We start from the raw sequence: 41,246 nt of genomic DNA, 5'->3' as shown, positions 1-41,246 counted from the left end.
CGGTCGTCGTCGGAGGGCGGGGCGAGCGTGGGGTCGTCGTCGGCCCGGGGGTACCAGTCCTGCTCGAACGGGCCTGACGCCGGGAGCGGGGTCTTCTCGAGCAGCTTCCACGCATGCACGGCGGCGGGCGCGTAGAGCGCGATCAGCACGAGGTAGACGACCACGAGAGCAAGGCCCAGGAGCACGGCGAGCTCGCCCTCTCCCCCGCTCACGTAGCCGCCGAGCGAGTCGTCCAGCTCGCCGATCACGGCGAGCAGCGCCATGGGGAAGAAGTCCGCGAGGGCATGGATCGCCACCACGCCGAGGAAGCTGCGCGTGCGCACGTAGACGGTCCCGAGCACCAGGGCGATGCAGGTGGTCTGCGCGGTCTTGAGCAGCATCTGGACAAGCGTCAGGGGGTCGAGCTCCCCCACCAGCGCCACATGCGCGGCGCCAAAGATCACAGACGACACCAGCACGGCCGTCACCACGCCGTTGCGCGTGGAGCCCCGGCCGAAGAGCAGGCCGCCGAGCAGCAGCACCCTGAAGAGCGTCTCCTCGTAGAGGCCCACGCTCAGGCAGAGCAGCGCCACGCCGGCGAGGTCGACGGCCCAGGTGGGCGAGAGGGGCACCACCTCGCCCGACGCCGCGAGCTGCAGGAGCGACACGACCTCGACCACGCACAGCCCCATGACGATGAGGACCGGGTAGCGGCCCTCGCGCAGGGCGCGTCGCAGGCCGACGGTGGACGGCGCGAGCGACCGCGCGCCGCCGAGAAGCGCCACGAAGGCGACCGCGAGCGCGAACAGGAGCACGCGCTGGAGGGCCTGGTCGAACAGGTACGGCAGGCCCGGGAAGCTCGGCACCGCCAGGAGGGCGAGATAGCCCGCCACCGTGAGCGCGACCGCCCAGCCCCGCCTATGCCCCTTGATGAGCGCCATGTGGACCTCCCGTCATATCGCAAGGATACCAGTCGGCGCCGACCGCGATTCGCTACCATGTATGGGAACGGTCCCGCCCAGGAAGGGAGCGCCATGCTCGAGGACTACGCCAAGGCACGAAAGCTCGGCCTCAAGCAGGTGGAGCGCGACGTCGCCGCCGGGCGCTACCCCTATCCCCCCGCCCTCGACGACATCCTCAAGAACCAGGGCTACCAGGGCGAGGTCCCCGTCGGGCTCGCCGAGGTCGACCTCTCGCTCATCGCGGGGACCAAGACCCGCGGCAGGCAGAACATGTTCTCCAGCAGCTTCCTCCCCATCGCCGACCCCGAGTCGGAGTTCGCGATGAAGTGGAGCGACCTCATCGACTCGCAGCGCGCCGAGGGGCTGCGCGACCCGATCGTGGTCTACGAGTACCTGCAGCGCTTCTACGTGCAGGAGGGCAACAAGCGCGTGTCGGTCTCGCGCTACCTGGGCATGCCCACCATCCTGGCGAGCATCACGCGCGTCACGCCCATGCCCTCCGACGAGAAGGCCCTGCGCCTCTACCACGAGTTCACGCGCTTCTACCGGGTCTGCCCCATCTACGGCATCATCTCCGACCAAGAGGGGTTCTACGCGCGCCTAGCCGCCCTTCTCGGCCAGGGGCTCGACGAGCCGTGGCCCGAGGACGTGGTGCGCGACCTGCGTTCCCTCTTCGACAGCTTCTCCATGTCCTGGCACGCCCGCGGAGGGGACGCGCTCGACCTGCAGGTCGGCGACGCGCTCGCCACTTACGTCACGATCTTTGGCTTCGAGCACGTGCGCGGGCTCACCCCCTCCCTGGTGGACGCCGAGGTCGGCAGGATCTGGGGCGAGTTCGTGGTCACCCAGGGCGAGGGCGCGCGGGCCTACCTCGAGGACCCCGCGAAGGGCCACACCGCCCCGCTGCCCAAGCTCAAGAACCTCGCCAAGACGACGATGCGCGCCAAGCCCTTCCGCGTCGCCTTCATCTACGACCGCAACCCGCTCTCCTCCGGCTGGATCGCCCTGCACGACCGCGGGCGCCAGAAGCTGGAGATGCGCCTGGGCGCCACCGTCTCGACGCGCGTCTTCACCGACCGGAGCTCCGACGACGCCTTCGACCAGGCCGTGAGCGAGGCCGCGGACTACGGCGCCGACCTCGTGGTGACCTGCTCCCCCACGCAGATGCGCCAGGTCACCCGCGCCGCGGCCGAGCATCCGGGGCCGGCCTACCTCAACTGCTCCGTGAGCCTCTCCCACAGCGCGGTCCGCGGCTTCTACGGCCGCATGTACGAGGCCAAGTTCCTGCTCGGCGCTCTGGCGGCGAGCCTGGCGGGCCACCACAAGGTGGGCTACGTCGCCGAGTCGCCGGTCTTCTCGACCGTCGCGGAGATCAACGCCTTCGCCATCGGGGCCCAGATGGTGGACCCCTACGTGACGGTCCACCTCAAGTGGTTCTCCGCCAAGGACTTTGACTGGCGCCGGGAGCTGCGCGAGGAGGGGGTGCACATCATCTCCGGGCACGACTACGCCAACCCGCTCGCGCCCAAGGAGTCGTGGGGGCTCTACCGGGTCAACGACGACGGGACCGAGGACCATCTCGCCGAGCCCGTCTGGAAGTGGGGTCGCTACTACGAGATGCTCGTCCGCTCCATCAGGAATGACACCTGGAAGAAGGAGGGCGAGAAGGTCAGGGGGCAGTCGCTCAACTACTGGTGGGGCATGTCGGCCGGCGTGCTCGACGTGCGGCTCTCCGACGAGCTCCCGCGCGGGCAGCGCATGCTCGTGGACGTGCTGCGCCAGTCGGTGCTCTCCGGGCGCGTGCACCCGTTCACGGGCAAGCTCGTCGCCCAGGGCGGCGACGTGGTCCAGGGCCCAGAGGCGGGGCGCCTCACGAGCGAGCAGATCGTGCGCATGCGCTGGCTCAACGAGAACGTGGTGGGACGCCTGCCCGAGCAGCGCGAGCTCGACCGCGACGGCCTCGTGGAGGTGGAGGTCGCGGGCGTGATCCCGGTGGACCCGGCGACGGTCCTGCTCAAGGACACGAGCCGCTAGGGGGGCAGCGTGCGGATTCTCTGCATATCGGACGTGGAGGAGGGCTGGCTCTACGACCACTGGGACCACGACCGGATTGCCGGCGTCGACCTGATCGTCTCCTGCGGAGACCTGCCCGCCCGCTACCTCGAGCACATCGTGACGCTCGCCAACGTCCCGCTCGCCTACGTGTGGGGCAACCACGACGCCGCCTACGAGCGCCACGCCCCCGAGGGCTGCGTGGACATTGACGGCCACGTGCGCGACTTCCACGGCCTTCGCCTCATGGGGCTGGGCGGCTCCATCCGCTACAACGACCAGGTCCACGGCTTCACCGAGGCGGAGATGGCGAGAAGGGCGGCGCGGATGGCGCTGCTCGCCCAGGCGAGCGGCGGGGTCGACCTCATCGTGACGCACGCGCCGGCGCGAGGCTACGGCGACCTCGACGACCTGCCGCACCGCGGCTTCGAGGCGCTCGACCGCCTGCTCGAGCGCACGCGCCCGCGCCACCTCCTGCACGGGCACGTCCACCTGGAGTACGGCCGCATCGAGCGCGTGCGCGAGCACCCCAGCGGTGCCACGATCATCAACGCCTGCGGCTCCTACCTGCTGGACCTCCCCGACGAGTCGATTCCCGAGCGACGCGGGCTCTTCCGTCCCGAGAGCGTGTAGGACCGCGCGTTCTTCTCGGCCGCAGGCCCTTCTCGCGCACCCTTCTCGACGAGAAGAACGACGACACAAGAAAGCGGCCTCGCTCCCTCCGTGAGGAAACGAGGCCGCTCCTGATGTCGGAGACGTCTTCCGCTAGCCGTCGTGACGCTTGCGGTAGATCACCGTGCCCGCCACCAGCGCCGCGCCGCACGCCGCCAGGACGCCGGTCAGCACTGTCGGGGTGCGGTCACCGGTCTCCGGCATGCCGGAGCCGTCGGGCTCCGTCACGGGCGTCGTGCCGTGCTGCTCGTAGCCGCAGACGGTGCAGGTGCGCACCCACTGGCCCTTCTCGGACTCGGTGGACTCGCTCACCTGCTCCCAGTCGCCGAAGGTGTGCTCCGCCCTCTCGGAGACGGCGCCGCAGACCTCGCAGACCTTCCAGTGGGTCTCGCCGTCGCACTTCCAGTCGGACCAGACGTGCTCGTGGGGAGCTGCGGACTCGGTCTCGAAGGTGGCCTCGATGCTGTGGTCCTCGGTCACGCCGTCAAAGGCGTAGGAGTCCACCCGGCCCACGGACTCGCCGTCGACCTTGACGTCGGCGATGACGTAGCCGTCGTTCGGCGTGATGGTGAAGGTCTGGCCGTCGCCCTCGGACACCGTCACGTCACCGGACGGCGTGATGGTGCCGCCCTCGCCCGCCGTGGCGGTGATGGTGTGGAGCGTTGAGCGGGACGTGACCACGAGCTCCTGGTCCTCCTTGCTCGCCGGAACGGTGAAGGTCCCGTCCTTCACCTGGTCGAGCACCGAGACGCCGTTCAGGGTGACGTCGGCGATGGCGTAGTTCTCCTTCGCCTCGATGGAGAAGGTCTTCCCCTCCTCGACGGAGACGGTGAAGGTGCCCGCCGGAGTCACGGTGCTGCCCTCGTCGGCCGTGGCGGTGATGGTGCGGGCGTCGGTCTGCCACACGATGGCGAAGGGGCTGAACCCAGCGCGCTCGGTGTCGAACTTGATGCCCGCGTCGGTGAACTCGACCTCCATGGTCTCGAGCTCGCACGCGGCAAGGGCCTCCTCGACCTCTGCCTGGCCGGCGATGCCGTACTCACGGTGCAGGCCGGGGTAGTGCACGACCTGGACACCGAGGCTTTCTGCGGTCTCCTTGGTCACGCCCTCGGGATAGGGCAGGTAGATGGTGGTGCCGTAGCTGGCAGAAACCCACGCGTTGCCGTTGTAGGCGTCGACGAGGTCGAGGTAGTGGAAGTCGTAGCGCCATGCCTGGCCCTCGCCCGCGTCGCCCAGATAGTCCGCGGCTTTCTGCTCCATGAGCTCCTGGCGGCCGTCGCCGATCTCGGTGAGCAGGTCGTCATCGAGCAGCTGGATGCCCTCGGCGTCAACCTCGCGGTCCTCATCGTCGTTGGTGTAGAAGCTCGGATCGAAGCCGAGCTTGTTCGCAACCGCCTCGGCGTGCTTCACGGGCTCGGTCGGCTCCTCGGTCAGAAGCTCGTGCGTCGTAGTGCCCTCGGTGGCACCCTTGACGTCCGCGGTATGACGCACGATGAGCGTGCCGTCCTCGAGCTTGGAGTTCACCTTATTGCCGTTGATGCGAACCGTGGTGCCGGGATCCTTCCAGTCGAGCGAAACGGTATACTCTCCCGGCTTGGCGTCGGACTCGACCGGATTGCCCTGCTCGTCAAGATACGTAACATCGAAAAGGCTGATGAGCGTACTCTCGAACGTGACGCCGCTTGCCTCGTCCTCGGTGACCGACTGGCCGTTAACCTCCATCGACTTGATCTCGTCAACCGAGTTGTACATCGTGACGACCGGGAACCCGCCGTTGTCGTACTCCTTGTCGCCCTGGCCGCCGCCGGTATAGATGGTAATGTCGTCGGAGGCGAGCGTGTACTCGGCGTTGTTGACGAACATGAGAGCATACGACTGTCCGGGCGTAAGCCCGTCGAGCGTCACGTCGATGACATCGCCGTTTTCGACCTCTACAAGCTCAACTTCCCCGTTAGGCTTACCGTCCTCATTGAGCGGAACACACGCAGCGAAAAGCCCCGTGTTCGTCACACCAACCGGCTTGCTCGCCGTGAAGTGGACGGACCCCTCCGAGGGCTGGAACCAGAGAGCGCTGGTGCCACGCACTTTCCAGTCGGGGTGCTCGGCGGTCACAGCGCCCTTGATAGCGGTTACCGCAGCGTCATGTGCGACGCCAAGACCGATGTTGGGATAATCCGCGTCAAGCGCCACCGTGCCGAAGGGAAGCGTGACAGACTGGTTGCCTACCAGCGCCCCACGACCTATCGCTACATGCTGCAGGGCGTCGGTAGCGGCGGCAGGATTGTTGTTCGCCGTTACGTAAATCTGGGTTGCCCCGTTGTTGTTCCCGGAAATAACGCTCCCTTCGGTAATCGCGAGAGACGATCCAGCGGTATAGCCGTACTGGATGGCATAGCCATCGCAATCGCTTATCTCACCCGAAATGACCGCCGTCGAGGGATCGTCAATTCTGATCGCCTTGCCGGAGCACATGGTGATCTTCCCCGTTGAGCCAAGCGTCATCGAGCCGTTTTTCATCGAATTGTTATTTGAGAGCCAGAGAACTGTCCCGACTTCAAAGTTGTTGATCTCGCCGTTTACCTCAATGGTGGTGCGCCCGCCGTTTCGATACAGCATCGCCGCGTCACTTGTGGAGCAGTTCTTGATCACGCCGGTCTCCCCCAAGGAGAACACAACGTCACCGCCTCCCCAGAGACGGAAAAACACGTTGTCGGTATGGCAATCCTCGATTCGTCCGTTGATATAGACCTTTCCGCCATTCAGATTGAATAAGCCAATCGTACCGATATCGGTAATGGAAGAGCCCTCATCCATCGTGAATGAGCTACCAATGAGCATAACGGCAACATCGCCAGCCTTCCCATCATGGCTACTGATGTCGCTGATCGAACCCGTAGACGTCAACTCGAAGGTGCCCGTCGAGGCCTCGCCATAATACACCATGCCGCCAAAATCACCTGAGAACGAGCCTGTGTGGGCCATCATAGTCTCATTCGATTTGATGTCCGAGATCGACCCGCCCACGGTGGTAATACCGCCATCCTCGGAGTAAATCGCACGCCCGTTGACGTGCTCGATCGATGAGCCCTCCTGCATCTCGACCTTGCCACCCTGGTTCCAGATGGCCGCAAAGCCGCCCTTACGCGCAACGGAACTGCTGCTGTCGCAGATCATGCTTCCAGATTCCATGAGCAGCGTGCTGCCGCTCCAGTTCCCATCGGCATCTCGGTTGCCGCCCACGCGCACGGCGCACAGCCCGCCATAGTTCTTGAGAATCGTGCCCTCACCCAAGATCACATGGCCATGACCGTCACCGAACGCCGTGATAATGCCGCTTTGGACCTTAGCTTCGTTGTTTTTATCCGAGACGTCCTGTCCCGTCTTCTCCTCAACGAACTCGCTGCCCTCGTGGAGCATCGCATCGTCGAGCGTAATGCTCTCTAGGCGAAGCGTGGCACCATTCGCCACCTCAAACATGCTGCCATTAAATCCGCCACGGTTCAGATCCTGGCTCTTCTCGAACTCATCAGCCCTCGTCACGACGTGTTCGCCGCCGTCTATCGTCACGGACTTGCCGTTCACGTAGGCCATCTTCGCAATAGAGAGATCGCTCATCACGTACACGGTGCCGCCATCTTTAACGGCAGAAACCGCCTCAGCAAGCGAAGCGAGGGGATGCCCCTTGGAGCCGTCGCCGTCGGTATCGCTGCCCTGATTCGAAACGTACACGACGTCGAGTGAGTTCTCCTCAACCGCACGGGGCTCGACGTCCTTCTCGCCCTCGGAATCCGCCTGCTGCTCGACCGAGACCCCCTCTGGGTCCTCCGTGGCCGCCGTTTGAGCAAGGGCGGGAACCGCCCCCAGGGCCATGCTAGCTGCTAGGGCAAGCGAGAGCCAGCATACCCCCCCCCTGACACTTCTTCTCATGTCTCTCGCCTTTCTCTCGCCACCTTGACTGATGTGCGGACAGAGCGACTTCTCATCCGCATCCGCTCAGACATGCAAGAAATTGTACCGCCTCCTACCGGCTCTTCAATGGTCAATCATTACATGTTCGATAACACATCGGCGAACGGGACGCGTCGGGCAAAAGGGCGGCGGCGAAGCCGAGGCCGCGCCGCCGCCCAAACGAGCGCATCTGACGAGAGAAACGACGCCCCTACGCCTTCCCCAGGCAGGCGGCGCCAACCTGGCGGATGTTGGTGAGGTAGACGCTCTCGCGGCCAAAGTAGCTGGCCATGTAGTCAACGTAGCCCGCGGTCTCGGCCTTGGGGATCACGCACATGATGACGCCCGCGAAGCCGCCGCCGTGCAGGCGGAACGCGCCGGCGCCGATCTTGCGCAGGTAGAGCTCGGTGAGGGCGAGCGCCATCGGGATGGGCTCCTCCTCGGGCATGCCAGGGACCACGGCGTTCTGCAGCCACTCCCAGGAGGAGCGGCCGGAGGCGGTGATGATGTCGAGGACCTTGGCCTTGTCGCCGGCGTTGATCGCAGCCTCCGCGGCCTCGACGCGCTTGACCTCCTCGAAGTAGTGCAGGGCGCGCAGCACCGCACGGTCACCGCACTTCTCGCGCAGCTCGGCGAGGTTGGCGAGGACCGCCTCCTCGTTGGACTCGCAGAGATTCTTGACGCCGAGCGCAGCGGCGACGTCGTGCATCTCGTTGGGGACGGAGGAGTACTCGGCCGAGAGGTCGGCGTGGCCCTTGCCCGTGTTCACGATGACGAGGTCGCAGCCCAGCTCGTCGAAGCCGAAGTCGACCTTCTCGTACTTCACGCCGTCCGAGAAGTCCAGAAGAATCGTGCCGCCCACGGCGCAAGCCATCTGATCCATGAGGCCGGAGGCCTTGTCCCACCAGACGTTCTCGGCGTACTGGCCGATGCGGGCGTAGTCGGCGCGCTCGATGGCGTCGTCGTTGTAGAGGTGGTTGATCATCTCGCAGACGAGCATCTCGAAGGAGGCCGAGGAGCTCACGCCGGCGGACGGGATGACCTCGGAGGAGCACACGGCGTTGAAGCCGCCGACCTTGAAGCCGCGCTTGACGGTGGCCTCGAGCATGCCGGCGACGAGCGTGGTGGAGCCGCCGCCGTGCGGGATCTGGTCGATCGCGTTGGTGTCCACGACGATGGCCTCGGGATAGCCCTCGCTCCAGATGGTGACGATGCCGTCGTCGGTCTTCTGGGCGGCGCCGATGCTGTCCATCGTGATGGAGGCACAGAGGATCTTGCCGCCGTTGTGGTCGGTGTGGTTGCCGATGATCTCCGTGCGGCCGGAGGCGGTGAAGTACTCCGGGTCACCGGCACCGAAGGCCTCGTCGTAGCGCTTCGCGAGCGCCGAGAGCCGTGCTTGCGCGCGCTCGGCGTCCTCGCCGTACACCTTGTTCAGAACGTCCTGGCTGGGAATGCCCATTTCGGTTGTCTCCTTCCTTAGCAGACGCCCGCGACGAAGCGCGCGAACGCCGCCCTACCCTCTTCGTCGTCGGCAAAGACCGCGCAGCACTCGAGCACCTGCGCAAAGACCTGGCCGATCTCGTCCTCGATCACGGCGTGCAGCGCCGCGGGGTCCGCGCCCGCCACGTTCTCCGGCGCGAACTCCGGGTGACGCACGAGGACCTGAGCGGCCCACGGGGCGTGGCTCTCCACCTCGGGAACCGACGCCGGGTCCTCGCCCGCGAGGATGACCTGCTCGAGGCGGTCCATCTCGCCGAGCAGGCGCGCCGGCAGCACCGCGAGGCCCATGACCTCGATGAGGCCGATGTTCTCCTTCTTGATGTGGTGCAGCTCCTGGTGCGGGTGGAAGATGCCGAGCGGGTACTCGTCGGTCGTGCGGTTGTTGCGCAGCACGAGGTCCAGCTCGAAGTCGTCGCCGCGACGGCGCGCGATCGGGGTGATCGTGTTGTGCGGGGTGCCGTCGGTCTCGGCCAGCACGCCCACGGCCTCGTCGGTGTAGCCGCGCCACGCCGTGAGGATCTTGTCGGCCAGCTCCACGAGGCGCGCGGGGTCGGCGCCGTCGAGGCGGATCACCGACATCGGCCAGTCCACGATCTGGGCGCGGACGTCGTCGAAGCCCGCGAAGGAGATCTCCTCGCGCGCGCCGGCGCGGGCCATGGCGAACTCGTAGCGGCCGCCCTGGTAGTGCTCGTGGGTGAGGATGGAGCCGCCCACGATGGGCAGGTCGGCGTTGGAGCCCACCGTGTAGTGCGGGAACTTGCCCACGAACTCAAACAGGCGCTGGAACGTCGTGCGGCTGATCTGCATGGGGACGTGCTTCTCGGACAGCACGATGCAGTGCTCGTTGTAGTAGACGTACGGGCTGTACTGCAGGTACCACGGCTCGCCCGCCAGCGTGAGCGGGATGAGGCGGATGGTCTCGCGCGCGGGGTGGTCGAGGCGCCCGGCGTAGCCCAGGTTCTCGGGGCAGAGCTGGCAGCGCGGGTAGGGCTCGGCGCCGCCCGACTTCTGCTTCTCCAGCGCGGCGGCGATGGCCTTGGGGTCCTTCTCGGGCTTGGAGAGGTTGATCGTGACGTCGAGGTCGCCGTAGCGCGTGAAGGTGACCCACTTGCGGTCGCGCGCGATGCGGTAGGTGCGGATGTAGTCGGAGTCGAGCGCGAGGTGGTAGAAGTAGTTCGTGGCCTCCTCGGGGGACTCGTCGTAGCGCTCCCAGAACGTGCGGACGACCTCGCTCGGACGCGGGGTCACGCAGCCCATGAGGCGCGTGTCCAGCAGGTCGCGGCTCGCGATGCCGGGATCGCACACGCCGCGCTCGACGGCGTCGTCGAGCAGGCTGGCGAGAATCGCCTCGAGCTCGGGGCGCTCGGCGGCCGCGCGCGCGGCGGCGACGGCCTCCTTGGGGACGAACGCGCCCGTGGGCTCGTAGCCAAGCGCGTCGAGCATCAGGTTGGCGGCGTAGGTGACGTCCTCCTCACCAATGAGCCCCCGGTCGAGGGCATAGGCGACGAGGTCGGCGATCCCCCTCTCCACCACACCAGAGCAGTCCTCGGCCATAGCGCGCTCCCTCCCCGGGCCCCGGGCCCGATACCAAATCGGCTCACTTACCAAGAGACGATACCGCATGGGAATCGACCCGAGACGGGCTATGCGGCAAGCGGGCGAAGCGTTTCCGCGCGCGGGCCGCCGTCCTTCTCGCCTTGGTGGGTGCGCTTCTAGAAAAATGGGGCTTTGCCGCAGGTCAATCTAGCAATTTGAGGCCTTGTCACAAGGGCTTCTAGGAAACTCGGGCCTTGTCTCAACGAACGCTTGTAGGGTGTCCAAAAGACGGGCAAAAAGCCGGCAAAAGGCGGGCAAAGTCGCCGATTCTTAGATGCGGCAGCGTCCATGCCGCACAAGGGCCCGAAATCCTAGACGACCATGAGACAAGCCCGCCATTTCTTAGAACGAAGAGGTGCCGAGAAGGACGACCCACCGATGGGCGGCGCGCTTTTGGCGGTGAGCGGAATCTCATGAATCTCGAGGCTTTTCTCGCTCGGTCGTGCTATATCTATAGCCGAGTTGGAAACGTTTCCACTTTGAGGTAGAACAGCTCGCGACGTGGCTCACACGGAAGGAGACAGGCATGGACATCCGTGACATCGCAGCGGCGTCCGGCTACGGCGTGGGCACGGTCTCCCGTGTGATCAACAACCAGCCCAACGTCAGCGACCGCGCGCGCAAGCGCATTCTCGCCGTCATGGCCGAGTGCGGCTACGAGCCCAACTCCAACGCGCGCTACCTCAAGATGCGCTCGCAGACCCCGATCACGGCGTTCGTGATGGGCGTCGGCAACCGCCTCTTCGACGACATCATCGGCCCTCTGCAGGCGGCCCTCGCCGCCGCCGACGAGGAGATGGCCGTCACCTACCTCGACGACGACTCCCGCGAGGTCCACGCCGCCATCGACTACCAGCAGACCCGCCGTCCCAAGGGGATGGTCTTCCTCGGAGGCGAGCCGCGCTACTTCCGCGAGTCCTTCCACGAGATCGAGGCCCCCTGCGTCCTGGTGACCAACTCGGCCGCCGACCTCGGCTTTGACAACCTCTCCAGCGTGACCATCGACAACGAGGCCGCCGCCGCGCGCGCCGTCGAGCACCTCTGGGAGCGCGGCCACCGGCGCATCGGTGTCATCGGAGGGGACCGGGCCGAGAACAGCATCAGCTCGCAGCGCCTCCGCGGCGCCGAACGCGCCCTGCGCGAGCGCGGTGTGGAACTTGACTTCGAGCGCGACTACGAGCCCTGCGCGTTCCTGGAGGACGCGGGCTACAACGCCGCGCGGCGCCTGCTCGAGCGCACGAGCGACCTCACCGCCGTCTTCGCGCTCGGCGACGTCATTGCCTTCGGCGCCCTGCGCGCCCTCGCCGACCAGGGGCTCAGCGTCCCGGGCGACATCTCCCTCGTCGGCTTTGACGACACCTCCTTCTCACAGTTCTCGGTTCCCCGGATCACGACGATTCGTCAGAGCGCGGAGCTCCTCGCCGAGAGGAGTGCGCAGATCCTGCTGGACGGCATGGGTGGCAGCCCGGCCGTTCATGAGGTGGTTCCGTTCCAGCTCATCGAGCGAGAGAGCGTCCGCAGCATTTAGTCGGACGAGAAGAGCAAGAAGAAAGGAAGGTCAGCGTGAGAAGCGGTGGCATCCTCATGCCCGTCACGTCACTCCCCTCCCCCTGGGGCGTGGGAACGCTGGGGGCGGCGGCGCGCGAGTTCGTTGGGTTTCTCGCCCGCTCGGGCATGTCGGTCTGGCAGGTCCTGCCCGTCGTGCCCACGAGCTACGGCGACTCTCCCTACCAGTCATTCTCCACGTACGCGGGCAACCCTTACCTGATCGACCTCGACGACCTCGCCGAGGAGGGGCTGCTGCGCCACGACGAGTACGCGGGGCTCGACTGGGGCGACGACCCAGCGCGCGTCGACTACGGGGCGCTCTGGGACAACCGCTTTGACGTGCTGCGCCATGCGACGGAGCGATTCGAGCGGACGCACGCGAGCGAGCTTGCCGCCTTCTGCGAGCGAGAGCGCACGTGGCTCGACGACTACGCCCTCTTCATGGCGCTCAAGGATGCCCACGGCGGGGCGTCGTGGACCACCTGGGAGCAGCCGCTCAGGCTGCGCGACGCGGACGCGCTCGCCGATGCGCGGGCGCGGCTCGACGGCGACGTCCGCTTCTGGAAAGTCGTGCAGTGCCTCTTCTTCCGCCAGTGGGAGCGCCTGCGCTCCGAGGCGAGCACAGCGGGCGTGCGCATCATGGGCGACCTGCCCTTCTACGTGGCGCTCGACAGCGCGGACGTCTGGTCGCGCCCCGAGCAGTTCCAGCTCAACGACAACCTCATGCCCGACGAGATCGCCGGCGTGCCGCCCGACGGCTTCTCCGCGATCGGTCAGCTCTGGGGCAACCCGCTCTTTGCCTGGGACCGCATGAAGGCGGACGGCTACGAGTGGTGGTGCGACCGGATTGCCGCCCAGCTGCGCAGGTACGACATCCTGCGCATCGACCACTTCCGCGGGTTCGACTCCTACTTCGCCATACCCGCGAGCTCCGTGACCGCCGCCGACGGCCGCTGGCGCAAGGGCCCCGGCATCGAGCTCTTCCGCGTGCTCGAGGAGCGGCTCGGCCGCTGCGACATCGTGGCCGAGGACCTCGGCTACCTCACGGACTCCGTGCGGCGCCTGCTCGCTGAGTCGGGCTTCCCGGGCATGAAGGTGCTCGAGTTCGCCTTCGACACCCGCGACTCCGAGGCGGGCGACGAGACCTACCTCCCCTACGCCTATCCCGCGAACAGCGTGGCCTACGTCGGCACGCACGACAACGACACCGCCGTCGGCTGGCTTCAGACCGCGCCCGAGAAGGACGTGGAGGCCGCCCGCGAGTACCTGCACCTCGACGCCGCCGAGGGCGAGGCGTGGGGCATGATGCGCGGCATCTGGGCAAGCGCCTCGGAGCTCGCCGTGGTGCAGATGCAGGACCTGCTGGAACTGGGCAGCGAGGCGCGCATCAACACGCCCTCCACGCTCGGCTCCAACTGGTGCTGGCGCGCGGAGCCGGGCTTTGCGAGCGACGAGCTGGCCGAACGCATCCGCCACCAGATGGCGCTCTATCACCGCCTGCCCGCTCCTCTGTCCAAGGCGGGAATGCAGGCTGAGAAGAACGAGGTGAAGTGAGATGGACTTCGAGAATCGTCTTGCCCGGGTGCTCGCCGACATGGGCACCACCCTTGACGACGCCACGAACGCGCAGGTCTTCTGCGCGTTGCTGCGAGCGACGCGTGACCTGGAGACCGCGATGCGACCCGCCGCGGGTGAGCGCAAGCTCTACTACTTCTCCGCTGAGTTTCTGGTGGGACGCCTTCTGCGGGCCAACCTCATGAACCTCGGCCTGGTGGACGAGGTCGAGCGCATCCTCTCCGCCCACGGGACCTCGCTCGCCGAGGTGGAGGACAGCGAGCCGGAGCCCTCGCTCGGCAACGGCGGGCTGGGCCGTCTCGCCGCATGCTTCCTCGACTCCATCGCCTCGCTGGGACTTCCCGGTGACGGCGTCGGCCTCAACTACCACTACGGCCTCTTTCGTCAGGACCTCTCCCGGGGCGTCCAGGGAGAGGAGCCCAACCCATGGATCGAGCCCGAGTCCTGGCTGATCGACACGGGAACGTCCTTCTCGGTGCCCTTTGGCTTTGGCCCGCTCACGGCGCGCATGTACGACATCGAGGTCCCGGGCTATGAGAACGGCGTGGTCAACCGTCTGCACCTCTTTGACGTCGAGGACCCCGCCCCCGCACCCGAGCACGGCATCGCCTTTGACAAGGGCGACGTCCGTCACAGCCTCACGAGCTTCCTCTACCCCGACGACTCCGACGAGGCGGGCAGGCTCCTGCGCGTCTACCAGCAGTACTTCATGGTCTCGGCCGGAGCGCAGCTCATCCTCGCCGAGCTCGAGGAGCGCGGCTTCGCTCCCGAGGAGCTTGCCGAGCACGTTGCCGTCCACATCAACGACACCCACCCCTCGATGGTGATCCCCGAGCTCGTGCGCCTGCTCACGGAGCGCGGAATCGCCTTCGAGGACGCCGCCGCCATCGTGGAGCGCACCTGCGGCTACACCAACCACACGATCCTCGCCGAGGCGCTCGAGACCTGGCCCATGGGCTACCTCGAGCAGGTGGCTCCCGGCATCGTTCCCGTGATCCGTCAGCTGGACGAGCTCGCCCGCACGCGCACGGGCGACGAACGCGTCGCGGTGATCGACGACAGCGGCGTCGTGCACATGGCCAACATGGACGTGCACTTCAGCCACGCGGTGAACGGCGTGGCGGCGCTCCACACGCAGATCCTCGTGGAGTCCGAGATGCGCCCCTTCGCCGAGCTCTACCCCGAGAAGTTCTCCAACAAGACGAACGGGATCACCTTCCGTCGTTGGCTCATGGGCTGCAACCCGGCACTGGCCGGGCTCGTCACCTCCGCGATCGGTGACGGCTGGAAGCGCGATGCCGCACAGCTCGAGGACCTTCTCGCCCTGCGCGGGGACGCCGTCTTCACGCAGGCTCTCCTCGACGTCAAGGGACAGAACAAGGAGCGCCTGGCCGCGTGGCTCCGCGCCGAGAAGAACATCCAGGTGGATCCGCATTCCATCTTTGACATCCAGGTCAAGCGCATGCACCAGTACAAGCGTCAGCAGATGAACGCCTTGTACGCCATCTGGAAGTATCTTCAGATCAAGCGTGGAAACGTTCCCAACCGACCGGTCACGATGGTTTTCGGTGCAAAGGCGGCACCGGCCTACACGCTTGCCAAGGACACGATCGCGCTGCTCCTGGCGCTCTCCGGGCTCATCGCGGACGACCCCGAGGTGTCGCCCTGGCTGCGCCTGGTCTTCGTGGAGAACTACAACGTCACGGCTGCCGAGCACCTCATCCCCGCCGCTGACGTCTCCGAGCAGATCTCGCTCGCGTCCAAGGAGGCGAGCGGCACCTCCAACATGAAGTTCATGGCCAACGGCGCGCTCACGCTGGGCACGCTGGACGGCGCCAACGTGGAGATCGCCGAGCTGGTGGGACGCGAGAACGTCTACCTCTTCGGTCGCTCCTCCGAGGACGTGATCGACCTCTACGACCGGGGCGACTACCGGCCCTGGGACTTTTGGCAGTCGGACCCCGGGCTCACTGAGGTGCTCGACTTCGTCTGTTCGCCCGAGCTGCTCGCGCGCGGCGACGCGGGGTGCCTCACACGCGTCTACCGGGACTTCGTTGCCAAGGACTACTTCATGGCGCTGCTCGACGCGCGGGACTACGTGGCAGTGAAGGAACGCTGCCTCGCGGACTACGAGGATCGTCTCGCATGGGGCGAGAAGACCCTCGTGAACATTGCGAAGTCCGGGTTCTTCTCGTCCGACCGCACCATCCGAGAGTACAACCGCGACATCTGGCATCTCTCGTGATTCAAAAGGGGACAGTCCCCTTTTGAATCACCTTGAAACGAGAAAGGAGCATGACATGACCAAGAACAACGCACGCGAGGACTGGTGGAAGCAGGCCGTGGTGTACCAGGTGTACCCGCGCAGCTTCTACGACACAGACGGTGACGGCCTCGGCGACATCCGCGGCGTCACCGCACAGATGGACTATCTGTGCGAGCTGGGGGTGGACGCCATCTGGCTCTCCCCCTTCTACCCCTCTCCGCTCGTCGACGGCGGCTACGACGTGGCTAACTACCGCGACGTGGACCCGCGCCTGGGCACGCTCGAGGACTTCGACGAGATGGCGGCCGCCGCGCACGCCGCGGGCATCAAAGTCGTCGTGGACATCGTCCCCAACCACACCTCCACCGAGCACGAGTGGTTCAAGGCGGCGCTGGCAGCGGGCCCCGGCTCGCCCGAGCGCGACCGCTACATCTTCCGCCCCGGGCGCGGCGAGCACGGAGAGCTGCCGCCCAACGGCTGGAGGTCCACCTTTGGCGGGCCTGGCTGGGAGCCGGTCGGCGACGGTGAGTGGTACCTGCACCTCTTTGCCGTGGAGCAGGCGGATCTCAACTGGAAGAACCCCGAGGTCCGCGAGGACTTCAAGAGGACGCTGCGCTTCTGGAGCGACCGCGGGGCCGACGGCTTCCGCATCGACGTGGCGCACGCGCTCGCCAAGGACCTCGAGAGCCGCCCGCTCGGCGAGTGGCCCGACGACCCCGACCAGGACCACCCCGGCGCCGAGAACCCCCTCTGGGATCGCCCCGAGGTGCACGAGATCTACCGCGAGTGGCGCCAGGTCTTCAACGAGTACGAGCCCGCGCGCTTTGCCGTGGGCGAGGCGTGGGTCATCCCGGAGCACCAGTGGCGCTACGCCTCGACCGAGGAGCTCGGCCAGGTATTCAACTTCGAGCTCGCCAAGGCCAACTGGATGGCCGACGAGATGCGCCTCGCCATCGAGGAGGGCCTCGACTCCGCTGAGCACTCCGGCTCCACCACCACGTGGGTCCTCTCCAACCACGACGTGGTGCGTCACGCCACACGCTACGGCCTGCCGCAGATCAAGTCCTCGGCGCACCATCAGCTCGCCAACGACTGGCTGCTGCGAGACGGCAAGAGCTACCACGAGGACCGCGAGCTGGGCACGCGTCGCGCCCGCGCCGCGCTGCTCATGGAGCTGGGCCTTCCCGGCTCGGTCTACCTCTACCAGGGCGAGGAGCTCGGCCTCTTTGAGGTCGCGGACATCCCCTGGGACGCGCTCGAGGACCCGCAGGCCACTATGACCGCGCACGGCGACGCCCTCAAGGGTCGCGACGGCTGCCGCGTGCCGCTGCCCTGGGAAGCCGAGAAGGACGACTTCGGCTTCTCGGCACCGGCGACGCACGCGCCCGCGCACCTGCCGCAGCCCGCGTGGTTCGCAGGTCACGCCGTGGACGTGGAGGAGACGAACGAGCACTCGATGCTCCACTACTACCGCCACGCGCTCGCGCTGCGCGCCGAGCTGCTCACGGCCACCGGAGACACGTCGCTCACGTGGGCGGATGGCTACGACGACCAGGTCATCGCCTACCGCCGCCCCACGGCGGACGGCCGGGTGCTCACGAGCGTGACCAACTTCGGCGCGAGCGCCGTCGAGCTTCCCGAGGGCGAGGTCCTTCTCGCCAGCGCCGAGCTTGCGGGCTGCAAGCTCCCCACCGACTCCACCGCTTGGGTCATCCGATAGCCCCTTCCCTCTGACGACGGGCCGCACGTGGACGTTTTTCTCGTCTGAGACGTCCAACGGCGACCCGTCGTCGCTATAGTTGGCTCAAGGCGAGAAGGACGGAGGGCGCGTCATGAAGACGATGCGCGTGGGCTACATCGGTGCTGGCAACATCTCGGGACAGATGGCGGAGACCATCGCGCGGATGAGCGAGGTGGAGAACTACGCCGTCGCCGCGCGCGACCCCGAGCGCGCGCGGGAGTTTGCCGAGCGCTGGGGCTTCTCGCGTGCCTACGGCTCATACGAGGAGCTGCTTGCCGACCCCGACGTGGACCTCGTCTACGTGGCGCTCCCCCACTCGCATCACCACCGCTGGACCATCGCCGCGCTCGAGGCCGGCCACCACGTGCTGTGCGAGAAGGCCTTCGCCGCGAACGAGCGTCAGGCGCGCGAGATGATCGAGTGCGCCCGCGAGCGGGGGCTTCTGCTCGCCGAGGCGATCTGGACGCGTTACATGCCGTCACGGAAGATGGTTGACGAGATCGTCTCGAGCGGCGAGATCGGCGAGGTCACAACCGTCGCCGCCAACCTGGGCTATCGCGTGGACGGCAATGCGCGCATGACTGACCCGGCGCTTGCCGGCGGGGCCCTGCTTGACCTCACGGTCTACCCGCTGAACTTTGCCAGCATGGTGCTCGGCAACGGGATCCGTCGCATCGCGGCGTCGATGGTGCCCGCCGCGACCGGCGTGGACGGGCAGGACAACGTCATGATCGAGTACGAGTCCGGTCAGATGGCGAGCCTGTTCTCCACGATGTATGCCATGACCGACCGCGAGGGCCAGATCCTGGGAACCAAGGGATTTGTCACCGTCGAGAACATCAACAACCCGCAGGTCATCCGCGTCTACGCGTCCGACGGTCTCACCCGCGAGCTCACGCGTGAGATCGCGGTGCCCGAGCAGATCACAGGCTACGAGTACGAGCTGCTGTCCTGCAAGCGCGCCATCGAGGCCGGCGCGCTCGAGTGCCCGGAGATGCCCCACGCCGAGACGCTCGAGCTCATGCACCAGATGGACGAGATCCGACGCCAGTTTGGCGTCGTCTTCCCGTTTGAGTAGACCTGTGTTTCTCGCCGCCCTGATTCCCCCGAGGCCTCTTCTCGGTTTTGGGGCGAAAGTTTGATATAGGGGCTGCAAGCGCATAAAACATGTTGCCCACAAGCTCGGCTATCTTGGCTCAAAGCCATAAGCAGCGTGCTTGTGGGCAACACCTTTTATCTCGGGGCGAGAAGAACATCAAACTTTTGCCCCAAAACATGAGGGGGACGCCTCGAAACAGGCGTGCCGTGCGACGAAGGTGGTCGCGCGGCACAAAACCTTGGTTTTCTTGGCTAGTCGACACGCTCGAAGCGATACATGAAGCTCTCGTACGGCGTGGCGGGCACGGAGACGGGCAGGCCCATGTCCATGAGGGCGTCGGCGGAGTAGACGCGACCGTTGCTCACCATGCGGTAGTGCGCACCGGGCGTGAGGCCGCGCGGCACGACGTAGTTGGCCAGTCCGTAGCCGTCCACGCGCGTCACCACGGCGCAGACGAGTGCCTCGGAGCCGTCCTCGGAGACAAACTCCCAGGCCGCTACCGCGGCGTCCTTGGGGTCGCTCAGACGGTAGAAGAGGCCCTCGCGCACGAGGTGCTCGATCGTGCGGTAGGTCTTGACCTGGCTCCTGATGAGCTCGCAGGCGCGGTCGTTCAGCTCCATGAGGTCCAGCTCGTAGCCAAAGGCGCCGCCGCCCATGGCCACGGTCCCGCGGGCGCCGAGAGGAACGGTGCGACCGGTGATCTCGTTGGGGCAGGCGGAGACATGCGCGCCCATCGCCGAGCACGGATAGCCAAACGAGGTGCCGTACTGGATCTCCAGGCGGTTGCGAGCGTCGGTGTTGTCCGACGTCCAGATCTGCGGCGTGTAGTAGAGCATGCCCGCGTCAAAGCGGCCGCCACCCGCGGAGCAGCCCTCGATGAGAAGCTCCGGGTAGCGGGAGCGCACGCGCTCGAGAAGGTCATAGAGGCCGAGCATGTAGTCGTAGAGGACCTTGCCCTGGTCGCTCGCGGTGCGGGAGTAGACGTCTACGATCGAGCGGTTGTAGTCCCATTTGACGTAGTCGATGCCGCCCTGATCGAGCACGGCGCAGAGCTGCTCAAAGAGGTTGTCGCGCACCTCGGCGCGCGAGAGGTCCAGCACCAGCTGGTCGCGGCCGAGCACGGGCTCCTTGCCGGGGACGGTGAGCGCCCAGTCAGGGTGTGCGCGGAAGAGGTCGGAGTCCTCGTTCACCATCTCGGGCTCGACCCAGATGCCAAAGCCCAGGCCCACCTCGTTCACGCGACGGGCGAGGTCGGCCACCGTGCCGCCGAGCTTGGCCATGTTGGGCTGCCAGTCACCGAGGCCGCGGTGGTCGTCGTTGCGGGCGCCAAACCAGCCATCGTCCATGACGAGCATGTCCAGCCCCAGCTCGGACGCCTTCTTAGCGAGCTCCACGAGCTTGTCGCCCGTGAAGTCAAAGTAGCAGGCCTCCCAGCTGTTGATGAGGATGGGACGCGGGGCGTCGCGCCAGGGGCCGCGGCAGACGTGACGACGGATGCAGCGGTGCAGGTTGTGGGAGATCTTCTCCAGGCCAGCACCCGAGTAGGTCATGATGACCTCGGGCGCCACGATCTTCTCGCCCGGCTCGAGCGGGTAGGAGAAGAGGTCGTCGTCAAGACCCATCTGGATGCGGGACTGGTCGTACTGGTCGCGCTCCGCCTCGGCGAGAAACCCGCCGCTGTAGACAAAGCTCATGGACCAGCAACGGCCCGAGGTCTCGGTGGCGGCGTGGTCGCAGGCAATCATGACCGGGTTGTACTGGTTGGAGGACATGCCGCGGCGGCTGCCCACGGAGAGCGAGCCGTTCTGGAGGTGGCGACGCGTGGGACGACGCTCCATCGCGTGGCGGCCGTCGAAGGTGATGACGTCAAAGTCACCGGTCACGAAGTCGAGGCAGGCGCTCTGGAGCTTCTCCACGGTGACGCGGGCGCCCCCGTTGTTGCGGACGATAGCGGCGCGGGTGATGACGTCGAGCCTGGGCAGGACGCCGTAGAGCAGCTCGACCTCAAGGCCCAGGCGCTCGTCTGCGAGCGTCACCGAGAGGGTCTCGGCGTCGTCCTTCTCGCCCGCGTAGACGGCGGGAAGCCCCGGAAGGTCGTACTTGCCCGGACGGACCTCATGGCACTTGTAGCGCAGATCGCAGCCGAAGGTGCCCTCGGCGTCGCGGACGAGAAGGGCCGGGCTGCGCATGTCTCCGGAGCCCTGGAAGGGGTACTCCTGCGGGAGAAAATCGAGCGAGTAGGTACGGTCCGCCACGTCGTGCGGGCAGCCGCACATGCCGCTGCGGTCGCAGTACGTGAGGAGGTAGGACAAATCCCCCTCCGCACGTGCGCCGTAGTAGAGGTGGAGCAGGTAGCCGTACTCGTCGACCTTCATCTGATAGGTGGATCTATCCGTTGAGATGGTGAGGAGGCGCGCGGGGGCGTCGTACGACAGGGGCATGGTTCCTCGGTTTCTCTCGTATGCCTGAAAGTGCAAAGGCGAATGTAGCGCATCCGGGGACGCCCGGAACCCGTCATGCGGCGGATTCCGGGCGTCAGGGGGAATCTTTACAGATGCCCTACGTTCATCACGGGCCTACTTCACGGCACCGTTGGTGACACCGCCGATGATCTGCTTCTGAGCCACGATGTAGAAGATGATCATCGGGAGCATGGCGAGCAGGTAGGAGGCGAAGGCCAGGTTGTAGTTAGTGGCGAAGGCCGTCTGGAAGTTCATCTGGGCAAGCGGCAGCGTGTTCACGCCGGAGCCGCCCATGATGACGAGCGGGGTCATGACGTCGTTCCACACGGCAAGGCCGGTGATGACGGCGACGGTGGCGTGCATGGGCTTCATGAGCGGGAAGATGACCTTCCAGTAGGTGGTCCAGGTGGACGCACCGTCGACGCGCGCGGCCTCCTCGAGGGCGGTGGGGATGTTCCTCAGGTAGCCGGTGTAGAGCATCATGTTCATCGGCATGTAGAAGACCACGTAGAGGATCATGACGCCGACCATGTTGTCCAGGTGCAGGATGGCGGTCTGCTTGACGAGCGGCATCATCAGGATCGCGAAGGGCACGTACATGCCGGCGACGATGAAGTAGTAGGACGCCTTGAAGAGCTTCTTGGAGTCCATGTTGCGCCCGATCGCGTAGGCCGCGAGGCTGTGGACCACGATGGAGACCACGACTGCTGCCACAGTGATGATCAGCGAGTTCATGAACGAGTGGGCGAAGTCGGTGACCTGGATGGCCTCGATGAAGTTGTCGAGGGACCACGTGGAGGGCAACGACAGGATGCCCGCGATGTCGTTGGTCATCTCGGAGGGGTCCTTGAAGGCGATGACCACGGCCATGTAGAGCGGGAAGATAATGGTGATGAGGCCGGCGATGAGCAGGATGGTGATGGGCCAGTTGACCCGCTCCTTGACCTTGGTAGGAACAGTGTTGTTAGCCATTAGAGCTGCTCCTCCTTACTGTTCAGGAACTTCGTCTGCGCGATGGAGATCACGGCGATGACGATGAAGAAGATGACGGCGTTGGCGCACTGGAAGCCAAACTGGCTGTTGTTGAGGCCGTTCTGGTAGATGAGGTACGAGATGGACTCGGTGGACTGCGCCGGGCCACCGGAGGTCATGGCCACGATCTGGTCGAAGGTCATCAGCATGTCCTTCATGACCAGGACCATGTTCGTGGTGATGGACGGCATGATGAGCGGGAACGTGAGGTAGCGGAACTTGTCCCAGCCGGTCGCGCCGTCGAGCGCGCCCGCCTCGTAGACGTCCTCGGGCACCGACGAGAGGCCGGTGATGTAGATGATCGTGGTCTGGGCGCAGGCCTGCCAGACGAGGACCACGACGATGGCCACCCACGCCCACTCGGTGCTCGCGAGCATCGAGGTCGTGCCGGTGAGGGCGGGGACGATGTAGGTGAAGAAGTAGCTGAACACGTAGCCGACGACCAGACCGCCGAGGATGCGGGGCACGAAGTAGATGCCGCGCAGGGCGCTCTTGAACTTGATCTTGCTCGAGAGGCCGATGGCCAGCATGAGCGAGATCACGTTGACCAGGATCGTCGAGACGACGGCGATCTTGAAGGTAAACAGATACGAGTTGCCCACGCGGGCGTCCTGGAAGAGGTCGATGTAGTTCTGCAGGCCCACGATCTCGAACGCGCCGTAGCCCTTGGAGTCCGTGAAGCTGTAGAAGAAGCCGGTGAGCAGCGGAATCGTGTTGAACGCGCAGAACAGGATCAGCACGGGGATCAGGATTGCGAGGAAGGTGCGGTTCCTGTCAGATCCCGCCTTTGCGACAGCGGTGCTTGCCATGTCTTTCTCCCCTCCTTATCCCTGGTTCGCCATGTACTCGTTGTACTTGCGGATGACGGTCTTGTTGTAGCGCTGCCAGAGGTTGTCCCAGTTGGCGAGAAACGCGTCGACGTCGCCGTCCATGAGGAACGCCTGGAGCTGGGCGTCGCAGGCCATGCCCGACGGATAGGAGTGGTCGGGGTAGTCGATGACCTTGCCCTCGTCCAGGAACTCCTGGATGTCGTCGAAGAGCGGGTCGAGCGTGAAGTCGCCCTCGATGCAGGGGATGGCCTTCTGGTCGTCGATGTAGGTCTGGAGGTTCTCCGGCTTGTTGAGGAAGTCGATGACCTCGTAGATCTGCTCGCGATGGTCCTCGTTGGCCGTCGTCATGTTCCAGCACAGGTCGACGCCGGAGACGACGATGCGGTCGTCGGGGTCGTCGGAGGCCGGCATGGCAAAGAGACCGATGTTCATCTCCGGGTTGGCGCCCAGGATCTGCGGGACCGCGAAGGAGCCACAGGGGAACATCGCCGACTGGCCGCGCGCGAAGGCGGTGCAGGCGTCCTCGTAGCTGTAGGCCATCGGGCCGTCCTCGCCGTACTCCAGCAGCTTGAGGAGCTTCTCGGCAGGCTCGCGGTAGTAGTCCGCGAACTTGGCCTCGCCGGCGTTGACCTTGCGGATGTGGTCGGACGGCACGAGCTCGACGAGCATGGAGTTCCAGGGCGAGAGGATCGTCCAGGTGTCAAGGAAGCCAAGGTAGAGGGGAAGGACCTCGCCCTCGGCCTTGATCTGCTCGCAGAGGTCGCAGAACTCGGTCCACGTGGTCGGGATCTCCCAGCCCTTCTCGGCGAACATGTCCTTGTTGTAGAGCATGCCCGCGGCGTTGGCGATGTAGGGGACGCCGTAGATGCCGTCCATCGGGACGTAGGTGACGCTCTTCATGATCTCCTGGTAGGCCGGCTGGACGTTGGCCATGCCGGGGTACTCCGTGACGTCGGCGAGGATGTTGGAGTCGACGAAGTCGGCGTAGGAGGCGTCGCCGCCGATGGCCACGACGTCGGGGTAGTCCTCGCGGACGAAGCGCGTCTTCATGATGGTGACGGCGTCGTTGGGGCTCGTGAAGTTGAGGTAGATGTGGTCGTTGGTCTCGTTGAACTCAGCCATGAGAGCCTCGAAGATGCTCACGGCCTCGCGCTTGTACGAGACGAACTCGATCTCGGTCCTGCCGTCGGAGCGCTCGCCCTCGCAGCCCGTGAGCGCGAGGCCGGCGGCAGCGGCGGCGGAGAGCCCGAGGAAGGAGCGACGTGTCAGTGCTCTTTTCTGCATAAGGTGTGCCCTCCTTCCCTAGTGGGCGATGGCGAGCTCGGTCTGCTTGTCGAAGAGGTGGATCTTATCCACGTCGACGGAGCAGTTGATCTTGTCACCGGTACGGACGGAGCTGGCGGCGGAGAGGTGCGCGGAGATCTGGCCTCCGTCGACGTCGGCGTAGATCATGGCCTCGGAGCCCAGCAGCTCGTAGACCGTGACCGTGGCCGGGAAGGTCTCGGAGAGGGTGCGGCCCTCGGCGTACTCGTGCTCCTCGACGACGTCCTCGGGACGGATGCCCATGACGACGACCTTGCCCACGTAGCCGCCGTCGATCAGGGCCTTGGCCTTGGCGCCGGTGAGGGTGATCACGTTGCCGCCGAAGGTGAGCGTCACGCCGTCGCCCTTCTCGGCCACCGCCACGTCGATGAAGTTCATCTGCGGGGAGCCGATGAAGCCGGCGACGAAGAGGTTGCAGGGCTCGTTGTAGAGCTTGGTGGGAGTGTCCACCTGCTGCATGACGCCGTCCTTCATGACGACGATGCGGGTGCCCAGCGTCATGGCCTCGGTCTGGTCGTGCGTGACGTAGATGATCGTGGCGCCGAGACGGTCGTGGAGCTTGGAGATCTCGGCGCGCATCTGGACGCGGAGCTTGGCGTCGAGGTTGGAGAGCGGCTCGTCCATCAGGTAGACCTTGGGGGCGCGAACGATGGCGCGGCCCATGGCGACGCGCTGGCGCTGGCCGCCGGAGAGGGCGGACGGCTTGCGGTCGAGGAGCTTCTCGAGGTCGAGGATGCGGGCGGCCTCGCGGACGGCCTTGTCGATCTGGTCGGCGGGGACCTTGCGGAGCTTCAGGGGGAACGCCATGTTGTCATAGACCGACATGTGCGGGTACAGCGCGTAGGTCTGGAAGACCATGGCGATGTCGCGGTCCTTGGGCTCGACGTCGTTGACCACGCGACCGTCGATCTTGAGGGTGCCGGAGGTGATGTCCTCGAGGCCGGCGATCATGCGCAGCGTCGTGGACTTGCCGCAGCCGGACGGGCCGACGAAGATGATGAACTCCTTGTCGGCGATCTCGAGGTTGAAATCCTTCACCCCCTCGTAGCCGTTCGGGTACTTCTTACCTACGTGTTCGAGCGTGAGGCTTGCCATCTGCGCAACCTTTCTCCCTGCCCGCCCGGCGTGCGCCCGCCGACCGAGGCCCCACCTTACGTTGCGCTTAATTTTATGTTGCCACTTTTACGCGATTTTCTCCGCATTCTGATATGTGTTATCCCTTTCTTCGTGATAGGGCCGGTATTGTGCTTGCTCGGCTATTCAGGAGGATTTCATCCATTCGCCGAACGGAAGTCTTTTTGGGGCGAGTGGTTTTGATGATTTGTAAAGACGCTGGTAGATGACTTATATGCTTTCGGCAAAAACGGGAATCGATTCCACATTGGGCTGTTCTCAATTTATCTTTATGCTTCCTATTGTCCTTTCTCGTATGCCGCCAAAGCGATAAACTATGCAAAATGCGACATGGGTTTCTCGTCCATGCGCAGGATGACGGGAGGCGCGCGGACATGCCGGCACACGAGCTCGAGTTCTCCACCTTCACGCACGGGCACTACGTCGATCTCATGCCGTATCAGTACGGCCGCGAGGCATGCGAGCCCGGACACGCCTTTGGGCCGGCGCGTCGCAGCCACTTCCTGTTCCACTACATCATCTCCGGCCGCGGCCTGCTCATGACGACGGACGAGCGGGGCTCCAAGACCGACTACCGCCTCTCGGGCGGCGAGGGGTTCCTCATCTTTCCCGGTCAGGTGAACACCTACGTGGCGGACCTCGACGACCCCTGGGAGTACATCTGGGTCGAGTTCGACGGGATCCGCGTGCGCGACGACCTTGAGGGTGCCGGGCTCACGCCCTCCTCCCCCGTCTATCGCTCGCAGTCGAGTGAGCTACGCGCCCACATGGTCGAGGAGATGCGCTACCTGGTGTCAAACAGGAGCGCCTCGGCGCTGCATCTCATTGGGCACACGTATCTCTTCCTCGACTACCTGCTGCGCTCCGTGGCCCACCCCGACGAGCAGCCGACGAGCCGCCTGCAGAGCTTCTACATCAGCGAGGCGATCGACTTCGTGAAGGAGCATTACCAGGCAGACATCACGGTCGAGGACATTGCCAAGCAGACCGGCCTCAACCGCAGCTACTTTGGTAAGGTGTTCAAGGCGGCCACGGGCAAGTCCCCGCAGCAGTACCTGATCGGCTACCGCATGGGCAAGGCGGCCGAGCTGCTCAAGCTCACCGCGCTTCCGGTGGCCGAGGTGGGGCGGGCCGTGGGCTACCCCAACCAGCTGCACTTCTCGCGCGCCTTCAAGGGGGCGTTCGGCGTGTCCCCGCGCGAGTGGAGGCGCGAGAACGCCGCCGTGTGACGGGACCTACGCCGGGATCTCACCAGTCTCGAGGATGTGGTCGAGGGCGGCCTCGTCGAGGACGGGGACGCCGAGGCTCTGCGCCTTGGTGAGCTTGGAGCCGGCGGCCTCGCCGGCGACGACGTAGCTGGTCTTCTTGGAGACCGAACCCGTGACCTTGGCTCCGAGGGCCTGAAGCGCCGCCTTGGCCTCGTCGCGCGTGCGACGCTCGAGCGTGCCCGTGAGCACGAAGGTGAGTCCTGCGAGCGTCTGGGGGCGCTCGGGCTCCGCGCGCTCCTCCTCCAGGACCACGCCCGCCTCGCGCAGGCGCTCCACGACGGCCACGTTCTTCTCGATGGAGAAGAACCCACGCACGCTCGCGGCGATCTTGGGGCCGACGCCGTCCACCTGGGCGATGTCCTCCTCTGTTGCCGTGGCGAGCGCCTGCATGGAACCGAAGTGCGCTGCGAGCTGGCGCGCCACCGTGGCGCCCACGTGGCGGATGCCCAGGCCAAAGAGCACGCGTGCGAGGCCGCGGCCGCGCGACTCCGCAACCTGCGCCATGATCTTGGCGGCGATGACCGGGCCCACGACGATGTCCTCGCCGTCGACGGTCTGGCGGCCGGTCCAGACCTCCGCGAGCGCCTCCTCGGTGAGCCTATCGTAGAAGTCGGCCACGTCGGAAAGCAGGCCCTGCTCGACCATGCGGGAGACGAGCTCGTCGCCGAGGCCGTCGATGTCCATGGCCGTGCGGCTACCCCAGTGGATGAGGCGCTCGGTGGCCTGCGCGGGGCAGTCAATCGAGACGCAGCGGTAGGCGACCTCGCCCTCCTCGCGCACGACGGGGCTGCCACAGGAGGGACAGGTCTCGGGCATGCGGAACTCGGGTGCGCCCTCGGGGCGGAGCTCCAGCACGGGCCCCACGACCTCGGGGATGACGTCGCCGGCCTTGTGGACCACGATCGTATCGCCCACGCGGACGTTCTTGCGGGCGATCTCGTCGACGTTGTGGAGCGTGGCACGGGCAATCACGGAGCCGGCCACGGTCACCGGGTCGAACTCGGCGACCGGCGTGAGCACGCCGGTGCGTCCTACCTGCACGCGAATCTCGCGCAGGACGGTGCGCTTCTCCTCCGGCGGGAACTTGAACGCGATGGCCCAGCGAGGGGCGCGCGCCGTGAAGCCGAGCGCCTCCTGGCTGGCGAAGGAGTCGACCTTCACGACCACGCCGTCGATGTCGTAGTCGAGCTCGTCGCGCTGGGCGAGTGCACGCTCGCAGTAGGAGTGCACCTCCGCCGCGGAGGTGCAGCGCGCGGCGTGGTCGTTCACGGAGAAGCCGCAGTCGCGGAGCCACTGGAGGAAGTCCCACTGGGTGTGGACGTCGATGGGGGCCTCGTCGGCGACGGCGTAGATGAAGGTCTCGAGGTCACGGCGGGCCGTCACCTTGGGATCCTTCTGGCGAAGGCTTCCCGCGGCGGCGTTTCTCGGGTTGGCGAAGGGGGCCGTGCCGGCGGCGTCGGCGTCCTCGTTCAGGCGCGCGAAGGAATGGCGCGGCATGTAGACCTCGCCGCGAACCTCGACGGAGCGGCCGAGGCCGCCGTCAGCGAGGCGCGCCAGGCCGGCGGGCGCCAGCGCGCGCGGAACGTCACGAACCGTGAGGACGTTCGCCGTGACGTTCTCCCCCGTCGTGCCGTCGCCGCGCGTGGCGGCGCGCACGAACTGGGCGTCCGTGTAGGTGAGCGCCACGCCCAGGCCGTCGATCTTGAGCTCGCAGGTGTAGGCCACCGGGTGCTCCGGCGTGGCGCCGAGCGCCTCGTCGGTTCGCGCGAGCCACTCGTCGAGCTCGGCAAGGTCCATCGCGTCGTCCATCGAGTACATGCGCGCGGCGTGTGCCACCGGCTCAAACTGCTCGGACACGTAGCCACCCACGCGCTGGGTGTAGGAATCGGGGGTGACGAGCTCGGGATGCTCCGCCTCGAGGGCGAGCAGCTCCTGCAGCAGCCGATCGAACGCGGCGTCGGTCATCTCGGGGTCGTCGAGCGCGTAGTAGGCGTAGGCGGCATGGGAGAGGATGCGGTTGAGCTCCGCGTGGCGGGCGCGCGGGGACCGCGCGGGCGCCGTCTCGGTCCCCGAAATCATCTCGTCGCCGAAGAGCGACATCTGGACCTGCGCATTCTTCTCATCTGCCATGGGGTCTCCCTGCCCGACTCGCGGTTCGTCTGGCCCCTCATGGTAGCGCATGGGAACGCCGCCGGGACCACCCGCGCGCTCCGGCATCGCCGCCAAGTGCATAAAACGCTTGCTCGTGCAGCATTACGGCCTCTCAGAAATCAAAATGGTCGCTCGTGTAGCGTATTTTTCGCCTCAAATCGATATTTGATTTTAATGCTGATATTGCCAGCTGCAGTTTTCCGAAGACGGAGCGCGCAATTCCCCTCCGAGCATCAAAATCACGCTACACGAACGGCATTTTTGTTCGCCAAAGGCACCGTAATGCTGCACGAGCGAGCGTTTTATGCAAATTATCCGCCGAAGGATGACCTCGGAGCCTCAACTCGCTCGGCACGCAAGCCTGGCGAGCGCATAGCCACCGAGGACGAGCTGCGCCACCAGCAGCACCCCCGCCGCGAGCCAAAGCGCGTCGTAGCCGCCAAGTGCGACGAGCTGGCCCCCGAGCGACGAGCCCACGCCGCCACCCGCGAAGACCCCGAGGCCGATGAGGCCCGTGCAGAGCCCGGTCTGCGCGGGGTCGGCATCCATCGAGAGGGAGACGAGCGTGGGCTGGGTTAGGATGTAGCCAAAGCCGAGCGCGCCGGCGGCGAGGAGCGCCGGCTGCCAGGCGCCCGTCGCCGTCACGATCGCAAGCGCGACGATGGCGACGAGCCCGGAAACCTCGCCCACAAGAATCACGCCGCGCGGGCCGCGGGCGGCACCGATGCGCCCGGACACCGTACCGCCCACGAGGCACATCACGCCGTAGAGCATCATGATGAGGCCCGCCTGCGTGGAGCCGAGCCCGCAGCGCTCGGCGAGGAACGTCCCCATGAAGCCGTAGACGCCCAGGAAGACGACACCTGTGGTGCACGCCACGAAGAAGATCGCGCGATAGGTGCCAAAGAAGATTCGGGCGGCACGAATGAAGAAGCCGCCCTGTTGGGCGGGGGCGGCCCCCTGCCCATCCGTCGACTCCTCGGGATGAGGGAGTCGCCAGAGCAGCGCCAGCGCCACGAGCGCCAGCGCGCCAAAGCAGGCAAAGGCCGCCCGCCAGCTCATGAGGTCGGTGATGATGCCGCCCAGGCCCGAGGAGAGGCCCTGCCCCGTGAAGGTGATGCCCATGAGGACGCCCACCGCCGCGCCTCGTCGCTCCGGCCCCACGACGTCGCCGACGTGCGCCTGCGAGACGGCGATGATGCCTGCCGCGAAGCAGCCCGTGAGCACGCGCGCGAGCACGAGCAGCGGCAGCGTGGGGGCGACGGCGCAGAGGAACGTCCCTGCGGCGAGGCCGGCCACGATGACGTGGAGCACGCGCAGGCGTCCGAAGCGGTCCCCGAGCGTGCCGCACACGGGCTGGAGCAGGCCATACGGAACGAGATAGGCGGTGAGCACGACCGTCGCCGCCGAGGCCGCCACGCCAAGCGCGTTCGCGATGGCGGGCAGCGCCGGTGAGACGAACCAGTTGTCGGCGGCGGAGACGAGTCCGCAGAAGCCCAGCGTGTAGACGACGCGCTTCTGCTCGGAGGAAAGGTTCACGGGCCGGTCCTTCTGACGTGCGTTGACGAACCGGCCCATTGTAGACCTACGCGACCGTGGCCTCGTAGCCCGCGTCCACGACGGCGGCCACCAGGGCCTCGTCGGTCACGGAGTCGCCGGCCTCGACGGTCGCGGTGCCGGCCTCGAGGTTCACGTCCACGGCGCTCACGCCGTCGACGCCCTCCAGCGCCTTCCTCACGTGCGCGACGCAGTGCTGGCACATCATGCCGGTAACGTTCAGGGTCTTGGTCATGGTCGTGTCCTTTCTCGATTCCTCGACGTTAGATTCCTCAACTCTCACGTCGGTTGCGACGGGGGTCGCGACGTCGGCTGTGACCTCGCTCGGCTTCCAGGCGAGCAGGCGCAGGGCGTTCGTCACCACGAAGACGGACGAGAAGCCCATAGCCGCGGCGCCGATCATCGGATTGAGCGTGACGCCCCAGGGCGAGAGCACGCCGGCAGCCACGGGGATGCAGATGGCGTTGTAGAAGAGTGCCCAGAAGAGGTTTTGCTTGATGTTGCGCATCGTGGCGCGGGAGAGCTCCATCGCAGTTGCCACGTCAACCGGGTCGGAGTGCATGAGCACCACGTCGGCCGATGAGATGGCCACGTCCGTGCCGGCGCCGATGGCGATGCCCACGTCGGCGCGCGCGAGCGCCGGCGCGTCGTTGATCCCGTCGCCGACCATGGCGACGGTGCGCCCGGCCTCCTGCAGCTCGCGGACCTTGGCCTCCTTCTGCGCGGGCAGCACGCCCGCGATGACCTCGTCGACGCCCACCTGACGCGCAACGGCGGCCGCGGTGCGCTCCTGGTCGCCGGTGAGAAGCACCGTGCGAACGCCCATGGCACGGAGTCGCGCGACGGCCGCGGAACTCGTGGGCTTCACGGGGTCGGCCACGGCAATCATGCCCAGCGCGCGCCCACCCAGCGAGAAGAACAGCGGCGTCTTGCCGTCGTCCGCGAGCGTCGCCGTCGCTGCCTCGAGCTCGCCGAGCACCACGCCATGCGCCGCCATGAGACGCGCGTTGCCGGCGAGCACGGGCGAGCCGTCCACCGTCGCGGAGAGGCCGCCGCCCGCGACCTGCTCGAACTTCTCGACGCGCGCGTCTTTGTCGGCGTCTGCGTTCTTCTCGTCGGCGTAGGCGCAGACGGCGCCGGCCAACGGGTGCTCGCTCTTGCGCTCGAGCGCAACGGCGACGCGCAGCAGCTCTGCCTCGGACACGCCGGGGGCGAGGAGGACGTCCGTCACGCTCGGGGAGCCCTCGGTGACGGTACCGGTCTTGTCCAGCACGACGGCGTCCACGTTGCAGGCGGTCTCGAGCGCCTCGGCGGACTTGATGAGGATGCCGTTTGCGGCGCCGCGGCCGGTGCCCACCATGATGGCCGTGGGCGTGGCCAGACCGAGCGCGCACGGGCAGGAGATCACGAGGATGGAGATGGCGTGCGTGAGCGCCGTGGCCACGTCGCCCGCGAGTGCGAGCCACGCCACGAACGTCGCCGCGGCGATGGCGATGACCACGGGGACGAATACGCCGGCGATCCTGTCGGCCATGCGCTCGATGGGGGCCTTGGAACTCGTCGCCTCGTCGACGAGGCGGATGATGCCGGCGAGCGTGGTGTCGTCGCCGACGGCGCGCGCCTCCATCGCGAACCAACCCCGCATGGAGACCGTGGCGCCGGTCACGCGGTCGCCCACGCCCTTCTCCACCGGGACCGCCTCGCCCGTGATGGCGGACTCGTCCACGGTGGCCGAGCCCTCGAGCACCACGCCGTCCACCGGCACGGACTCGCCGGCGCGCACGATCACGCGCTCCCCCACCATGACGTCCTCGGTGGGGACCTCAACCTCCGCGCCGTCGCGCACGACCGTCGCCGTCTTGGGCGCGAGGTCCATGAGGGCCGCGATGGCGTCCGTGGTGCGGCCCTTGGCGCGGGCCTCGAAGAACTTGCCCAGCGTGATGAGGGTGAGGATCATGCCGGCGGAGTCGAAGTAGAGGTTGTGCGCGGCGGCGTGGAGCGTGGCCGCGTCGCCCGCGCCCGCGGCCCACGCCATGCGGTAGAGCTGCGCGACGCTCCAGATGGCAGAGGCGGCCGAGCCCAGCGCGATGAGCGAGTCCATGTTGGGCGCGCGATGCGCCAGCGTCCTGAAGCCGGTGATGAAGTAGTGACGGTTCACGAAGAGGATGGGTGCGCAGAGCAGAAGCTGCGTGAGCCCGAGCGCCACGAGGTTGGCCTCCCCCGCGAGCGCGGGCGGCTGCGGCCAGCCGAACATCGGGCCCATGGCCACGTAGAAGAGCGGCACCGAGAAGACCGTGGAGATCATCAGCTGGTCGCGCTTCTCGCGGATGGCCCTCTCGGCGGCGGCGCCGGGGCGGTCGGCGGGCGCGGCACCGCGGCCCTTCTCGCCCGCCGGCGCGCGACGGGCGGCACCGTACCCGGACTTCTCGATGGCCTCCACCACGGCGGCGGCCGTCTCGGGCGAGCCGTCGTAGTCGAGCTCCATCGAGTTCTTGAGCAGGTTCACGTTGGCGCATTCGACGCCGGGCACCTCGCCCGCCGCCCTCTGCACGCGCGCCGAGCACGCCGCGCAGGTCATGCCCGTTATGTCAAAGGTCTCCCTCATGCGACGCCCCTCACATGAACTTGCGGAAGAGGTCCATGACCTCGTCGGTGACCTCGGTGTCCCCGGCCTGGATGCGCTCGACGACGCAGGTCTCCAGGTGGTCGCGCATGACCTCGCGCGAGATGGCCTTCACGGCCGACTCCACGGCGGCGAGCTGCGTGAGGACGTCGCCGCAGTAGCGGTCCTCCTCCACCATCGCCCTGATGCCGTTCAGCTGCCCCACGGCACGGTTGATGCGCCGCGTGACGCTGGCCTTGAGCTCGGGAGAGCGCGGCGTGTGCTTGAGGCCGCCGCAGTGCGGGCAGTCGTTCTTCTCGGCCACGGTCGTCCTTTCGTCCGGATACCCCCTCGGGGTTTCTTACGATGAACTCTATACCCCCGTGGGGTACCTGTCAAACATCCGGACCTCTGGGGCGAATACGCGATTGCCAACGTCCTGGGCCCCGATTCCGTCGGAAATCGCATAATGCGGTGCATAGGCCATTTGAGACGAGGAGATGCCATGACCACCCGGCTCGAGACGGAACGCCTCACGCTGCGCCCCTGGACCGAGGCGGACGCCCCCGCGCTCCATCGCTGGGCGCGCGACCCCGAGGTGGGGCCGCGCGCCGGATGGGAGCCGCACGAAAGCGTCGAGGAGAGCGCGCGGATCATTCGCGAGGTGCTCGCCGTGCCGGAGAGCTATGCCATCGTCGTCCGCGGGCGCGCGGGCGAGGACGAGCCAGTCGGGGCCATCGGCCTCAAGTTTGGCGCCGCGTCCGATCTTGCGCGGGACGCGAGCGAGGCAGAGCTCGGCTACTGGCTCGCCCGGCCGCTCTGGGGGCACGGCTACATGCCCGAGGCGGGACGCGCCGTGCTCGCCCACGCCTTCGACGACCTGCGGCTCGAGAGGGTGTGGGCCGGCCACTACGAGGGCAACCTGCAGAGTCGCCGCGTGATGGAGAAGCTCGGGCTCACGGAGGTGCGCGCGCGTGACGCCGGTGGGCGCGTCGAGCGCGTCCTGTGCGTCACGCGCGCGCAGTGGGGGAACCGGGCGGACGAGGGCGAGAAGAACGCCCTCCCCTAGCCTGCCAGCGGGAACTCGCGGATCTGGGGGTCGTCGTAGGTCGCGTAGTAGTAGGTGCGCGTCGCGGCGGAGAAGCCGCTGGTGTAGAGGGTCTTCTCGTACGAGCCGTCCGCCATGCGCGCGCAGCCCTCGGGCACGGCCACGGAGCCCAGCGTGCGGAACAGGCGCGTGACGTTGTCCTTCTCGTCAGACTGCGCGGGATAGTGCGCGTTCACGAAGGCAACCTTCACGAAGCGAGAGGGGCCCGAGTAGTCGCCGGGGACGCCGCGCAGGCCCTCGCCCGAGCCGAACGTCCTGAGCTCGGCACCACCCCAGGAGGCCGGAGCCGGGGCGGCGTCGGTGAGCGTGAGGTAGTTGCGCAGGTTCTGACGGTGCCAGCCAAAGTCGGGCTCGTTGGTGAGGACGTCGACGTCGTCGTCCCAGACGCGCATGCCGTCCTCCATGCACTCCACCACGATCGCGCCCGTCGCGTCCGCGACGATCCAGTGCAGGTTGGCGACGGGCAGCTTGTCGCTCACGGGCTTGGCCACCACGGTCACGCCGGAGAGCGCGGCTCGGGCCTCGGAGACGGTCGCGAAGCTGCGCGCGACCCAGTACGGGAACTCGTACGCCGCCACGTTGACCGTCCCGTCGACGGGGCCGGCCGCATAGCGCGCGCTCTGCGGGAAGTTGAGGCCGGCGACGGCCAAGCCCGCGTCGTTGGCGCAGTCAAAGTAGAGCGGCACCCCGAGCGCCTCGATGCCCACGCCGATCACGTCGTGGCCGCGGGCGGAGTCGCCAGGACGGTCGAAGGCGGCGGGCACGGCCGCGTCACCGGGCGTGCGCATGATGCCCTGCCCGTAGCCGAACGTCCAGTCGAGATTGCGGCCAAAGAACATGTTCCCCTGGTCGTCGGTGAAGCGAACTGCCGTGCACATGGCGCATCTCCCTTGGGTCGGAACCGTTGTTGAGGGGATGCTACCCGACCGTGCGGGCGCCCAGACCGAGGGGCCGGCCTGCACGGGACGAGCACGACGCTGTCCGCGCTTTCAGGTTGGGGGGCGAGGCTAGCTTGCCCGGGCGAGCGCGACGCCCGCGCCGGAGACGGCCGCGCAGGCGAGAAGCGCGCCGAGGTTCTCGACGGTCGGCTGCAGCGCCACGAGCACGAGGCCGAGAAGGGCGCAGGTGCCGCAGAGCATCCCGCTCAGCGCGCCGAGCCTCCTCAGATACGACGCCTCGGCCCCCACGATCTTCTCGCCCAGCATGGCGCACCCCCTCGACAGATGACCGTACGGCTACACCGTATCGCCGCCACGTCAACCGGACGTAAGCGCCGCACAAGCGCCGTGCAAGCGCTAAGCTCTTCTCATGCATCCCACGAAAGGAGCCACCGTGAACGACTTCACGTTCTTCTCGCCCACCCGCTTCGTCTTTGGCCGCGGCGTCTGCGACCGCACCGGCGCCGAGCTCGCCGCCCTCGGCCACGTCCGCGCGCTCGTCGTCTACGGCCAGGGCTCCGTGGTGCGCACGGGCACGCTCGAGCGCGTGCTCGCCTCCCTCGACGCCGCCGGCGTCGCGCATGACGAGCTCGGCGGCGCGCGCCCCAACCCGAGCGTCGCGCACGTTCGCGAGGGCGTGGCGGCGGCGCGCTCCTTTGGCGCCGACGTGATCCTCGCCGTGGGCGGCGGCTCGGCCATCGACACCGCCAAGGCCATCTCCCTCGGCGTCCCCCACGCGGGCGACGTCTGGGACCTCTTTGCCAAGAAGGCGGCGCCCGTCGCCGAGGGCAAGCCCGCCGTGGCCTGCGTCCTCACGATCCCCGCCGCCGGCTCCGAGGCGAGCGACTCCTGCGTCATCTCAAACGACGAGCTCTGCCTCAAGCGCGGCCTCTCCACCGACCTCAACCGCCCCGAGCTCGCAGTCATGGACCCCGAGCTCACCTTCACGCTCCCCGCCTACCAGACCGCGGCCGGCGTGACCGACATGTGCGCGCACATCATGGAGCGCTACTTCTCCAGCTACGGGCCCGTGCCCGTGACCGACAACATCGCCTGCGGCCTCGTACGCTCGCTCATGGAGGAGGCGCCGCGCGCCCTCGCCGACCCTAAGGACTACGACGCCCGCGCCAACATCATGTGGGCGGGCATGCTCGCGCACAACGGGCTGGCGGGCCTGGGCCGCAACGCCAAGCCGAACGCGCGCGCCGGCGGCTGGGAGAGCCACGCCCTCGAGCACGAGCTCTCCGCCCACGATGCGACCATCACGCACGGCGCGGGCCTCGCGGTGGTCTTCCCCGCGTGGATGCGCTACGTCTGGCGCGCCAACCCCGAGCGCTTCCTCTCCTTCGGCCGCGACGTCTTTGGCATCGAGCCGGTCGACCCCGAGGCGGACGCCGTGGACGTGACGCCCGAGCAGGCCGTGGCCGACGCCGTCACCGCCACGATCGACGAGCTGCAGGAGTTCTTCGTCTCCATGGGCATGCCGCGCACCCTCGGCGAGCTCGGCGTCACGGCCGAGCAGATCCCGGCGCTGCTGGGCACGCTCGAGCAGAACAAGGGCCGCGAGATCGGCGACCTCATGCGCCTCTCACTCGACGACGTCCGCGCCATCTATGAGTCCGCGCTCTAGGGCAGGCCAAGGGCCCTCCTCATCTCGGGCGTCAGATCTTACGGCGAGAAGGCCCCACTGCGCACTCACACCGTGACGCAAGACCCTCGTGAGGTTCCCCATTGGGGCAACCATTTCAGAGTTGATGTAATGTCGGCCAGATCCCTTCGGGGTGCCCCAGCCGATGGAGGATTGTTCACGACGCGTCGAGCCACCGCTTCCTGGAGAGGAAGTTCCAGAGCATGACCACGCACGTGGCAGCCACCTTGACCAGGACGTAGTTGAGCCTGAGCATGGTGACGCCGAGCCACATGAGCACCTCGTTGATCGCCAGGCCCGCGAGCGACAGCGCTACGAAAATCGCCGCCTCCGCCGCACGGCCAAGGTCCTCACGCCGCGTGAACACGAAGCGCATGGAGGCGAGGTAGTTGAAGACCACGGAGACGGTGAACGATACTCCCGCCGAAATCACTGGGTCAAGCCCCGCGAGCTCGGTCAGCGCGATCATGACGGCAAAGTCTATGAGCGTCGCCGCCGCACCGACGACCCCGAACTTGAGCAGCTGTTCAATGAGCCCGCGCATGCCTTACCCAACGCGCTCGGCAATGTGCCAGCGCGGGCGCCGCTTGGACTCGAGGTAGCACTTGCCCACGTACTCGCCAACTACCCCAAGCGAGAGCATTACCGCGCCGCCGATGAACCACAGCGAGACCATAAGGCTCGCCCAGCCGGGCTCGGTCGACCCGAGGAAGGCGGACAGGAGCGACCACACGAGCATGACGAGCGCGATGACCAGAAAGACCGCCCCCGCCGCCGCGACCATGCGGATGGGCGCCGTCGAGAAGGACGTGACGCCCTCCACCGCGAAGGCCACCATCTTGGCGAGAGGGTACTTGGACTCGCCGGCCGCGCGCTCGCCCCGCTCGTAGTAGACCTTCGCGGTCCTGAAGCCCAGCGACGGCACAATGCCCCGCAGGAACAGGTTCTCCTCGCCATAGCCGGAGAGCGCCTCGAGGGCGTGCCTGCCCATGAGGCGATAGTCCGCGGAGTCGGGCACCGTCTCCACGCCGAGCGCTGACATGAGACGGTAGAACGCGTGCGCCGTACCGCGCTTGAACGCGGTGTCCCGCTCCCGGGACGACCTCACGCCAAAGACCACCTCGGCGCCGGCGGCGTGCGCCTCGAGCATCTCCCTCACCGCGGCAGGGTCGTCCTGCAGGTCGGCATCCATGGAGACCGCGCAGTCACAGCCGCGCTCGAGCGCCTCCATGAGCCCGGCGAGAAGCGCCGACTGGTGGCCACGGTTGTGCGCGAGCGAGATGCCGCAGAAGAGCCCGCCGAACGCCGGATCCTCGGCCAGGGCGCGTATGAGCCCCCACGTCCCATCGGGACTGCCGTCGTCCACCAGCAGGACCCTGGACGAGGCTGAGATGGCCCCCTCGTTCACCAGCGCGCCCATGAGCGAATGGAGGGCGTCCGCCGTGATGGGCAGGACCTCCTCCTCGCGGTAGCAGGGCACGACAACCCACAGCTCGGGCGGGGTCGGCTTGGCGCTCTCTTGCTGCATCACTGCTCCATCCCCTCGAGATGTGAGTAGAGACGATCGTGGAAGGGCCCTCTGCCTGGTAGCCCGGGCAGAGGGCACCGAAGGCGTGTCGGAACCTTTTCGTGCTATCCGGTAGTGTAATACATAGTCCGTGGCGCATGATCTCCTCGACCACGCCCGAGACCCAACCTGCAGCAGAACGCCGCGCCCAGACCAGCAAGCGGCGAGCAAGGCAACGTGACGACTATGCGCCGTTCCAGGCAGCTGAAATGGTAGGCACGCTCAGCCTCCTTGTGCGCAGGGCGGAGGACAGCTCGCTCATAAAGCTGGAGTTTGTATTCTTTCTTTTGGTGCCCAGCTGCAAATTACGGTGAAGGATTGCGCCTCTCGCCGGAAGTGCAAGTTTGTCGCAATGTCCAACTTCTGTGCAATCGTTGATTATTTCGCCGCGCGCGGCGCGAGCGGCGATAATGGAGCGCGCTGCCGTTTCCCGAAAGGAGTCCCATGGAGGACGTCTTCACCAACCTCATCAGCCAGTTCGGCTACATCGGCGTCTGGTTCCTCATCTTCTTCGAGAACGTGTTCCCGCCCATCCCGAGCGAGCTGATCCTGCCGCTCTCGGGCTTCTTCACCACCACGACCGACCTCACGCTCCCCGGCGTGATCATCGCCGCGACCATCGGATCGATCACCGGCGCCTACATCCTCTACGGCGTGGGCCGGCTCCTCTCGCGCGAGCGCCTCATGGCGTTCTTCGGCACGCGCCCGATGCGCCTTCTGGGCTTCAAGCCCGACGACATCGCCAGCGCCGTCGACTGGTTCGACCGCAAGGGGCAGGTGACGGTCCTCATCTGCCGCTGCATCCCCGTCGTGCGCAGCCTCATCTCCATCCCCGCCGGCACCGCCAAGATGAACGTCGTGCGCTTCTCGCTCTACACGCTCGTCGGCTCCGCGGTGTGGAACACGATCCTCTGCTCGCTCGGCGCGGCCGCCGGCAGCGCGTGGGAGACGGTGACCGAGCAGGCCGAGTGGGTCTCCGACATCGTCAAGTACGTCATCATCGTCATCGTGGTCGCCGTGGCCGTGTGGTGGGTCGTCAAGCGCATCCTCCCCGCCCTGCGCGAGCGCCACGAGCAGGAGCAGTAGCCGCCGCTCCCCCGTTCGTCCTTCTCGACCCTTGCAAAGCCCGTCGCCGACCTTAAAATGAACGCGTTCATAAAGGCTGGCGAGAAGGACGTCCATGCCCAAGATCATCGAGAACCTGCGGGAGCGCATCCTCGACGCCGCGCGCGAGGCCCTCGCCGCCGACGGATGGCGCTCCCTCTCCATGCGCGCCCTCGCCCAGCGCGTGGGCGTGGCGCCGGGGACCATCTACAACTACTTCTCCGACAAGGAGGAGATCGTCGCGACGCTCGCGCTCGCCGACTGGCAGGACGCCCTCGCGCGCATGGACGCCGTCGCGGCCGCGGCCACCGACCTCGAGCGGGGACTCTGCGACCTCTGCGACGAGCTCAACGCCTTCTCGGACGCCTACCGCCCCACGTGGCAGCAGTACGAGGGCGGCAGCGCCTCGAGCTACCTCACCCGCTACCACCGCATGCTCCGCGAGCAGGTCGCGCGCCCCGTGCGCGCCGTGACGGAGCGCGCCGGCCGCGCGGACCTCGCCCCGCTCGCCGACGTGCTGGCCGAGGCCCTTCTCGCCTGCTCGGTCAACGCCGACCTCGGCACCCCAGCCATGGGCAAGCTTGCGTCCGCCCTCGCCGCGGGCGCCCCGCATACAGAAGGAGGACAAGAATCATGAGCAGCTTCAAGGACCTGAGGATCGTCGACAACTTCTACCAGACGTCGGCGTTCTTCCCCATGCCGACGGTGTGCATCTCCACGATGAACCCCGACGGCTCCCTCAACATCGGCTCGTACTCGCTGTGCTTCCCGTACTACATCGCCGGCAAGGACCGCTACGCGATGCTGCTGGAGTGCCGCAACACGTCCAACACCTGCGCCAACCTGCTCCGCACGCACAAGTGCGCCCTCAACTTCATCCCCGACGACCGCGAGAGCTTCAAGGAGGCCGTGCGTCTGGGCTTCCCCGGCCCCTCCGCCGAGAAGATGGGCGACCTCAAGTTTGAGATGGAGCCCGGCCAGGCCGACCCCTCAGACCCGCTGCGCCCGCCCGTGATCAAGACCGCGTTCCAGGTCTTCGAGTGCACCTGGGCCGCCGAGCTCGAGGGCGCCGACAAGTTCCGCGTGGAGGACATCGACGACGGACACCCCGGCCCCTACAACGACTTCAACGGCATCACGTCCAAGTACGGCGCCCACTTCATCCTGCACATCGACAAGATCCTCATGAAGGAGCGCTACTACGACGCCATCGTGAACGGCGTCACCAAGACGAGCTTCCCGCCCGTGCCCGTGGACTACGGCTACCGTGACTCCACCAACTTCTGGTACACGCGCTTCCCCAAGCTCGCCAAGCCCATCGCCGAGCCCATCCCCGCCCCCAAGGAAGTGGACATCGAGTCCATCCGCTACGCGGCCAACCGCGCGGACGACACGGTCAAGTTCACCGACGAGGCGCTCAAGAACTTCGCCAAGGTGCCGCGCCCGTTCCTCAAGACCGTCCTCAACGGCTGCGTGGCCTGGGCCAAGGAGAACGGCGTCGAGCTCATCACCGACGAGCACGTCAAGATCATCAACGACAAGCGCCGCGCCGAGAAGGACAAGCGCTGATGGGCGGGGGCATCA

At 66.8% G+C, this 41,246-nt stretch carries 31 protein-coding genes (1 of these 31 running past the window's edge); 14 read left to right on the top strand and 17 right to left on the bottom strand.

Features of this window, described 5'->3' with window-relative positions; genetic code table 11:
* Nucleotides 1-920: type II CAAX endopeptidase family protein (locus tag B5F73_RS05290; RefSeq protein WP_087227221.1), on the bottom strand; the 920-nt coding region annotated here is incomplete at its 3' end.
* Nucleotides 921-1,013: 93 nt separating this feature from the next.
* On the opposite strand from B5F73_RS05290, the gene B5F73_RS05285 reads away from it, so the two are divergent.
* Nucleotides 1,014-2,975: a BMP family ABC transporter substrate-binding protein gene (locus B5F73_RS05285; RefSeq protein ID WP_087227220.1), complete on the top strand. Its 1,962-nt coding sequence runs from the start codon at nucleotides 1,014-1,016 to the stop codon at nucleotides 2,973-2,975.
* Between the two features lie 9 nt (nucleotides 2,976-2,984).
* Nucleotides 2,985-3,626 (top strand): metallophosphoesterase, encoded by a 642-nt coding sequence (locus tag B5F73_RS05280; RefSeq protein ID WP_087227219.1) that lies wholly within the window; start codon nucleotides 2,985-2,987, stop codon nucleotides 3,624-3,626.
* Between the two features lie 132 nt (nucleotides 3,627-3,758).
* Here the strand turns inward: B5F73_RS05280 and B5F73_RS09275 are convergent, their stop codons facing one another.
* The 3 genes from B5F73_RS09275 to B5F73_RS05260 form a co-directional block, all read right to left on the bottom strand.
* Nucleotides 3,759-7,535 (bottom strand): hypothetical protein, encoded by a 3,777-nt coding sequence (locus tag B5F73_RS09275; RefSeq protein ID WP_143803143.1) that lies wholly within the window; start codon nucleotides 7,533-7,535, stop codon nucleotides 3,759-3,761.
* A 289-nt stretch (nucleotides 7,536-7,824) separates the two neighbouring features.
* On the bottom strand, nucleotides 7,825-9,072 hold the full coding sequence (locus B5F73_RS05265) for a galactokinase family protein (RefSeq protein ID WP_087227216.1): 1,248 nt from the start codon (nucleotides 9,070-9,072) through the stop codon (nucleotides 7,825-7,827).
* Nucleotides 9,073-9,089: 17 nt separating this feature from the next.
* Nucleotides 9,090-10,667, bottom strand: a complete 1,578-nt coding sequence (locus B5F73_RS05260; RefSeq protein WP_087227215.1) for a UDP-glucose--hexose-1-phosphate uridylyltransferase — start codon at nucleotides 10,665-10,667, stop codon at nucleotides 9,090-9,092.
* A gap of 568 nt (nucleotides 10,668-11,235) precedes the next feature.
* Here B5F73_RS05260 and B5F73_RS05255 point away from each other — a divergent pair.
* The 5 genes from B5F73_RS05255 (at nucleotide 11,236) to B5F73_RS05235 (ending at nucleotide 18,917) form a co-directional block, all read left to right on the top strand.
* Nucleotides 11,236-12,237, top strand: coding sequence for a LacI family DNA-binding transcriptional regulator (locus B5F73_RS05255; RefSeq protein WP_087227214.1), 1,002 nt, complete (start codon nucleotides 11,236-11,238; stop codon nucleotides 12,235-12,237).
* A 35-nt stretch (nucleotides 12,238-12,272) separates the two neighbouring features.
* On the top strand, nucleotides 12,273-13,811 hold the full coding sequence (gene malQ / locus B5F73_RS05250; RefSeq protein ID WP_087227213.1) for a 4-alpha-glucanotransferase: 1,539 nt from the start codon (nucleotides 12,273-12,275) through the stop codon (nucleotides 13,809-13,811).
* Between the two features lies 1 nt (nucleotide 13,812).
* Complete coding sequence (locus tag B5F73_RS05245; protein ID WP_087227212.1) at nucleotides 13,813-16,077, top strand: glycogen/starch/alpha-glucan phosphorylase; 2,265 nt, start codon at nucleotides 13,813-13,815, stop codon at nucleotides 16,075-16,077.
* A gap of 55 nt (nucleotides 16,078-16,132) precedes the next feature.
* The gene (locus B5F73_RS05240) at nucleotides 16,133-17,818 is read left to right on the top strand and encodes a glycoside hydrolase family 13 protein (protein ID WP_087227211.1); all 1,686 of its coding nucleotides are present in this window, start codon (nucleotides 16,133-16,135) and stop codon (nucleotides 17,816-17,818) included.
* Between the two features lie 112 nt (nucleotides 17,819-17,930).
* Nucleotides 17,931-18,917, top strand: coding sequence for a Gfo/Idh/MocA family oxidoreductase (locus B5F73_RS05235; RefSeq protein WP_087227210.1), 987 nt, complete (start codon nucleotides 17,931-17,933; stop codon nucleotides 18,915-18,917).
* Between the two features lie 272 nt (nucleotides 18,918-19,189).
* On the opposite strand, the gene B5F73_RS05230 is transcribed toward B5F73_RS05235, so the two are convergent.
* From B5F73_RS05230 to ugpC, 5 genes are all read right to left on the bottom strand, one after another.
* Nucleotides 19,190-21,379, bottom strand: a complete 2,190-nt coding sequence (locus B5F73_RS05230; RefSeq protein WP_087227209.1) for an alpha-galactosidase — start codon at nucleotides 21,377-21,379, stop codon at nucleotides 19,190-19,192.
* Nucleotides 21,380-21,514: 135 nt separating this feature from the next.
* Nucleotides 21,515-22,372, bottom strand: a complete 858-nt coding sequence (locus B5F73_RS05225) for a carbohydrate ABC transporter permease (RefSeq protein WP_087227208.1) — start codon at nucleotides 22,370-22,372, stop codon at nucleotides 21,515-21,517.
* Complete coding sequence (locus tag B5F73_RS05220; RefSeq protein WP_087227207.1) at nucleotides 22,372-23,241, bottom strand: sugar ABC transporter permease; 870 nt, start codon at nucleotides 23,239-23,241, stop codon at nucleotides 22,372-22,374. The genes B5F73_RS05225 and B5F73_RS05220 overlap by 1 nt, the downstream gene beginning before the upstream one ends.
* 15 nt (nucleotides 23,242-23,256) lie before the next feature.
* Nucleotides 23,257-24,546, bottom strand: coding sequence for an extracellular solute-binding protein (locus tag B5F73_RS05215; protein ID WP_087227206.1), 1,290 nt, complete (start codon nucleotides 24,544-24,546; stop codon nucleotides 23,257-23,259).
* An 18-nt stretch (nucleotides 24,547-24,564) separates the two neighbouring features.
* Nucleotides 24,565-25,680 carry a sn-glycerol-3-phosphate ABC transporter ATP-binding protein UgpC gene (ugpC, locus tag B5F73_RS05210; protein WP_087227205.1) on the bottom strand — a complete coding sequence of 372 codons (1,116 nt, stop codon included), beginning with the start codon at nucleotides 25,678-25,680 and terminating at the stop codon, nucleotides 24,565-24,567.
* Between the two features lie 413 nt (nucleotides 25,681-26,093).
* Here ugpC and B5F73_RS05205 point away from each other — a divergent pair, with 413 nt between their 5' ends.
* The gene (locus tag B5F73_RS05205) at nucleotides 26,094-26,948 is read left to right on the top strand and encodes an AraC family transcriptional regulator (RefSeq protein WP_087227204.1); all 855 of its coding nucleotides are present in this window, start codon (nucleotides 26,094-26,096) and stop codon (nucleotides 26,946-26,948) included.
* Nucleotides 26,949-26,954: 6 nt separating this feature from the next.
* On the opposite strand, the gene ligA is transcribed toward B5F73_RS05205, so the two are convergent.
* The 4 genes from ligA to B5F73_RS05185 form a co-directional block, all read right to left on the bottom strand.
* Entirely contained in the window at nucleotides 26,955-29,066 is a 2,112-nt protein-coding gene (gene ligA / locus B5F73_RS05200) for an NAD-dependent DNA ligase LigA (protein ID WP_239379813.1), read from the bottom strand.
* 411 nt (nucleotides 29,067-29,477) lie between these two features.
* Complete coding sequence (locus tag B5F73_RS05195; protein ID WP_158094770.1) at nucleotides 29,478-30,677, bottom strand: MFS transporter; 1,200 nt, start codon at nucleotides 30,675-30,677, stop codon at nucleotides 29,478-29,480.
* 46 nt (nucleotides 30,678-30,723) lie between these two features.
* Nucleotides 30,724-33,300 (bottom strand): heavy metal translocating P-type ATPase, encoded by a 2,577-nt coding sequence (locus B5F73_RS05190; protein WP_087227201.1) that lies wholly within the window; start codon nucleotides 33,298-33,300, stop codon nucleotides 30,724-30,726.
* Between the two features lie 10 nt (nucleotides 33,301-33,310).
* Nucleotides 33,311-33,622, bottom strand: a complete 312-nt coding sequence (locus tag B5F73_RS05185; protein WP_087227200.1) for a metal-sensing transcriptional repressor — start codon at nucleotides 33,620-33,622, stop codon at nucleotides 33,311-33,313.
* Between the two features lie 180 nt (nucleotides 33,623-33,802).
* Between B5F73_RS05185 and B5F73_RS05180 the strand changes: the two genes are divergently transcribed.
* Nucleotides 33,803-34,366: a GNAT family N-acetyltransferase gene (locus B5F73_RS05180; protein ID WP_158094769.1), complete on the top strand. Its 564-nt coding sequence runs from the start codon at nucleotides 33,803-33,805 to the stop codon at nucleotides 34,364-34,366.
* Here the strand turns inward: B5F73_RS05180 and bsh are convergent.
* On the bottom strand, nucleotides 34,363-35,283 hold the full coding sequence (gene bsh, locus B5F73_RS05175; RefSeq protein ID WP_087227198.1) for a choloylglycine hydrolase: 921 nt from the start codon (nucleotides 35,281-35,283) through the stop codon (nucleotides 34,363-34,365). The genes B5F73_RS05180 and bsh overlap by 4 nt on opposite strands.
* A gap of 129 nt (nucleotides 35,284-35,412) precedes the next feature.
* Nucleotides 35,413-35,610: a hypothetical protein gene (locus B5F73_RS05170; protein ID WP_087227197.1), complete on the bottom strand. Its 198-nt coding sequence runs from the start codon at nucleotides 35,608-35,610 to the stop codon at nucleotides 35,413-35,415.
* A gap of 127 nt (nucleotides 35,611-35,737) precedes the next feature.
* Between B5F73_RS05170 and B5F73_RS05165 the strand changes: the two genes are divergently transcribed.
* Nucleotides 35,738-36,973: an iron-containing alcohol dehydrogenase gene (locus tag B5F73_RS05165; protein WP_087227196.1), complete on the top strand. Its 1,236-nt coding sequence runs from the start codon at nucleotides 35,738-35,740 to the stop codon at nucleotides 36,971-36,973.
* Between the two features lie 175 nt (nucleotides 36,974-37,148).
* Here the strand turns inward: B5F73_RS05165 and B5F73_RS05160 are convergent, their stop codons facing one another.
* Together B5F73_RS05160 and B5F73_RS05155 are read right to left on the bottom strand one after the other, a co-directional pair.
* Complete coding sequence (locus tag B5F73_RS05160) at nucleotides 37,149-37,535, bottom strand: GtrA family protein (RefSeq protein ID WP_087227195.1); 387 nt, start codon at nucleotides 37,533-37,535, stop codon at nucleotides 37,149-37,151.
* A gap of 3 nt (nucleotides 37,536-37,538) precedes the next feature.
* On the bottom strand, nucleotides 37,539-38,519 hold the full coding sequence (locus B5F73_RS05155) for a glycosyltransferase family 2 protein (protein WP_087227194.1): 981 nt from the start codon (nucleotides 38,517-38,519) through the stop codon (nucleotides 37,539-37,541).
* Between the two features lie 483 nt (nucleotides 38,520-39,002).
* Between B5F73_RS05155 and B5F73_RS05150 the strand changes: the two genes are divergently transcribed.
* From B5F73_RS05150 to B5F73_RS05135, 4 genes are all read left to right on the top strand, one after another.
* Complete coding sequence (locus B5F73_RS05150; RefSeq protein WP_087227193.1) at nucleotides 39,003-39,644, top strand: DedA family protein; 642 nt, start codon at nucleotides 39,003-39,005, stop codon at nucleotides 39,642-39,644.
* A 94-nt stretch (nucleotides 39,645-39,738) separates the two neighbouring features.
* Complete coding sequence (locus B5F73_RS05145) at nucleotides 39,739-40,299, top strand: TetR/AcrR family transcriptional regulator (protein ID WP_087227192.1); 561 nt, start codon at nucleotides 39,739-39,741, stop codon at nucleotides 40,297-40,299.
* Nucleotides 40,296-41,231 (top strand): hypothetical protein, encoded by a 936-nt coding sequence (locus B5F73_RS05140; RefSeq protein WP_087227191.1) that lies wholly within the window; start codon nucleotides 40,296-40,298, stop codon nucleotides 41,229-41,231. Before B5F73_RS05145 ends, B5F73_RS05140 begins: the two co-directional genes overlap by 4 nt.
* Nucleotides 41,231-41,246, top strand: partial view of a hypothetical protein gene (locus B5F73_RS05135; RefSeq protein WP_087227190.1) — the beginning only. 611 nt of this gene lie beyond the right edge of the window; the window shows 16 of its 627 coding nt (coding positions 1-16); its start codon is at nucleotides 41,231-41,233; its stop codon lies off the right edge, out of view. Before B5F73_RS05140 ends, B5F73_RS05135 begins: the two co-directional genes overlap by 1 nt.

Source organism: Olsenella sp. An270, assembly GCF_002159735.1.
Taxonomy (GTDB): Bacteria; Actinomycetota; Coriobacteriia; order Coriobacteriales; family Atopobiaceae; genus Thermophilibacter.
This window is presented reverse-complemented; position numbering and strand designations above follow the sequence as displayed.

Coding starts and splice junctions, on each gene's coding strand:
- B5F73_RS05285 (WP_087227220.1), top strand. CDS start 1,014: ATGCTCGAGGACTACGCCAAGGCACGAAAGCTCGGCCTCAAGCAGGTG.
- B5F73_RS09275 (WP_143803143.1), bottom strand. CDS start 7,535: ATGGCCCTGGGGGCGGTTCCCGCCCTTGCTCAAACGGCGGCCACGGAG.
- B5F73_RS05265 (WP_087227216.1), bottom strand. CDS start 9,072: ATGGGCATTCCCAGCCAGGACGTTCTGAACAAGGTGTACGGCGAGGAC.
- B5F73_RS05260 (WP_087227215.1), bottom strand. CDS start 10,667: ATGGCCGAGGACTGCTCTGGTGTGGTGGAGAGGGGGATCGCCGACCTC.
- B5F73_RS05255 (WP_087227214.1), top strand. CDS start 11,236: ATGGACATCCGTGACATCGCAGCGGCGTCCGGCTACGGCGTGGGCACG.
- B5F73_RS05245 (WP_087227212.1), top strand. CDS start 13,813: ATGGACTTCGAGAATCGTCTTGCCCGGGTGCTCGCCGACATGGGCACC.
- B5F73_RS05240 (WP_087227211.1), top strand. CDS start 16,133: ATGACCAAGAACAACGCACGCGAGGACTGGTGGAAGCAGGCCGTGGTG.
- B5F73_RS05235 (WP_087227210.1), top strand. CDS start 17,931: ATGAAGACGATGCGCGTGGGCTACATCGGTGCTGGCAACATCTCGGGA.
- B5F73_RS05230 (WP_087227209.1), bottom strand. CDS start 21,379: ATGCCCCTGTCGTACGACGCCCCCGCGCGCCTCCTCACCATCTCAACG.
- B5F73_RS05225 (WP_087227208.1), bottom strand. CDS start 22,372: ATGGCTAACAACACTGTTCCTACCAAGGTCAAGGAGCGGGTCAACTGG.
- B5F73_RS05220 (WP_087227207.1), bottom strand. CDS start 23,241: ATGGCAAGCACCGCTGTCGCAAAGGCGGGATCTGACAGGAACCGCACC.
- B5F73_RS05215 (WP_087227206.1), bottom strand. CDS start 24,546: ATGCAGAAAAGAGCACTGACACGTCGCTCCTTCCTCGGGCTCTCCGCC.
- ugpC (WP_087227205.1), bottom strand. CDS start 25,680: ATGGCAAGCCTCACGCTCGAACACGTAGGTAAGAAGTACCCGAACGGC.
- B5F73_RS05205 (WP_087227204.1), top strand. CDS start 26,094: ATGCCGGCACACGAGCTCGAGTTCTCCACCTTCACGCACGGGCACTAC.
- ligA (WP_239379813.1), bottom strand. CDS start 29,066: ATGATTTCGGGGACCGAGACGGCGCCCGCGCGGTCCCCGCGCGCCCGC.
- B5F73_RS05190 (WP_087227201.1), bottom strand. CDS start 33,300: ATGAGGGAGACCTTTGACATAACGGGCATGACCTGCGCGGCGTGCTCG.
- B5F73_RS05180 (WP_158094769.1), top strand. CDS start 33,803: ATGACCACCCGGCTCGAGACGGAACGCCTCACGCTGCGCCCCTGGACC.
- bsh (WP_087227198.1), bottom strand. CDS start 35,283: ATGTGCACGGCAGTTCGCTTCACCGACGACCAGGGGAACATGTTCTTT.
- B5F73_RS05170 (WP_087227197.1), bottom strand. CDS start 35,610: ATGCTGGGCGAGAAGATCGTGGGGGCCGAGGCGTCGTATCTGAGGAGG.
- B5F73_RS05160 (WP_087227195.1), bottom strand. CDS start 37,535: ATGCGCGGGCTCATTGAACAGCTGCTCAAGTTCGGGGTCGTCGGTGCG.
- B5F73_RS05155 (WP_087227194.1), bottom strand. CDS start 38,519: ATGCAGCAAGAGAGCGCCAAGCCGACCCCGCCCGAGCTGTGGGTTGTC.
- B5F73_RS05150 (WP_087227193.1), top strand. CDS start 39,003: ATGGAGGACGTCTTCACCAACCTCATCAGCCAGTTCGGCTACATCGGC.
- B5F73_RS05145 (WP_087227192.1), top strand. CDS start 39,739: ATGCCCAAGATCATCGAGAACCTGCGGGAGCGCATCCTCGACGCCGCG.
- B5F73_RS05140 (WP_087227191.1), top strand. CDS start 40,296: ATGAGCAGCTTCAAGGACCTGAGGATCGTCGACAACTTCTACCAGACG.